Here is a 55,949-nt window from a genome sequence, read left to right as displayed (position 1 = left end):
CGCGAGGCCGACAGCGGCAGCGCCACCAGTTCCGAGACGCGCAAGCCCGTGGCGTAGAGCACCTCCAGCAGGCAATACAGCCGCATCGCGCGCAGCCGCTGCTGCGGCGAAGCGTTCTGGCCTAGCGTCAATTCCTTGGCCCGCGTCAGCATGCGATCGACATCCGCTATCGACAGCACCTTCGGCAAGCCCCGGCCGCGTTTCGGGCCGGACAGGATCGCCGCCGGATCGTCGCTGCGGATGCGCTCGTTCAAGAGGAAGCGGAACAGATGCCGCATCGCCGACAGCCGGCGGGCCACGCTGGAGGATTTGAAGCCGCGGGTGTCGAGGTCGGCGAGGTAGTCCCGCAGCTCATCCGTCCCGGCGCCGGCAAAGTTTTGTCCCGCTCGGCCGAGAAATTCGGAAAAATCCGTGAGGTCGCGGCGATAGGCGTCGAGCGTGTTGTCGCCCGCGCCCTGTTCCGCCGCGAGCATGTCGAGGAACAGGTTGGTCAGTTTCGTATCTGAAGGTGTGGTGCGCATTCGCTTTGATAGCGCATGATCGGGGCGGGACGGAGACTTTTCAAACACGCGGTTAGAGATTGCAGGGAAGCTAGGGCATCGGGCTGACCGCGGTGGCCTGCGACCAGACCACCACCCATTGTCCATCGCGATGTTCGTAGGTGTCGGTGTGCCAGTAATCACCCGGCGCAACCCGGTGGCCGCCGAACACCACTTCGAGCCTGGCGCGATACCGGATCACCGCGTGGCTCTGGTGATGCCGCACGGCGATAGGTCCAGGCTCCCAGGCGAGATATTTGATCTGTCCACTCGCAATCGCTCCCAGATAATCGTTCTTGGACAAGGCCATTCCGATCGGCGTAATCAACTGGAACTCGGTCGCATGAAGTCGCCCGGCCGCCTCGATGTCGCCTTCAACCAGCGCGCGAAGTCGGGCGCGCTCGGTGTCGCGGATGAATTCGGCTTCGGGCGATGGGTCCTGATCAGCCGTATACGTGGACATTACGTGTGCTCCTTGATCGTGTGATTCGTGAAAGGGCTATCGTGACGGGATGGGGCGGCAGCCCCCGATCTAGGCTACTGCGATGAGACCGTGGTCGATCAGGCTGTGCGCAGTGGCGCGGATGCAATCCTCGTCGGGCCGCGCCTTCCAGTTCAGTACCCGCTGCGCCTTGGCGGCGCTTACGCTGAGGTCGCGGTTGAGCTCGTGAACGATCATGCGCGAACGCGCGCTGAAGGGGGCCATCGCCCTCACCATCCAGTCGGGCACTTCGCCTGATGGCAAATGCGCAGCGTGCGCCGGAAACGACTTTGCCAGCACCGCGGCCAATTCTCTCAACCAGAAAAACCGCCCGCCGACGATGAAGCGCTGGCCGGACGCGTCCGGGTGGGTCATTGCCCGGACATGGGCGTCGGCTGCGTCTCGCACATCGACAACCGAAAAGCCGAAACGCGGAACACGCCGGAGCTGGCCGCTCATCATTTGCCTGATCAGCCCAACCGACGTGCCGTGTTCCGGGCCGAGCAGCGGCCCAAAGATGGTGGCGGGATTGATGACAGCAAGATCAAGTCCGGTTTCCCTCGCAAGGGTCCAAGCTGCCTGCTCGGCGAGCGTTTTCGACCGGTAGTAGGGCGTCGCCCGGGCGCTGGCCGGATCCGTCCAGTCGTTCTCGGTGAAGGGGGCCTGCCCGTTGCCATGATTGGTGGCTGCGATCGACGATGTTAGCACCACGCGCGCTACGCCGGCTTCGTGGGCCGCCCGCAGCACACGTAGCGTCCCTTCCCGCGCGGTTCGGATCATTACGTTCGCGTCCTTTGGCAGGGTCGCTGGAAAAGGCGAGGCCGAGTGAATTACGTAGCGGCATCCCCTGAGCGCGACATCCCATCCAGCATCGGAGCAAAGATCCGCCTCGACAAAGCTAACCGCTTCGGTCGCCGTATCGGGACAAAGCTGGCGCCTGATCCTGTCGCTAACGCCAATGCTGCGCACACTGCCTCGAACGCGATAGCCGGCTGCCAGCAATTGCTTGGCGATGTGTCCGCCGAGGAATCCGCTGATACCCGTGACGAGAACAGTGGCGGGCGCGGGGTCGTTCAATTTGGAAGGCATTTATCAACTCCTCGGCCGGCGGAAGTGCTTGACCGTGCCTGCATTAGACACTTGGACAATTACTGTCTAGTTGTTTTTGACGAATTGGACGAAAAGTGTCAGAATGCTTAGATGGATCAGAACGACCAGAAATCCGAGGCAATTCTTGACGCAGCGCTACCGGTTTTTGTTCGTCACGGTTTTCGCAAGACATCCATGGCCGATATCGCGCGCGCAGCGCGCATGTCGCGCGCGGCGCTCTATCTAAGCTTCAGCAGCAAGGAGGAGCTGTTCCGGGCAGGGTCTGCGCGTGCGCATGCTCGGACTATGCACAACGTCGAGGCGGCGCTCGCTGCCGAAGGCGACGTTTTCAGCCGGATCGAGTCGGCGCTCGCGGCTTTCCAGCGAGAACTGGTTGCGCCGTTCGCAGGTAGCGCCGACGCGGCAGAGCTGTTCGACGTCAACATGACGTTGGCCAGGGACATTACCCTTGGGGCACGGGCCAAGCTGGTGGCTCTGCTCGCCCAAGCTCTGTCCGATGCAGAAGCAAACGGCGCCATATCCATGCAGGTCCTCGAGGCCAAGCCTGCCGATGTGGCCGGCATGATCGTCGCGGCAATAGAGGGCATTAAAGACGCGAAAGAAGTTGGCCAGAGCCTGGATGAGGGCACCCGACTTTTCATGCGCCTGCTACGTACAGCGCTAAGTCGGAATATGCCGAGAAGCTGACCCCGCGGGTCGCTCCAAGGCTTACCTCTTGAGGAACTTGTCTGCGGGAATGGTGACCGTCATTTCCCTGGGCTTCGGCGTGACGAAGTTCGCCAGCGAAAAAATCACGCCATAGATCACCCCGGCGATGATGCCGACGACCGTCAGAAAGCGGAACAAACTGGGCATAGGGGGCTCAGGGCGGCGAATTAACTAATGAAATCATCCAACATGTTCCCATCCCCGTGGCAAGAGTCTCTGGCGGGGGCGTCAATGGGGGTAGTATAGGTGTCGCAGCGTGAAGCAAGTCCCGCAAAACGACCGAGTTTTTGATGTCCGAGACCGCCGCACCGGCACAAACGAGCCCCACCCAGGACGCCGACATCACGTCGGCGCTGGGAAGGCGTTCGGTCGTGCTGGTCGGCATGATGGGCGCCGGCAAGTCCACCATCGGCCGGCGGCTGGCGGCCCGGCTGCGGCTGCCGTTTCTCGACGCCGATATCGAGATCGAGGCGGCGGCCGGGATGTCGATCCCGGACATTTTCGAAACCCATGGCGAGCCGCATTTCCGGGACGGCGAGGCGCGGGTGATCGCGCGGCTGCTCGATGGCGGCCCGGCCGTGATCGCCACCGGCGGCGGCGCCTTCATGCGTGAGGAGACCCGCAACCGCATCCGCGACAAGGCGGTCTCGATCTGGCTCAAGGCGGATGTCGAAATCATCATGAAGCGCGTCAAGCGCCGCGCCGACCGGCCGTTGCTGCAGACCGAGGATCCGACGGCGACCGTCAGCCGTCTGCTGGAAGCGCGCGAGCCGGTCTACCAGACCGCCGACCTGACGATAGGTTCGCGCGACGTGCCGCATGACCGCGTCGTCGACGAATGTATCGATGCCCTGCGCGCCCGGCTGTGCGCAGGCAGCCCTTCTGCCCAGCCAACAACCGACGGGATGAGCGTTAAGCCATGACTGCGCCACTGAAACATTCCGCCGATATCACGGTCGACGTCGCCCTCGGCGACCGCGCCTATGACATCGTGATCGGCCGCGGCGTGCTGGCCTCGCTCGGCGCGCGCGTCGCCGCGTTGCGCCCCGGTGTGCGGACCGCCATCGTCACTGACCGCACCGTGGCAAAGCACTGGCTGGAGCAAACCGAGCGTTCGCTTTCCGAAGCAGGCATCCCGACCTCGCGCGTCATCGTCGAGGAAGGCGAAGTGTCGAAGACCTATGCCGGTCTCGAAAAGGTCTCTGAGGCGCTGATCGCCGCCAGGATCGAACGCAACGATCTGGTGATCGCGCTCGGCGGCGGCGTGGTCGGCGATCTCGCCGGCTTCGCGGCGGCGATCCTGCGCCGTGGCGTCGATTTCGTGCAGGTGCCGACCTCGCTCCTGGCGCAGGTGGACTCTTCGGTCGGTGGCAAGACCGGCATCAACTCGCCGCAGGGCAAGAACCTGCTCGGCGCGTTTCATCAGCCGGTGCTTGTGATCGCCGATACCTCGGTGCTCGACACGCTGTCGCCGCGCCAGTTCCGCGCCGGCTACGCCGAGGTCGCAAAATATGGCGTGCTCGGCGACGAAGCCTTTTTCACCTGGCTCGAGGCCAACTATACCGACATCTTCTCCGGCGGTGCAGCGCGCGAGCACGCGATTGCGACCTCCTGCCGCGCCAAAGCCGCGATCGTCTCCCGCGACGAGCGCGAGAACGGTGAGCGCGCGCTGCTCAATCTCGGCCACACTTTCGGCCATGCGCTGGAAGCCGCGACCGGCTTTTCCGATCGCCTGTTCCACGGTGAAGGCGTCTCCATCGGCATGGTGCTGGCGGCAGAATTTTCCGCGCAACTCGGCATGATCTCCGGGGCCGATGCTGCTCGCGTCCAGCGCCATCTTGCTACCGTCGGCCTGCCGACCCATTTGCAGGACATCGCGGGCTTCACCCAGGAGGGGCTTGCGGATGCCGACGCCCTGATGGCGCTGATGGCACAGGACAAGAAGGTCAAGCGCGGCAAGCTGACCTTCATCCTGCTGCAGGCGATTGGCCGCGCGGTGGTCGCAAACGACGTCGAGCCGGCGCTGGTGCGCGATTTCCTGCAACAGAAGTTGTCGGGATGAGAACGGGATTGTCGAGAGGCAGCTTGGCGCAGGCGTCGCGCGGGGGCGGGGCCGTCACGAGGCATACATGAGTTCGACCGCGTTCAATCTGCTGCTCGCGATCCTGCTGCTCGCGGCGAACGCATTCTACGTGGCCGCCGAGTTTGCGCTGGTCAAGAGCCGTGGCTTTCGCATCCGGGCGATGGTCGAGCAGGACCGGTTCGGCGCGCGCCTGCTGCACAGCATGATGGGCAACATCGAGGCCTATCTCGCCTGCTGCCAGCTCGGCATCACCATGGCCTCGCTCGGGCTCGGCTGGGTCGGCGAACCCACGGTTTCGGCGCTGCTCGAACCGGTGCTTATGCCGCTCGGCATGTCGGAACGCACCCTGCACTTCGTATCGTTTCTGGCCGGGTTCCTGGTGTTCTCGTCATTGCACATTGTGATCGGCGAGCAGGTGCCGAAGACGCTCGCGATCCGCCAGCCGATGCCGGTCTCGCAATGGATCGCCTATCCGCTTCATTTGTCCTATCTGGTGTTCTGGCCGCTGAACTGGCTGCTTAACAGCGCCTCACGCGGGATTCTGCGCCTGCTCGGCGTGCAGGAATCCTCGCAACATGAAATCCTCACGGACTCCGAGATCGAAGGGCTGGTGGAAGAATCGGCCGAGCACGGCGGAATCGAAAGCGGTGAGGCCGAATACATTCAAAATGTCTTCCGCTTTGGCGACCTAGCCGTGTCCGACGTGATGGTTCATCGCACCGCGATGGTGATGCTCAACGCCGACCTGCCGCCGGACGAGCTGGTGCGCGAGGTGCTGGCGACCGAATACACCCGCATCCCGCTGTGGCGCGACAAGCCGGAAAACATCATCGGCGTGCTACACGCCAAGGATCTGCTGCGCGCGATCCGCGCTTCCGAAGACGACACCTCGCGGATCAACGTTTCGGCGATCATGCTGCCGCCCTGGTTCGTGCCGGAGATGCGGCCCTTGTCCGAACAGTTGAAGGCGTTCCGCCGCCGCAAGACCCACTTCGCGCTCGTCGTCGACGAGTATGGCGAGGTCGAAGGCATGGTGACGCTGGAAGACGTTCTGGAGGAAATCGTCGGCGACATTTCCGATGAGCACGACGTGGTGGTGGCCGGCGTCCGCGCCCAGTCCGACGGCTCGGTGGTGGTCGACGGCTCGGTGCCGATCCGCGATCTCAACCGCGCCATGAACTGGCATCTGCCCGACGAGGAGGCGACCACCGTTGCCGGGCTGGTGATTCACGAGGCGCGCTCGATCCCGGAGCGCGGCCAGAGTTTTACCTTCTACGGTTTCCGTTTCCGCGTGCTTCGCCGCGAGCGCAACCGCATCACGGCGCTCAAGATCACGCCGCTGCCGCGTGAAGCCGAGGCGGAGGATCCGAAGCCGAAGCGGGCGGGGACGGCGTTCTGAGCGTCCACACCGTTATTCGATATCGATGGTGATGCCGCTGAGCTTCCACTGGCCGTCGGAGGGGATGAATCCGAGCTGGTACTTCACCTTCTTAGGGTTCGTGTCGAAACGGCCCTTGAGGCGCAACACGCCCTTCTCGTCGATTTTGGCTTCTTCCTCGGGAATGACCGGACTGGCGACGATCGCGTCAAACACGGCGTGCTTCTCGACCAGGTCCTTAAAGACGGCCCGCAGCTTCTCGGGCGGAAACTGATCGCGGAACGGCTTTGAAATCTTGGCGTGGAGTACCGTGAAATTATCCGATGTGACCGCGTCGTTGAGGGTCACCAGAATGCTCTTGATCAGCACTTCCTGGACAAAGGGGCTCGGCATATCCAGCGCGCGCGCCCTGATCGGGGAGGTCGCAACCACCAGCGCCACGGCGGCGGCCCATCTGAAGCGTGTCCAATATCGCATCGGACGACCCCATCGACCTGCGATGGCCTCGGGGTCAGCCCGACCCCGCGTCCGAATGGAACCTGATCCACCGCGTTGGCGATTGTCTCACAGTTGCGAGAACGGTTCTACCGTCTCTGCCGATCTTCACAGGAAGCTGGCGGCGTCCGCGACCAACCGTTCGGCCGGGTGTGCCGAAATATCCATCGTCAGCGGATGCTCATATTCTTGCGGCAGGTTTGCCAAATTACCGGCCGGCGGTTTCTCCCGGCGCCTGCGCCTTGATGGCGAGCGCATGGACGGAGCCCTTGAGTTCCGCTTCAAGCGTCGCATTTACCATACGATGGCGCTCGATCCGGCTCTTCCCTTCGAAGGCCGGAGATACGATATAGACCCTGAAATGCGTCTCGCCGCCCGGCCGGTGGCCCGCATGGCCCTCATGCAAATGAGATTCGTCCGTAACGTCGAGGCTTTCCGGCAAGAAAGCTTCACGCAACTTGTTTATGATAGCGTCTTTGGTGCTCATGATGGCGGCAGATAATTCTGTTGTCGGCTTTCCGTCAATGACGCATCCGAACAGAGGTATTCGCAATGTCAAGACTTGAAGCCTAGGGCATTGCGTAGTCAAAGTCAGCCATGGCAATTGATTCATCCAAATTCTTCGATTCCATTCGCATCAAGCCGAACAAGCTGAGCGCGAAGCAGCAGGCGCAGGCGCGCGAAGAAGCCGCCATGTGCGAGTGGGCGGGCTGCCAGAACAAGGGCCCGCACCGCGCGCCCAAGGGCCGGGAGAATTCGCGGGAGTATTTTCACTTCTGTCTCAATCACGTCCGCGAATACAACCAGAACTACAACTTCTTCCAGGGCATGAATGCCGACGCCGTCGCGCGCTACCAGAAGGATGCGCTGACCGGCCATCGTCCGACCTGGAAGATGGGCGCCAACACGGCCGGCAAGAAGGGCAAGCAGGCCGCCGAGGATTTTGACGGCGCCTCAGATCCCTTCAGCATGTTCTCCGAGCTCAACGGCCGCGGCCGTTGGCGCCCCGGACCGGGCGCCGAGGCCAAGGCCGAAACCCGCAAGGTGATGAACGCCGAGCGCAAGGCGCTGCAGGTGATGGGCCTCACCGCCGAAGCCACCCTCGAGGACGTCAAGGCGAAGTACAAGGCGCTGGTCAAGCAGCACCATCCCGACGCCAACGGCGGCGACCGCTCCACCGAGGACCGCCTGATCGAAATCATCAAGGCGTATAATTATCTGAAGACCGTGGTACGCGGCGCATAGCCACAGTCTCGCGTCGTCCCTGCGAAGACCCATACGCCGCGGCTTCTCAATTTTTATTCGGCTAGTCGTCGGCTTTCGCGCAACAACTACCGCCCGTGGTTATGGGTCCCTGCTTTCGCAGGGACGACAGCTCGTAGCCCGGATGGAGCGCAGCGCAATCCGGGATTCTCTCATCCGCTGATCGACCGGTCCCGGATTACGCTTCGCTCCATCCGGGCTACGGTTGCTGGTCACGCAGGCATCGCCCCGATATAAGCCGAACTCGGCCGGATTAATCTGCCGCCGCGCTGCTGCTCGCGGGCGTGTGCGGTCCAGCCGGCGGCGCGGGCCACGGCGAAGATCGGCGTAAACGCCTGCCGCGGGATTTTCAGCGCGTCGAGCAGGATCGCGGTGAAGAACTCCACATTGGTGTCGAGCGGGCGGTCCGGATTCTTTATCCGCAACGCGCTGCGGATATAGGCTTCGACCTCGCCGGCGAAGGGTAGGTCGGCGCCGTCCCCGGCGAGCCGCTCGATCGCACCCTTCAGCACATCGGCGCGCGGATCGCGGACGCGATAGACGCGGTGCCCGAATCCCATCAGCCGCTCGCCGCGCGCCAGCGCACTGTCGACCCAGGGCTTGATGCGCTCGCTAGAGCCGATCGCGTCAAGCATTTCCAGAACCGGCTCCGGTGCGCCGCCATGCAGCGGCCCTGTCAGCGCGCAATAGCCGGCGGTGACGGCTGCGAACAAATCCGCCTGCGTCGAGGCCACTACCCGCGTCGTAAATGTCGATGCGTTCATGCCGTGGTCGCACACCGTGACGAAATAGGCATCCAGCGCCGCTGCCTCGCGCGCGTCGGGCTTGCGGCCGAGCATCATCGACAGCGTGTCGGCGGCATGGCTCGCAGTTGGATCGGGTGCGACGGGGTCGTTCCCCTTCACGCGCTGCACCAGCGCGCCGGCGATGACCGGAAACGCGCCGACGATGGTGGCCTCGTGCGCGAGGCCGGCTTCCGCGCGCAGCCCCGCAACTGCCGCGCGAAATCCGTCGATGATCGATAGGCCGCGCGTGATGCCCAAGAGATCTGGCAGTCGGGCGAAGGCGCGTTCGCGGCCCGCACCGAGGGCGGCGCGTACCGCGGCTTCGCCGACCGGCTGGCCGGTTCCGCCGCTCCACAGCCGGGCGGTCACGCCCTCAAAACCGGTCTTGCGAGCGAGGTCGCCGACCCGCTCGCCGGCGATGATCAGTTCGCCGCGCTCGCCATCGACATGGCTGAGCACGGTTTCGGCGGCGGGAACCCCGTCCAGGCCGATCGGGGTCTTTGAAAGCTGCATATTCATGAGGGCTCTCCTTTGTCGCTTCCAAAGGTCGGGCCTCTCGACAGATTGATCAATCTTGATTATGTAAATCAATATGAAAAAATCCGCCGGCCTTTATCTCTCGGCCCGCGAGGCCTCCGCTGAACTGGCGATCTCGCAGGCAACCCTCTACGCCTATGTCAGCCGCGGGCTGATCCGCTCGGAGCCGTCGCAGGATTCGCGCAGCCACCGCTACCGGGCCGAGGACGTCCGCACGCTGAAGGAACGGCGCACGCCGTCGCCGGAGCCGCGGGGCCTGCGCAGCTTCGACGCCGATTTGCCGGTGATGGATTCGGCGGTCGCGACCATCACCGAGGACGGGCCGATCTATCGCGGCGTCAATTGCGTCGACCTCGCCGAGCGCGATACGCTCGAACATGCGGCGACGCTGCTATGGGATGTCACCGGCGCCGATCCGTTCGAGCAGGACAATTGCCCCGTCGTGTCGGACGAAATGCGTGCCGTCGCCGAAGCTGCGCGCGGGGCCAATGCGATCGATCGCACGATCGCCGTGCTGGCGTTGGCGGCCAGCGCGGACCCGCGGGCGTTCACCCGGGCGCCCGAAGGCCGCGCGATGCTCGGCGGCCGCATCATGCGGCTCGTGGTCGCGACCATGCTGAATGCAAAATCCTCGGCGAAACCGCTTCATTTGCAGGTCGCGCGCGTCTGGGCGCCGGAGCACAAGCACGCGGCCGATTTGATCCGCCGCGCGCTGGTGCTGCTGGCCGATCATGAGCTGAACGCGTCGACCTTCACCGTGCGCTGCGCGGCCTCGACCGGATTAAACCTCTACGATGCGATCATCGCCGGGCTCGTCGCGCTCAAAGGCCCCAAGCACGGCGGCGCGGGCGTGCTCGCGGCGCAGCTTCTGAAGACGCTCGCCAATGGCGAGGTCGCCCCCGTCATCCGCGAGCGCGTCGCGCTTGGCGAACGCTTCGCGGGCTTTGGCCATGGCGTCTACAAGCATGGCGATCCGCGCGCGCGGGCGCTATTGGAAGCACTGGCGCGCTCCGGCGCGGATCGCAAACTCACCCACGAAATTCCCGAGCGCATCGCGGAGGCGACCGGCGAGTTCGTTAATATCGACTATGCCCTTGCGGTGCTGGTGCACACGCTAGGCCTGCCGCCCGGCCATGAACTGGTGCTGTTTTCCATGGCGCGCACGGTGGGGTGGATCGCGCATGCCTGCGAGCAGTTGCAGCACGGCCGGCTGATCCGGCCCCGCGCCCGCTATGTCGGTCCGGCACCCGGACGCAGCCCCGTCCGGGCCTGACGGCGGCGCAGCGTCCAAACGCCGAGCGCGATGATCGCCGCGGCAAATACAGCCAGAATCCAAAGATGCTTGCCGATGTGCTGGTGATGCGGAAAACCGGCATAGTGGTGCAGCGCCGAGACCGCGAACACGCCCGGCAGCACGTGCGCTAAAGCCCATGCAAGGACCGCCGCAATGTTGACGCCGTAGAACCGGACCGGCCGCATCCCGAGCGCACCCGCCGTGATCGGAACGAAGGCGCGGATCGGCGGCACGAAGCGGGCGAAGAAAACCGCCAGCGTGCCCCAGCGGATGAAGAACGCCTCGCTCTGTGCCATGATGCCGGGATACCCAGACATCGGCCAGGCACCAAGGATTTCGCGCTGCGAACGATGGCCGGCCCAGAATGCCGAGCCGTCGCCGAGCAGGGCGCCGGCAACGGCTGCCGCCAGCACGCCCCACAGGTTCAATTCGCCACCGGGCACGAGCGCGCTCAGGGCAAGGATGATGGTCGAGCCCGGCACCAGCGCCCCCACCACCGGGATCGCCTCCAGCAGCGCCGCGAGAAACAGCGTCAGATAGGCCGCCCACGGATGGGCCGAAACGAATGCAATCACGGGATCGAGGAATGAAGTCACAATCTTGCTGTCCGGTAAGGGCCTGAACCAGAGCTACCAAGCCCGGGCGGGGGCCGAAAGTGCCGGCCAACCTCCGGTTTTAAGGCTGGCGGGGCGGCCAAGGCGGCAAAAGTGCGGCGTGATTCGCAGGGCAGCCCTCCAAAAACCTGATACACGGCCTATCTCAATGATAAGGCAACGGAACTTTGATTGTGCCGCGGGCTTCTGCCGGCCCTTGCTCTCTGCTAGGTTCGCAATAGCCCCCATCCGCAGCCATTCAACAGATCTGGTTTCGGGAACGCCCGGGACCTCGGAGGATTGATGACGACCGCCGCCATGAGCAAAGTTTCGGAGCCCGCCGGTTTGCCCGACATGAAGGTGTCGGTCCGGCAGGTTTTCGGTATCGACAGCGATCTCGAAGTGCCGGCCTATTCCGAAGTCGACCCGCATGTGCCGGAAGTCGATTCGGATTACCGCTTCGACCGCGCCACCACGCTCGCGATCCTCGCCGGTTTTGCCAAGAACCGCCGCGTCATGGTCACCGGCTATCACGGCACCGGCAAATCGACCCACATCGAGCAGGTCGCAGCAAGGCTGAACTGGCCGTGCGTGCGCGTCAACCTCGACAGCCACATCAGCCGTATCGACCTCGTCGGCAAGGACTCGATCGTCGTCCGGGACGGCAAGCAGGTCACCGAATTCCGCGACGGCATCCTGCCCTGGGCGCTGCAGCACAATATCGCGCTGGTGTTCGACGAGTATGACGCCGGCCGCCCTGACGTGATGTTCGTGATCCAGCGCGTGCTGGAAGTTTCGGGCCGCCTGACGCTGCTGGACCAGAACAAGGTGATCAAGCCGCACCCGTCGTTCCGGCTGTTCTCGACCGCCAACACGGTGGGCCTCGGCGATACGTCGGGCCTCTATCACGGCACCCAGCAGATCAACCAGGGCCAGATGGACCGCTGGTCGATCGTCACCACGCTGAACTACCTGGCGCATGACGAGGAAGTCGAGATCGTGCTCGCCAAGGCGAAGCACTACCGCACGCAGGAAGGCCGCGACATCGTCAACAAGATGGTGCGGCTCGCCGACCTGACCCGTAACGCCTTCGCCAATGGCGATCTGTCGACGGTGATGAGCCCGCGCACGGTGATCACCTGGGCCGAGAACGCCGATATCTTCAGCGATATCGGCTTTGCGTTCCGAGTCACTTTCCTCAACAAGTGCGACGAACTGGAGCGGCCGCTGGTGGCCGAATTCTACCAGCGTTGCTTCAATGCGGAGCTGCCCGAGAGTTCGGTGAACGTGGCGCTCTCGTAGTCGTCGTCCCCGCGAACGCGGGGACCCATACGCCGCGGCGTTTCGGTAGGATGATGGTGCTAGAGATCGGCAGAACAATAATCGCCGGTGGTTATGGGTCCCTGCGTTCGCAGGGACGACGGCGGTGAGGTGGCAATGACGACATCCAACTCCAAATTCCGTACCGGATCCAAGGAAGCGCCGACCGAGCCGTTCAAGCGCGCGGTGACCTCGTGCCTGCGCGCGATCGCAAAGGCGCCGGAACTGGAAGTGACGTTTGCGGCCGAGCGCCCGGGTCTCGCGCCGGGAAAGGCGCGGCTGCCGGAGCCCGCCCGCAAGATGACCAAGCGGGACGCGGCGATCGTGCGCGGCCATGCCGATTCGATCGCGCTGAAGCTCGCCTGTCACGATCCCAAGGTGCACCGCAAGCTGATGCCGGGAAATCCGCAGGCGCGCGGCGTGTTCGAAGCCGTCGAGCAGGCGCGCGTCGAGGCGATCGGCTCGCGCCGGATGTCAGGCGTTGCGAAAAACCTGACCGCGATGCTCGACGATCATTTTCATCGTGGCAAATACGACGAGATCACCGACCGCGCCGATGCGCCGCTGTCGGATGCGCTGGCGATGCTGGTGCGCGAACGGTTGACGGGGCTCGCCCCGCCCACGGCAGCCAAGAAGATGGTCGACCTCTGGCGGTCGGTGCTGGAAGACAAGATCGGCACCCGGCTCGACAAGCTCAGCCGCGTCACCGAAGACCAGGCCAAGTTCGGCGATCTCGTGCACGATTTGCTGTCGGCGCTGGACCTCGGCGACGACCGCGATGCCGACGCCGATGACGACGAAAACGACGACGAGAATCAGGACGGCGAGAACGATCAGTCCGGTGCCGAGGGGTCGCCCGACTCCGACTCCGCGCAGGAAATGAGCGCCGATCAGGCGCAGGCTTCCACCGACGAAATGTCGGAGAGCGCCATGGAGAGCGCGCAGGCCTCGACATCAGACACATTCGACGATGGCGAACTTGGCGACGACGAGACGCCGGGCGAGGCGACGCGGCCGAATACGCGCGGCGCCAACGAGCCGCGCGGGCCGGAATATCATGCGTTCGCGCCGAAGTTCGACGAGGTGATCGCGGCCGAAGATCTCTGCGACCATGACGAGCTTGAACGCTTGCGCAGCTACCTCGACAAGCAGCTCGCGCATCTGCAGGGCATCGTCGCGCGGCTCGCGAACCGGCTGCAGCGCCGCCTGATGGCGCAGCAGAACCGCGCCTGGGAGTTCGATCTCGAGGAAGGCATCCTCGATCCCGCCCGGTTGTCGCGCGTCGTCACCGATCCCTATCATCCGCTGTCCTTCATGCATGAGAAAGAAGCGACGTTCCGCGACACCGTGGTGACGCTGCTGCTGGACAATTCCGGTTCGATGCGCGGACGCCCCATTACGGTGGCGGCGACCTGCGCCGATATTCTCGCGCGCACGCTGGAGCGCTGCGGCGTCAAGGTCGAGATTCTGGGCTTCACGACGCGCGCCTGGAAGGGCGGGCAGTCGCGCGAGGCGTGGCTTGCCGCCGGCAAGCCGGCCAATCCGGGCCGGCTGAACGATTTGCGCCACATCATCTACAAATCCGCCGATGCGCCCTGGCGGCGCTCGCGCAAGAATCTTGGCCTGATGATGCGCGAGGGGCTGCTGAAGGAGAATATCGACGGTGAGGCGCTGGACTGGGCGCACAAGCGGCTGCTCGGCCGGGCCGAACAGCGCAAGATCCTGATGATGATTTCGGACGGCGCGCCGGTCGACGATTCCACGCTGTCGGTCAATCCCGGCAATTACCTCGAGCGGCACCTGCGCCACATCATCGAGGAGATCGAGACCCGTTCGCCGGTCGAGCTGATCGCGATCGGCATCGGTCACGACGTCACGCGCTATTATCGCCGCGCGGTCACCATCGTCGATGCCGAGGAGCTCGGCGGCGCCATCACCGAAAAGCTCGCCGAACTGTTCAGCGAGACCCACGGCGCCGCGCCCGCCACGGGCCACCACCGGCCGCGCCGCCTGCACTCGTGAGCGCATGCGCCCGCCCATAGCCCGCCGCCGGCTGTTGAAATATGCAGCGGCGGCGCTTTCGGTAGCGGCCGTGCCTGCGGCGGCGCTGGCGCAAACGGCCGTTCAGCGGCCGCCGAAGCCGGCCGTTCCCGACGAATTCTCGGTCACAACGCCGGTCTCGATCGAGGTCAATGCCAGGCCGCTGCCCTCGTTCGACACCCGCGACCGCTCGCGGCTGCGGTTTGGCGAGCTCGAATATCGCAGTGGCCTCATCCTGACCTCGCGGTTTCGCGGCTTCGGCGGCTTGTCGGGCTTCCGCCTTGATGCAAAGGGCGAGCGCTTCATCTCGATCAGCGACAAGGGTGGCTGGTTCACCGGCCGCATCGTCTACAAGGGCCGCGAGATGACCGGGCTCGACGACGTCGAGGCCTCGCCGATGCTCGGGCCCGACGGCAAGCCGATCACCTCGCGCGGCTGGTTCGATACCGAGGCGCTCGCGCTCGACGGCTCGCTGGTCTATGTCGGTCTCGAACGCGTCAATCAGATACTGCGGTTCGACTTCGCCAAGGGATTTACGCGCGCGCATGGCGAATTGATTCAGTTGCCGCTGGGCGTGCGCAAGCTGCCCTACAACAAGGGCATCGAGGCGCTTGTCGTGGTGCCCAAGGGCTTGCCGCTGGCGGGAACGCTGATCGCGATCTCCGAGCGCGGGCTCGACGCCCAGGGCAACATCACAGCCTTCCTGATCGGCAAGACGCTGGGGCTGTTCAGCATTCGACGCACCGAAAATTTCGATGCCAGCGACGCGGTGCTGCTGCCGTCCGGCAGCCTGTTGCTGCTGGAGCGAAAATTCTCCTGGCTCGGCGGGATCGGCATCCGCATCCGCCGCATTGCGCTTGCCTCGATTATCCCCGGCGCGGTCATCGACGGGCCCTCGATCTTCGAGGCCGATCTCGGCCACGAGATCGACAACATGGAAGGCATCGACGCCCACGTCACGCCGGAGGGCGAAACCGTGCTGACGCTGGTCTCCGACGACAATTTCTCGATGATCCAGCGCAATCTGCTGCTGCAATTCACGCTGGTGGAGTGACAGGCGAATAGCGGAACGGTTCTTGCAGCGCTCCGGGCGATGAAACCGGAGCTTTTGATGAACAAGTCCCTTCGCGTTATTTGCGTATTGGCCAGCTTTTGGGCGGCCACGGCTGCACAGGCCGAAGGCTGGCCGTCGCGGCTGATCAAGGCGACCATTCCGTTCGGGGCCGGTAGCGCGGCCGACGTCGTGCCGCGGCTTGTGTTCGAACGTATCTCCGCCGAACTTGGCCAGCCGATCGTGATCGAAAACCGCGCCGGCGCCGGCGGTGCGCTCGGTTCGGCGCTGGTCGCGAAAGCCGAGCCCGATGGCTACAGCATTCTTGCCCAGTCGTCGGCGCTGGCGATTGCGCCGGCGATTTTTCCCAGTGCGACCTTCGACGCCACCCGGGATCTCGCCTCGGTGCTGATGATCGGATCCAGCGCCAACGTGATGATCGTGCCGAACGCGCGGCCCTGGAAAACCATCCAGGACTTCATCGCCGACGCCAGGGCCAAACCCGGCTCGATCGCGTTCGGTTCGGTCGGTATTGGCAGCGCCGTGCATATCAGCACCGAGAAATTCCGCTTTGCCGCCGGTATCGAGGCCACGCATGTGCCCTATCGCGCAGGTCCGGAAGTGATTGCCGACATCATCGGTGGGCGGATCGACCTGTATTTCTGCCCGCTTGCGACCGCGCTGCCCCTGATCCGCGCCGGCCAGGTGCGTGCGCTCGTGGTCTCGACGCCGAAACGCGTCGCCGATCTGCCTGATGTGCCGACGCCGGTCGAGATCGGATTGAAGGACGCCGACAGCGCGATCTGGTTCGGCGTATTCGCCCCGGCGAAGACGCCGCGCGACATTGTCGAGCGGCTGCATGCGGCCGGCGCGAAGGTGCTGACCGATCCGGCCATGCAGGCGAGCCTGACGAAGCTCGGCATCGAGCCGATGCCGATGAAGCCGGCGGAGATGGACGAGCTCGTGAAGCGCGAGACGGCGGCCAATCTGGAGCTGATCAAGGCGGCGGGCATCAAGCCGTAGGGGGAGGGTTGCAATCCCGGCGGGTTGAGGAGAGGGGAGCGGCTCGCTAGACATGGCGGGTCGCTTTTCCTCCGGTCCGGATTCCTTAGCCCATGAGTGCTCTGTTTACCCCGATCAAGCTGCGCGGCCTCAACCTTGCCAACCGCATCATGGTGGCGCCGATGTGCCAGTATTCGTCCGTCGATGGCGAGGCCAATGACTGGCACTTCACCCACATCAATTCGCTGGCGCTGTCGGGGGCCGCGATCTTCTGCATCGAGGCGACCGCGGTGGAGGCGAGCGGCCGCATCACGCCGGGCTGCCTCGGCCTCTACAACGACGCCACCGAAGCCGCGCTGAAGCCCATTCTCGCTTCGGTGCGCAAGCGCTCGAAGGCGGCGGTGATGATCCAGCTTGCGCATGCCGGCCGCAAGGCCTCGAGCCACACGCCATGGGACGGCGGGCAACTGATCCCGCTTGCCGAAGGCGGCTGGCGGGCGGAGGGGCCCTCGGCGATCCCGCACAAGGAGAGCGAGACGCCGCCTTTGGCGTTCGACGCGGCGGGACTGAAGCGCGTGCGCGAGGCGTTCGTGGCGGGGGCAAAGCGCGCCGATCGGCTCGGCATCGATGCCATCGAGGTGCACTCCGCGCACGGCTATCTCCTGCATCAGTTCCTGTCGCCGATCGCGAACCGGCGCACCGATCAATATGGCGGCTCGTTGGCGAACCGCATGCGCTTTCCGCTCGAAGTGTTCGACGCGGTGCGCGCGGCGTTTCCGCAACCCAAGCCGGTGGGATTGCGCGTCTCCTGCACCGACTGGGTCGAGGGCGGCTGGGACCTCGCGCAGACCATTCAATTCGCGCACGAGCTCAAGGCGCGCGGCGTTGACTGGATCGACGCGTCCTCGGGCGGCGTGTCGCCGCTGCAAAAAATTCCGCTCGGCCCCGGCTACCAGGTGCCGTTCGCGCAGGCGATCCGCGAGGCGACCGGGCTTCCCACCATCGCCGTCGGCCTGATCACGGAAGCGAAGCAGGCCGAGGAGATCGTGGCGTCGGGAAAGGCCGACATGGTCGCGCTCGCCCGCGCCATGCTCTACGACCCGCGCTGGGGCTGGCACGCCGCAGCCGAACTCGGCGGCGAGGTTTCCGCCCCGCCGCAATACTGGCGCTCGCAGCCCTCGACGCAGAAGGCGCTGTTCGGCGCGACCACGTTCGGGACGAGGTAGTGTGCGTTTCGTAGCCCGGATGGAGCAAAGCGCAATCCGGGATTCTCGCAGCCTGATAGACCTATCCCGGATTTCGCTTCGCTCCATCCGGGCTACATTCTTCGACGTCGCTCGCAATGACGCGCCGTCCTCAATTCGGCTTCGGCGGCGCGTCGGCGGCGCGGACTTGCCAGAATTTCAGCAGGCGGCGGGCGCTTTCGACCGTCAGCTTGGCGTATTGCTCTTTCGCTTTCGCAAGTTCATGGCGGCCCATGCTCCCCGAAGCGAAGCGGCTGTCGAGCACGGCTGCGACCGTATCCCAATTCAACCCGGCGACGCGGCAGGGGATCAGCACGCCGTCATCGCGCAGGCTCTGCATCACAGGGCGGATCACCTCGATGGTCGAGCCTGACAGCTCGGCAAGCGCCGCAACCGTCTCGGCGTATTTCCGCTCTTTCGCAAAAGCCAATAGCGCCGGCTCGCTGAGCTTGCCGTGCCTGGCTAGCGCTGCGACGAAGCGGCGGGCCGCGGTGAAATCGCGTGTGCGCGACATTTCGCGGTTGGCGCCGGCGGCGGCGAGCGCGATCGCGTTCCTGATTTCCTCGAACAGATGCGGCGGCGCGCGCGACAACAGCCGCGTGCGCACGGCTTCGGTGGCGCTGCGCAACAATTGCAGGCGCTGCTCGGGCGGCAGGTCGACGCGAATGCCGGTCTCGACGGCGAGATCAGGATCGCTCTCCGCCTGCTTCAGCACGATCGCATAACCACTCGCCGACATCCGCGCGCCGGGATTGGTGACGAGCCGCCGGCTGACCGAAGGATAATGCCGCTTCAACAGCGCGTCGGTGACGATCTCGGTCAGCCACCAGCGCCCGGAGATCGCGAGCAGATGCTGCTCGCCCTTGGTTTGCGCGAGCTCGACCAGGTCGTCGGCCGTCAGCCGCGCCGATTCGGTCAGCACGGGCCGTGCGATCGAAATCTCGTCATTGTGCGCGAGGCGGCGGACCACGGCCGGCGGCGCCTGCTTGATGGAGGCGAGCTGCGTGCTCATTTCGGCGAGCGCAATGCGCGCGGAGACATCGGCCAGCGCGCGCAGCTCGACGGTCCGGATCAGCCGTTCGAGCACGTCGCCGAACAGCTCGATCTGTTCGCCGGAATAGCCGTCGGCGGACACCAGAAACAGATCGGTGACCTGTCTCAGCGTATCCAGATGTTTTTCCGTCGAGCCGGCCTTGATGGCCGCCTCGACCTCGTCGGCGATCGATCGTTCCAACATCGCTCGTCCTGAGCGTTTCAAGCCGGTTCTGGCAGCAGACGCGCCAGAATAGGGTGCAGAGTTGAACGATTCGTAAACCATTTGGGTCCCGGGTGGGCTGGATTGTGGCCGCAAGATTGCGGGTGAGGTCGGCCAATGGCCGAGTGATGGAGGCTTCGAACGCCGATGAATGCACGAGGTCGTCATACCCCGCGAAGGCGGGGTATCCAGTACGCTGCGGCTTTTCGGTTTAGTCATTGACGTCTCTGGAATACTGGATCACCCGCCTGCGCGGGTGATGACGACTGAGTATGACTTAGCGATCTCGCCGCATCATCTGCCCGAGCTTTGCCATCAACCTTGTCGCCCTCAGTAAGAGGGCGCAGGGAATGCCGGGTGCCGGCTGGCACCCGCGGTCTCGTGTGCGATGTGCACGAGGAAGTGCGCACACGAGCATACAGGTACAGCCGGAGCAGCCCGGCATTCCCTGCGCAGTGGGTTTACGGCTTATAGCGCGCTCTCCCCGGAGACGAATTCCTTTTGCCTCCGTCGCCGGCGGATTGAAGATCCTGCGAAGCCCGGTTGGGTTCGCAACATCTCCGCCGGCTTGACGCCAGCAACGGGCGCCAGGACCACACGGCTTTGCCGTCCGCTTCAGCGCCGTTCGCCGGCGCGCGGCCTTCGCTCATGAGCAAGCTCACCCTGCGAAGACTTGTTGCGCGCCCGGCGCTGCCGCGGCCACCGCTCCCCGCACCCTACGTCCGTGACGATCGCGATACGCCCCTCTTGTGGGCGCGGGATGACTGATGTTGTAGGGTTGATTTGGGGCGAACGCGAAGCGGAATATTTTTCATGCGAGGGCTGGACAGGTTTTGAGTGATTTGCCCGTCGGGCAGTCACACAGTGCGTCACAGATGCCGGATTGTAGGGTGGGCAAAGCGCAGCGTGCCCACCATCGGCTCCGCGTCGGGAATGGTGGGCACGCTTCGCTTTGCCCACCCTACGAATCCTCCTCCGTCTCCGCGCTCGCATGCGCCGGCGGCACCGGCATCGGAAACTTCTCATACTGCTTCGGCAAATTCACCGGCCGGTAGCTCGGCATCGCGTCCATCCGCAAAAGCGCGGATTCGTGGATGGTGGCGCCGTCGGGAATCAAGCGCGGTTCGGCGTCGGGAATGTAATAACCGAAATGTGCTTTCCGCGCCGGCCACTCCTTGTAGCTCGCGCTCTTCGGGATGTATTCGAGAATCCACCACGCCCCCCGCAGCGACTCGTGCAGCTCGCCGCGCACATCAGGCACGACATAGGAGAACGGTGAACCCTTGCGCTGGATGCCCCAGGCGAGCTGGTTGACGGTGGCCTGGTTGACCTGCAGCCCGCATTTTGTCGCCTCGTCGATCATCCAGAGCAGCGGATATTTCGAAAGCCCGCTTTCCTTTTCCGGATAGCCGCCGCCGATATCGCCATGCACGCCGGCGAACCACACCTGCAAGATATCCTGCGGCTCGGCATGCGCATCGTTGAAGCGGTTGTGCTTGAAGGTCTGCGGATCATCCCACTTCTTGAGGCGGAACATGCAGCGCCGCTCGTCCATCGAGATCGCCTGACGAAACGTCTGCACGCTCGGGTTCGATATCGTGAACGCCAGCTCCTCCAGGCTCGGCCAATAGAACCGATCGGGCCGCGGCACGATCACGCTCGCCACCGTATCCCAGACGCCGACGAAGCGGATGGTGGGCCAGCGCGTCGAGGTGATGCGCGCGAATTGCGCCGCGTTGTCGAACGCCGTCTGCGGAGCTGCGTCTTCCGCGGCGACGGCATCGATGGCCGACTTGAACCTCGCCCGCAGCTTCGGCGCCTCGTCGGAGGAGAACTGCTTGTAGGCGATCAGGCCAGAGCCTGCGAGATTGACCTGCTCCGGCGAGATCAGGCCAATTTTGTGGATCAGCCCCGCCAGCACCCGCACGGTATAGGCGCCGCGGGAAAAGCCGAACAGATAGATCTGGTCGCCGGCCTGATAATTGTGGACCAGGAAGGCATAGGCCGCGAGCACGTTGTCATCGAGCCCATAGCCGGTGGCTAAGCCCAGGATGGCGTTGAAATCCTGCTTGAGCTTGTGCCACGGGTCCGGCCGCTCCAGCGTGCCGACTCCCGGATCGTAAAACACGAGCTGCCGCGGCTGCGTCTTCTCCGTCTTGCGCAGGCAGCGATAGAGCTTCAGCACATTGGAGATGTTCTCGGAAATCTCGTTGCCGGTGCCGTCGCAGCAGATGATGATGTTGCGCATGGTGATGCTCCCCCGGTGCTACCTCAGCGAGTATAGCGCAGTTTGGGGATTTTGGATGACGCCGTGAGCGCCGGACGCGTTTCGTCCACGGTATTCCGGGCGTGAGGCCGTTGTCAGGCCGCCTCGGTGACCGCGCGCGAATCTTCAGGTGCACGCCGGTCTCCTCCTGCAATGTGCCGATGACGCCGAGCAGGTTCTCGGCGGTGGGATTGCCGTCCGGCCCGAACATCCGCATCAGGCTCTTGGGCGAACGCCCGAGCACCTCGCCCAACCGGTCGAAACCGACAGTGGCGTTGATATAGGCCCGCAGCGCCGCGCGGCCCTGATCGGTCTCGCCCTGCAGCAGCGTCTGCACCGCCTCCTGAAACAGCGCCCTGCGAAAGGCAGGCTCGCGCTCCGCCCGCGCCCGCACCGTGTCGCGAAAATTCCGGGTCAGTGGCATGGCGTCATCCTTCACAGCGCTTGCGCTTCTTGTAATCGCGCCAGCGGCGGAGCGTGGCCGCGAGTGCTGCAGTGCCGCCGGTGATGTCATTTATGTTCGTAGTGTCACAGGCTGCGTAAGAGACTGATATAAGGTCGTAACGTTCTCGTGCCTGAGTTGAACGCTCAGAGCGTAGCGCTGCTTTTCAATCCCGGGGGGCGCCCACCGTCGCGCGCACCACACAGCGATGTAATACTTGTCGCCATATCGGCTTATGTCCCGTTTTCCCGTGTAGGTGCCGACTTGGAGTGTGCCGGACTCCCGTAGGTCTGGCCCGATGTCCGTTGGGCAGATTAATCGAGGGGGAAATTCTGGAGGCTTTCCTTCCTCCTTTGTCCATTTCCTATAGCGGTCGAAAACGTCTTCTTCATCGGTCCCGCGCACCAGCCGCCACCCCATAGTGACCCCAAGATAATCCGCCCGTGTATGACGGACAGGCGGGTCAAATGCCAGCGCAACCTTGATTTCACGTGTTCCTTTTTCCGTCTGAAACTCAGATGGTATCGGCACTTCAAAGACCGCGAAATGATCCAGGGCTAGTTCGTCCTCGGCAAACAGCACGACGCGACCATCATCAGAAAGCGCGGCGCTTTCCGGGTCTGCAACTCCGTATCCGCAAACCATCGGAGCGACTTTTTCGTTGAGTCCACGCGGTCGTATAGCTACGGCTCTTGGAATATTCGCAGATAGAACGAGAAGCGATCGGAGTAAGTTAGCCGACGCGCTGGGAAAATGAGTGAGCAACAAGCCTGCCTTATAGGCGATGTTCGGGGCAGCAAATGACGTGCCCGATCTGGATCTAAACAGCTTTTCGACAGGCTTGTGATGCATAGTCCATATGCCCGCTGCCTCTTTCTGGTTTCCGTTGACCAGCGTCCCGGTTGGTCCGTCCCAAACGGCATTTCCTCCAAAATCGACTAGGTCCGGCTTAATCATCCCCCGAACCCCTGGGCCAGATCTTGTGAATGGAGAGGGTTCGTCAGTGCTGCAGATAGGGCGCACGCCAGCAAGTTCTTCGTCCGCATCCTCTAGACCATTGCCTTGCGCAATTGCTCCGACAGAAAGCGCTATCGCGGCGGTTGCGGGGTCTATTATTCGGGAGGCGGCGGATAAGAGATACTGAGGATACGCGGTCACGATTCCATCGTGGAACGAATTAGTTAGGTCTTCCCGATTACCTGCGGAAACAATTATGAGGACATCGAGTTCGCGCGCCAATGCGTCGAGGGTTGCTGCCCACGGTTCCGGCTTTCCACCATTGTAAGTCTTCTTCGGATTTCCAAGGGATATATTGAAAATGCGACACCCGTAGCTGGCATGCAACGTCTTGATGGCAGTTTCCATCAAGGCGGGTACCGAAGTTTGTTTCGGGAATTGCCCTAAGTCATCCAGAACTCTGGCGCTAGCGATCCAAAACTGAGCATCGAAATTTTTTGCAGATACGCGAGCCGCAATATCTCCAAATGCGGCAATCGATGCGACCGACGTCCCGTGCCCTACGACGTCGGATACGCTCCACGCTGGGTCAATTGAGATCGTTCCAGCCTCCGTATTTGCGAGCAAAGGATGTCCAAAATTTACCCCGCTATCAATGATGCCGATGACTATTGCGTCTTCGGCAGGTGGATTGCCGACTGTCAAATCCCCGACATCTATCTCCGTGAAACTCTCGGAAATAACATCTGGTTGCGGAGGCATATCCGCAACCGCGACTTCCGGAAGGGCTAGGGCGGCGCGCACCGCAGCACCGGTGCATTCAATTCGCGCGATTATGATCTGATACCCAGTGTAGGCGCTTAAAATTGCTCCTCGCGATGCTATGGCTTGCTTTAGGCGATAGATAAATATCTCCGCTTCCTCTTTTTTGGGAGGAAAGAACAGTTCTACGTCCAACAAATAAGTCTCTGTATCGAGAAAATCGTTTGGATCGGCAAAACCAGCCGCTCTTAGGTCGGGCCCAATTCTGTCTGATGCATTCAGAAGAGCTACGGATTCAATCGCCGCTATGAGGCCCGCGAAGGGTGGGGCCTTTTGTCCGAGCGGCAGCTCTCCTTGGTATGCCTCCACCTTGTTGCGAAAATCCTGCAAAGATTTGTCGTCAGCAAATAACACTACTGACTTGTCGCCATCGACCGACAAGACAGTCAGGCCGATCTTTCGCCATTCGTCTTCATCGATGTTTCCGGCGACAGAGACCTTAAGGATCAGTGAAGGATCAATGCCATCGATGGCTGGAAGATCCCCGTAGGAAGATACGACTTGTTCAATTTCTGTTTGGATACGGGCGCCGTGCTGTTTAGCTTCACGAGAAGGTGCGAGACCGAAACCGTGAACGCGACGCTCAAGAACACCTTCGAGCCGCTTTAGCGGCAAGTGATCGTAAGTCGGCATATTCCCCCCGGAATATCTTACGAATTTGTTCGAACTCGTTGGCTAATGGAAATACGTCGTTTTTCAGCATCGATCGCATGCTCAAATAGCCGCGCAGGAACCGCAGTATCTCGGGCCAAAATGGAGGCCTTTATTGCGCTGAGGCAAATTCGTTCGATTTCTGCGAAGGACATTCCTTCGAGATGTTCGGCGTAGTCTGAGGCATCAAACTCCAATGGAAAATTACGTGTTTTTAGTCGTAGGGTCGATTTGATTTGATGCAATGTTGGGCGATCGAACAACATAACTTCATCAAAACGCCGCCATGCGGCATAGTCGATTGAGCTTTCAAGATTGGTTGCCGCGATAAGTAATCCTTTTCCCGCAAAGCGGTCGATCATCATCAAGAGGCTATTGACGACGCGCCGGATTTCGTTGTGCTCCAGAGGGTCGGTTCTTGCGCGGGCGAGAGCGTCAAATTCATCGAGAAACAAAACGGCAGGCAATTGAACAGCCGCTTCGAACACCTTCCTAAGATTGCTCGCCGTCGCGCCAAGGTACTGGGAAATGATCTCGTCTAGTCGAGCGATCAGCAACGGAAGTTTTAATTCCCGGGCCAGAACTTCGGCGCAGAGTGTTTTCCCGCAGCCAGGTGGCCCACAAAACAGAAGCCTTGATCGTGGAGACAGGCCGTGCCGTCGCAGTTCCTCACCTCGGCGGATTTCGTTTACGATTTCGGCCAGTGTTTGATAGTTGTCCGAGTTAATTATCAGGTCCGTAGGAGTACGCTGAGGGTCGACCAATTCGAGCAAGCCAGATGCCGTCAATTGAGCTCTGGCTAATGCGGCCAATCGAGACTCAGGCGTTCTTACTCTTCCGCTAGTCTTCTTTCTTGAAGACGCGTCTGCTTGGTCGCTTCCGAGGACTTGAATTGCAGGCGGATCGTCGTCGGCATCCGATGAGCGAGTCGCAAAAGAGAATCCGCGAAGTTTAGCGCTCATCCTGCCTACCGGCCGCTAATTGTGTGAGTTTTGTGCTGCCAACCTGACCACAGCGCGCAGAGTGCGCTCCGCTTCTAGAATTGGCAAGCTTCGTAGAGAACTGCCCCCAAAACAAAACAGCCGGATCGTGTGATCCGACTGTCCAATGCACGCGGTCAGAATAGATTTGGCAGACGAAGCTCAGCTCGCCTTCTTCACGAACACGGGCTTGCCGACCTTCTTCTCGATCGCGCGTTTGAGATCCAGCGCGCGGGGGGAGAGCACGTCGGCCTTGGCCTTGATCAAATACTTATCGAGGCCGCCATTGTGGTCGACGCTCTTGAGCGCATTGGTCGAGACGCGCAGGCGCACGTTGCGGGCGAGGGCGTCCGAGATGAAGGTGACGTTGACCAGGTTCGGCAGGAAGCGCCGCTTGGTCTTGATGTTCGAGTGGCTCACCTTGTGGCCCGTCTGGGGGCCCTTGGCCGTCAGTTCGCAGCGCCGGGACATTGCAAAATCCTCTTCCATCCCCGCCATAGGCAAGCGCATCTCGCGGCTGCGCGGGGGTCCAAAATCGCGTCCATTTCCAGGAACTGCGGTCGTATAGGGGGAGACGGCCGAACCGTCAAGGTTTTTGGGCGGCGTGGAGCCCGTTCCGACCAGCCCAAGCCCCTTGTTTTGACGCGTTTTCTTCACGCGAACCGGAAATCCGCTCCTGGCCCCAAGTCCGCGCAGGCTTCGTTCGAAAGCGCTGGGGTCCGGACCGCGGAATTGGGCCGGTTTGTAAGGGGTTCCAGCCACTTAAGGCATCATATAAAGGGCGCAATCCCCGCCGACACCATGGCTTTCGTTAAGGGGTAAGGCCTTGGCCTTCCGCACAGAGGCGGGCGGCGATGCGAGGCCCTGATCAAGGCGTGGTTTTCGCGAAAGCACGCGTTGTTTGCCGGATATTTCTGCCTAAATGAACATCAGCTCGCGCCGATCCCGGGACAATCCATTCGTGACCGCAAAACGCGCCGTTTCGCCCCTCTCGAGGCTCGGTTTCAGCCTGTGCGCCCTGGTGTTCGCGGCGCTGGCGCCGCAGGCCGCATCCGCGCAGGGCCGGCTCGATGCGCAATACGAGGCGACGCTGGCGGGCATCCCGGTCGGCAAGGGCGCCTGGACCATCGAAATCGGCGACGACACGTTTTCGGCCTCCGCCCAGGGCGGCACCGCCGGCCTGTTGAAGGCGTTTTCGGGCGGCACGGGTTCCGGCTCCAGCCAGGGCCGCGTCGTGGGCGGCGCGCTGGTGGCGAATGCCTATACCGCCACCACCACGACGCAGAAGAAGTCCGAAACCATCCGCCTGGTGCTGGCCAACGGCAACGTGAAGGATTTTTCGATCGATCCGGCGCCGCCGGTCGATCCTGATCGCATCGTCGTTACCGACGCGCACCGGAAGAACGTGCTCGATCCCATGACCGGCTCGATGCTGCGCGTTCCCGGCAATGGCGAGGTGCTGTCGCCGGATTCCTGCCGCACCGGCGCGGGGATTTTTGACGGACGGCTGCGCTACGACCTCAAGCTTGATTACAAGCGCATGGAAACGGTGAAGGCCGAGAAGGGCTATCACGGGCCGGCGCTGGTCTGCGCGATCTATTTCACCCCGATCGCGGGCTACATCCCCGATCGCCCCGTGATCAAATATCTCGCCACCGAACGCCGGATCGAGATCGCCTTCGTGCCGATCGCGGGAACCCGCATCCTGATTCCGTTCCGCATGACAATCCCGACGCCGTTCGGGCCGGCGATGCTGGAGGCGACGTCGTTCGTGACGACCGCGGCCCCGCCGAGGGTGGCGAAGACGAATTGAGGGTTCGGGCGGCGCCCGCGCTCTGCCGTCGTCCCTGCGAACGCAGGGACCCATACGCCGCGGCCGTGCGGATTGAGGGACTCGGAGTTGCTGGCGGCGCCAACCAATGAACGCCTGTGGTTATGGGTCCCTGCGTTCGCAGGGACGACGAAGTAGCGGAATCCAGTTGACTCTTGCCCGGTTCTGATTCGACTCCGCTCTTTAAGAATTCGACCGCCAAACCGTCGCTTGTGGAGCCCGTGTAAACTTGATCTAGTGCCGCCCCGGGCGTGTCAGCGCGAGATGTTGCGGTGAACGTATCGGGTTTCGGGAAGAGTCAGCGATTCGGGCGCGTTTCGTTCCAGACTCGTTCCAGAGCTTAAGCCGCGACCGCATCGCCGTCGCAAAGTGAAACAGAATCGGCCGAATTGACGCCATGCGACCAGAAAGGCTTCCGTCATCGAAGCGAAGCAATCCATAGCGCGGCATAGGAACCATGGATTGCTTCGTCGCTTCGCTCCTCGCAATGACGAACGCATAGAAGAAACACCTGCACATAATGGCTTTCTCACCTTCCACGTTCGCGGCTGATCGCGCGCCCGGCGCCGGCGTTACCGCCGTGCTCGGGCCGACCAACACCGGCAAGACGCATCTGGCGATCGAGCGGATGCTGGGGCATTCCTCCGGCGTGATCGGCCTGCCGCTGCGGCTGCTCGCGCGCGAGGTCTACAACAAGATCGCGGATCGTGCGGGTGCCGAGAGCGTTGCGCTGATCACGGGCGAGGAGAAGATCAAGCCGAAGAACCCGCGCTACTGGGTCTCCACTGTGGAAGCGATGCCCAGGGATCTCGACGTGTCGTTTCTCGCCGTCGATGAAATCCAGATCGCGGCCGATCTCGAGCGCGGGCACGTTTTCACCGACCGCATCCTGCACCGCCGCGGCCGCGACGAGACGCTGCTGCTGGGCGCCGCCACCATGCGCCCGATCATCGAGCGGCTATTGCCCGGCGCGTCCATCATCACACGGCCGCGGCTGTCGCAGCTCGAATTCGCCGGCGACCGCAAGATCACGCGCCAACCCAGACGTACCGCGATCGTCGCGTTCTCGGCCGATGAAGTCTACGCCATTGCCGAACTGATCCGCCGTCAGCATGGCGGCGCTGCCGTCGTATTGGGCTCGCTTAGCCCACGCACACGCAATGCGCAGGTGGCGATGTTCCAGAATGGCGACGTCGATTATCTCGTCGCCACCGACGCCGTCGGCATGGGGCTGAACCTCGATGTCGATCACGTCGCGTTCGCCTCCGACCGCAAATACGACGGCTACCAGTTCCGAAGGCTCAATCCGTCCGAGTTCGCGCAGATCGCGGGCCGTGCGGGGCGCGCCACGCGCAACGGCACCTTCGGCACCACGGGCCGCTGCGCGCCGTTCGAGCCGGAACTGGTGAACGCGCTGCAGAACCACACGTTCGACAGCGTCAAAATGCTGCAGTGGCGCAACTCAAAACTGGACTTCGCCTCGCTCGGCGCGCTTCAGGTGTCGCTGGCGCTGTCGCCGGGGCATGAGGCCTTGACCCGCGCGCCGATTGCCGAAGATTTGCGCGTGCTCGATCATGCGGCGCGCGACGGCGAGGTGAGGGACATGGCCCACGGCGCGGCCGCCGTGGAACGGCTGTGGGACGCCTGCCAGATCCCGGATTACCGCAAGATCGCACCCGCTGCCCACGCCGAGCTCGTGACCACGCTTTATGCATTCCTGATGAAAAAGGGCCGCATACCGGACGCCTGGTTCGCCGCCCAGGTCGACCAGGCCGACCGCGTCACCGGCGATATCGACACGCTGTCGGGCCGGATTGCGCAAATCCGCACCTGGACCTTCGTCGCCAACCGCCCGGACTGGCTGTCCGACCCCGACCACTGGCAGGGGATCGCCCGGGAGGTCGAAAATAAATTATCCGATGCGCTGCATGAACGGCTTACGGAGCGTTTCGTTGACCGCCGTACCAGTGTATTGATGCGCCGCCTGCGGGAGAACTCAGTTTTGAATACGGAAATTGGCAAGACCGGCGAAGTGATTGTGGAAGGCCACGCGATCGGCCGGCTCGATGGATTTACCTTTGCGCCCGATGCGGCGGAAGCCGGCTCGGACGCCAAGGCGTTGCAGGCGGCCGCCCAGCAGGTGCTCGCCAGCGAGATCGATGCGCGCGCTACAAAACTTGCCGCAGCGCCCGACGATCAGTTCGTGCTGACGTCAGACGGCACCATTCGCTGGACCGGCGATGCGGTCGCAAAGCTGGTCGCGGCCGACGACGCGCTGCATCCGCGATTGCGTATCATTGCCGACGACCGCCTCAACGGCGCGCCGCGCGAGGCCGTGCAGGCGCGGCTCGATCTCTGGCTGAAGACGCATATCGAAAAGCTGCTCGGCCCGCTGTTCGGGCTGTCGAAGGCCGAGGACATCACCGGCATCGGGCGCGGCATCGCGTTCCAACTGGTCGAGAGCCTCGGCGTGCTGGAGCGCGCAAAGATTTCTGCCGAGATGAAGGATCTCGACCAGGCCTCGCGCGCCACCTTGCGCAAATACGGCGTGCGGTTCGGCGCCTATCACATCTATTTCCCCGGGCTCCTGAAGCCCGCCGCGCGCGCGCTGGCTTCGCTGCTGTGGGCCGAGAAGCAGGACAATGTCGACATGTCCGCGCTCTCTGGCGCGCAGCATCTGGCGAGCTCGGGCCGCACCTCGTTCCCGGTCGACAAGGCGTTGCACCGCGACGCCTATCGCCTGCTCGGCTATCGCCAGTGCGGCGAGCGCGCGGTGCGCGTCGATATTCTGGAACGGCTCGCCGATCTCATTCGTCCGGCGCTGGCGTGGCGCGCGAGCTCGCCCGGCGAAAAGCCGACCGGCGCGTTCGATGGCCGCGGCTTTGTGGTGACGCAGGCGATGACCTCGCTGACGGGATCTGCCGGCGAGGATTTTGCCTCGATCCTGCGCGCGCTCGGCTACCGCATGGACAAGCGCCCGCCGCTGCCGCCGAAGCCCGCGCCTGAGGTCGTTGTCGAGACCGTCTCCGCCGAGACGCCGCCGGTTGAGGCGAGTGCCGAGGTAGCGGCAGAGATGTCGGCAGAAGAAGTCGCGGCCGAATTGCCTGTTGCGAGCGAGCCCGTGTCATCGGCCTCGCTGCTGCCGGAGGTCTCGCTGGCCCCGGCTGCCAGCGAAGAGCCCGCTTCTGCCGTCGAGACGGCGCCCGCCGAGACCACGCCGGCAGAAGCCGCGATCGCGGACGCGCCCCCGGAACAGGAGGCGATGGACACGATCAGCGCCGCGGAAGCTGCCGCCGAGCCTGCAACTGCGAGCGAAGCTCCTAGTGAAGGCGCTGCCGCAGAAGCCGCTCCCGTCGAGGCCGCTGGCACAGAGACAAAACCCGAGACGCCGGCCGAGCCGCAGTTCGTCGAAGTCTGGCGGCCCGGCGGCCGTTCCGACGAGCGCCGCCCGCATCACGACCGCAACCGCCAGCGTCATCACGGCCGCCCGGCCGAAGGCGCGCCAGCCGCCAGCGGCGAAGGCGCCGAGGGCGCGCCGCGCGAGCAGCGTCATCGGCGCGGTCGCCGCAATGACTTCCGCAAACCCCGCGAAGGTGCGCCGGCGGATGCCACGGCTGCCCCGGTGGCGGCTGAGGGCGCACCGGCGGCGGCTGAAGTGCGTCAGGACCGTCCACCCCGCGAGCGTTTTGAAGGCAAGGGCCGCGACGGCGACCGCCGCGACAAGTTCGATCGCAACAAGGGCGACCGCAACAAGGGTGGTGGCCGCGACAAGGGCGAGCGCGGCGGCCGTGATTTCGGCGGCCGCGACAAGGGCGGCCGCGACAAGCGCGACTCAGGGCCATCGCACCGTCAGTGGGCGACCAGTGCGGCGCCGCGTGAGCGCGACCGTCCGGTCGATCCCAATTCGCCATTTGCAAAACTGGCGGCGCTGAAGGAACAGCTCGCCGGCAATCGCAAGGAATAGTCGAGCAGATATTTGGAGCGGCAGCGTCTCGATAAGTGGCTGTGGCACGCGCGGGTGGTGAAGGCCCGCACCTCCGCTGCCGCGCTCGTCGAGGCCGGCCACGTCCGCATCAACGGCGTGCGCGAGAAGGCGCCGGGCCATTCGGTGAAAGTCGGCGACGTGCTGACGATCGGGCTCGATCGCACCGTGCGCGTTCTCAAGGTGATCGGATTCTCCGAGCGGCGGGGCGACGCTGCGGCCGCGCGCGTGCTCTATGATGATTTGCAGAACGGCAAACAATAACTATCTGCATTGAGCTCGCGGGAACGCCTGAAAAACGGCGGTTTGCGGCCTTCCGCTTCCCTTGCGGCAGCGCACCGCATGCGCTACGCAGACCCCGGAAAACTGATCCGTCTCGGAGCCTTGTTCGGAGCCCTGGATGACTTACGTCGTCACTGAAGCCTGCATCAAATGCAAATATACCGACTGCGTTGAGGTCTGCCCCGTCGACTGCTTCTACGAGGGCGAGAACATGCTGGTCATCCATCCGGACGAATGCATCGACTGCGGCGTCTGCGAACCCGAATGTCCCGCCGACGCCATCAAGCCGGACACCGAGCCCGGCCTGGAGAAGTGGCTCGAGGTCAACACCGAGTACGCCAAGAGCTGGCCCAACATCACTCAGAAGAAGGACATGCCGCCCGACGCGAAAGAATTCGAGGGTGTGGAAGGCAAGTTCGAGAAATATTTTTCCAAGGAGCCCGGTAGCGGCGACTAGGCTGTGGATAAGTTAAGGGCTCGTTGAGCCTGTTTTCGGCCCCAAACTGAACCGAACCAGCTTGGCGGATTTAACCCTGTTAACGGACTTATGGCGGAACCGGCCCTGTAAAGGCCCGGAACCCGGCGTAAATCATTGATTTTTGCGGAAAATGTGCTATATTGGGCACATTACAAGCCGATCCTGGCCATGCGTAACTTTGGCCCCGGTGGGTTCCCGTAAAACATCGAACAGGGGCGTGGCAGTTCCGCGCGCAGGCTGTGTCACAGAAAACGCGTAAAAAGAGTGCTTCCAAGACCACGAAAAAAGCCGCTCCGGCCAGCCGCAGCGCAACCAAAGGCCGTGCCAAGGCGACCGTAAAGGCTGCCAGGAAGGTTGCGGCCACAAAGTCCTCAAAGAACAAAAGAAGCGCAATGCCAGAAAAGACTGCCAAGACTGCCGCGAAAGCGACGGGTTCGAAGACCACTGCGTCGAAAGTTGCTGCCAAGGCTCCTGTGAAGACCCCTGTGAAGGCTGCGCCCCCGAAAGCCGCCGTTGCTGCGCCGAAGGCTCCCGTCAAGCCGGCCGCCGCCGCGCCGCGCGTCGAGGAGCCGAAGAAGGTCGTGACCCAGCGTCAGGGCTTCAAGGCCAATGAATTTGTGGTCTATCCCGCCCACGGCGTCGGCCAGATCCTGGCCATCGAGGAGCAGGAGATCGCGGGCGCCAAGCTCGAGCTGTTCGTGATCAATTTCATGAAGGACAAGATGACGCTCCGCGTGCCGACCGCCAAGGTCGCCAATGTCGGCATGCGCAAGCTGTCCGAGCCGGCGCTGGTCAAGAAGGCGCTGGAGACGCTCAAGGGCCGTGCGCGCGTCAAGCGGACCATGTGGTCGCGCCGGGCGCAGGAATACGAAGCCAAGATCAATTCGGGCGACATCGTCGCGATCGCCGAAGTGGTCCGCGACCTCTACCGTTCGGAATCGCAACCCGAGCAGTCCTACAGCGAGCGTCAGCTTTATGAAGCAGCGCTTGATCGCCTGTCGCGCGAAATCGCCGTCGTCCAGCATTCGACGGAGACCGAAGCGGTCAAGGAAATCGAAAGCCAGCTCGCCAAGAGCCCGCGCCGCGGCGCCAAGACTGAGGCGACCGGAGCTGACGGCGAAGCCGACGAAGCCGATGTCGAAGCCGACGGCGACGACGCTGCCGTGGCGGATGAGGCTGCCTGAAAGGATCCCAATTCCAGGGATTGAAACGAAAAGCCCGGTCGCAAGACCGGGCTTTTTGTTTGAGTTGCGCTGGTTTCCTGCCCTCGCGCCGCTTCCTTCTGCACCAGAAAACACGGTCGAACTCATTGCGGCAACATGAGCGCCCGCGGGTTAACCCCTTGTTAACCATAAGTGCTCAGCATCCGGCATTACAAAGAGTCGCCAAGGCTTGGCCTGAAGGCGGTCTTCGTTGTTCATCCGGGGGCTTGCGGGGGCTCCAAGGAGTAACGCCATGTCGTTACCTGATGTGCGACCCCAAGCAAATCTGCTCTCCGAGTTCGCCCTGGCTACGCTCAGCGCATTTGGTTTGGGCTTGCCGGTTGCGGTCGCGATCATCTGGATCTGTTCCTGATCCCGGTGTCGCTTGACGCAGTCGGACGGCGAACAATTCCTCCGCACTCGCAATGATAGATAGTTGCCGCCGCGACTCAACCCATCGTGCCGCCGTTCGCCCGGAATGTGGCCAAATTTTCGGCCATTTGTGACCAAATTTAAAAGTGAGGCTTCTGTCCACATCTAATTGAACCGCAGGGGTGTTCAATGAAGACGCAAATTCTGTTGGTCTTTTTAGCCGCTTGTATCGCTGTCCTCATGCCAACCGGCGTGGCAAATGCGAAGGCCATGGAATGCAGTGTCGCTCGGCCATCGAGCCCGCAAGGATATTGGTCCTGGCGCCTGATCGATGGGCGAAAATGCTGGTACGCCGGCAAGACCATGATCTCGAAATCGCTGTTGCAGTGGCCGCCCGCGAAGGCGTCAGTGCAAGCGAAAGCCGATACAGCGCCAGTGCCAGTAACCGTCGCCCCGGGAACCGTCGCCACGGAGAAGCGCAGTGATCCACGCGACGCGCAAGCGCGGCTGCTCGACTACGCCAACAGTTTCGAGGCGCGGTGGCGCGCGCGGGCGATCCCCGACTAGAGCGCGATGACTTTTCTTCGAATCGTCATCCCGCTCTATCTCTTTGATTTGAGCATGATCTCCGCGCAAACGCGTTCCGCGTTTGTCGCGAGGGAAAACCGGTACCCACTTTTCCGGATCATGCTCTAGGCTTGGTCACGAAGCCGCGGGAAAGTAAGTCGGCGAATGCGTGCGTCCGGCGGGCAGTGTCCGCGCCCTTTGATGGGGCCACCGCCACCGAGATCATCCCAGATGGCGTTTTGAGGGCGTTGACGTGGAAGCCAGCCAGATTTTCGACCTCATATGACCAGAATAGAAGGCGAAGTTGCTCCCGCGCTCAACTAGCCGCAGGGGGAGTGACCGATGAAGGTGCAGATCCGGTTTATCTTTTTCGCCGTTTGCATTGCTGCGCTCGTACCGATTGGCGTGCTGACCGCGCAAGCCAAAGTGCAGATCAAGGAATGCCGTGCTTCGCCATCAAAGGTGCAAGGGCACTGGTCTTGGCGCCTGATCGACGGGCGAAAATGCTGGTACGCCGGCAAGACCGTGATCTCGAAATCATCGTTGCGGTGGGCCGCTGTGGCGCCTGCGCAAGCCAAGGCGGAAGCGGCGCCCGTCGTTGTAGCTACGGAGAAACGTAGCAGCCCCCTGGATGCACAGGCGCGAATGCTCGACGACGATAGTTTCGAGTCGCGGTGGCGTGCGCGTGTGAGTGCGGAGTAGGCGAGGCCGGAGCGAATGACGCTGCTTGCCCTTCTCCCACAAGGGGAGAAGGAAAACGGCGTCGCTGAATGACGTTGTCTGGCCCCGCCTCAATCCACCACGATCTTCACGCGATCCCTTGGCTTGACCTGCGCGTGCTGATCGAGGCCGTTGAGGATGCGGAAGCGCTCGGTGGGGCGGTCGACGCCGGACATGCGGTGGGCGAGGGATTCCACGGTATCGCCGGGCTGCGCGGTGATGACCTTGATGCGCAGCGGGCGCGCGGCCTGGATTTCTTCCAGCGTCAGGCGACGGAACGAGTTGACGGTCTCGCGCGCATTGCGCTCGCTCTCGGTGTTGCGCTGCTTGGCGGCGAAGATGAAACGGTAGACGTCGCTGCCGTAGCGCAGCGCATAGACCTTGAATTGCCACTGATCGCCGTTCGCGGAAGCCGAAGCCACCGGGAATCCGTTGATCATCATGTCTTCGGTGGAGCCCTTGTCGACGCCTTCCATCCAGCCGGAGTTGAGATAATCGGCGAGCGACTGTTCGCCCGGCACGCGCACCACGTCGAAGCGCATCGCCTGCGTGCCGCCCTCGCGCACGCCGATCACGGCCTGCGCGGTGTTATCCAGCGTGAACGTATCGGGGGCTGCGAAGGTGAAGCCGAGTTTCGGATGCAGGAAGCGCCGGCCGCGCACAAAGCCTTCGCTGGGGTCTTCGCCATAGACGATGTTGTCGATCGCGGCGAGATAGGTCTCGCGGTCGCGCTCGGCGCTCTGCGGCGAGGTGTATTGCCGGGCGCTCGCCTGCGCGTTCTGCACGCGCTCGGGCGTCGCCGGATGCGAGGACAGGAAATCCTGCGCGCGGGGATCGAGCGAGGTCTTGCCGGCCTTCATCGCCGCATTGCGCTCCATCGCGGCGAGGAAGCGCGCCGCGCCATAGGGATCGAAACGGGCACGGGCCGCAATGCCGACGCCGATGCCGTCGGCCTCGAATTCCTGTGCGCGCGAGAAGCTCGCCATCGTCAGTTTCGTTTTCGCCAGCGCCAGCGCCGTCAGATCGGGGTCGTTGCTCATGTCGGTGACGACACGGGTCACCACCGCAGCCTGCCGCGCCTGGTCTTCCCGGATCGAGGCGTGTTTTGCGATGACATGCGCCATCTCGTGGCTCAGCACCGAGGACAATTCGGAGGTATCGCTGGCGAGCGCCACCAGGCCGCGCGTCACATAGAGCTGGCCGGTCGGCAGCGCGAAGGCGTTGACCGCGCCGGAATTGAGGATGGTCACCCGGTAGGGCTGCTCGGGACGGTCGGAGGCCGCGACCAGCCGGTCGACGGTCTTGCCGATCAGGGTCGCGAGTTTCGGATCGTCATAGGCGCCGCCATAGGAGGCGAGAATGCGCTCATGCTCGCGCTCGCTCGCAGGCGTCTGCGCGACGGCGCGGCTCGGCTTCGGCGCCGCCACCGTCGGTGCGGGGGTCTCGAGTTTTCCGAGATTTCCACAGGAAGCAACCGTAAGCGCGGCGCACAGCAGCGCCGGCGCAGCCAAGAGGCGGCAGCCCATGTTTCCTTCGCGCCGTTTTCCACGATGCGTCAAATCAGCCACTGGACCCACGATCCGACTAGGATCGTCGATCTCATCCCTGTTTTGCGCCTGATCCAAACGAAAACCGGTGCCCAGCCTTCGGATCAAGCGCTATTTCCCGCCCAGCACCTCAATTTGCCCCACCCTGAGCAGCTCGATCCGTGGTCCTCCCCGCGACGAGACAACGCCGCGGACACGAATCCGTCGATTTTCGAGCGACTTGGGTCCAAGGTTGGCGCTCTCGAACGCCGGAATGATGCGCCTTGAAATAGTCGCAGCAAAGTCCCGTGTCCAGTTCCGCCCGAAATTCAGGTAGGTAATTGCCCCCGCCTGCCGAACGGACAGAACTCTGCCCTCGACCACCGTAAACTGCCCAACCGCGGACAGAATATCGCCCGGACTTTCCGCGTTTTTTATGGCCGTGGTTTCAGCCCAAATGCCCAATTTGGCATCCCGCGCCGCGTTCTCGGCGGCGGCCAGTGCTGCAGCGCAATTTTTTTCGGATGTGTCGCTCGAAACCAACACCTCACCGCGGCGCAGCAACTCGCTTTGCACCGAGTGTTCCGAGCCGGTCACGAATACGAAGGCCGGTTGGCGGCCATAGCGATCCGGCGTGTCGTCGTCGCCATGCAGCGTCACCTCGCGGCCGGCGGCGATGGCGGACAAAGCGGCCCTGCCGCTGGCCCTGTCGGTTCCACCACGCTCGAGGCCGGCGAGACGGACTTCGCGGCCGTCTTCGAGGCGAAGGCTGCGCGCATCGATCACGGCGACGACACGGCCTGCGCCCTGCGGCTCAAGCGCGCAATCGGCGGCGTCGGCCCACCCCATGGACCCCAGCACCAGAAGTGATGCGGCGCATGCCGGGAGCGAAGTGCTGCCACGCGATGCCGGACGAGTCATAACGCCGCTCTCCGTCCCGGGTGTTCCTGTATGCTCAACATCAACCGGAATTGCTACCAGAGATTGCCATGCAGGGGGAGACAATGGAAGTCAACGGCATTGCACATATTTTTCTCACCGCCTCGAATTACCAACGCTCGCGCGACTTCTATCGCAAGCTGCTGCCGTTTCTTGGGCTGAAGCCGGTGATCGACACCGAGACGACTTATTATTGCGTCGGCGGCCGGACCGCGGTCGGCATCAGCGCGCCGTCAGCCGAGCATAAAGGCGCGGCATTCGAGCAGAAGCGTGTCGGCTTGCATCACCTCTGCTTCCGCGCCCGCGAGCGCGCCGACGTCGACGAACTGCACGGCTTTCTGCAGACGCTCGGAGCCAAAATCATCCGCGCGCCACGCGAGGATCAATGGGCGCCGGGATATTATTCGATTTTGTTCGAGGACCCCGACGGCATCAGGCTTGAGCTCAATCATGTGCCGGGGAAAGGGCTGTTGGGGTAGTTCACGCGATGCGTGGCGCCGTAGGATGGGTAGAGCGCAGCGAAACCCATCAAACACCATAGGCGGCAGCGATGGGTTTCGCTTCGCTCTACCCATCCTACGGGCTATGGGCTGCATCGTCATGTCATGCGCTGCTTGGTAGCGAGCACTGTAGCCGAGCACCGCTTTCGCAAGAAATAGAGAGCTAATCGCTGCATCAAGGCGTGCCATCAGAGGGGCATTGGGATAAGTTTTCGGCGCCGTGGCCCAACATTCGGCCTGCTGTCAACCACACAATCCGGTGGAGCCAATGCAGCAGATTTCAGACTGGCTCGAGAAGCTTGGCCTTGAACAATACGCGTTGCGTTTTGCCGAGAACGGGATCGATCTTGGTGTCCTTCCCGAACTGACGGACCATGACTTCGACAGGCTCGGTGTCCTGCTCGGCCATCGACGTAAGATGCTGCGCGCGATCGCCGAACTCAATCAAGGCGAAGTGGTCGCCGAGCCGGCGCTTCAGCATGATGCCGAGCGACGCCACCTCACCGTCATGTTCTGCGATCTGGTAGGCTCGACTGCGCTCTCGGCTCGCCTCGATCCCGAGGACATGTGGGAAGTGATCCGCGCCTATCGGGCCGCTCGAGACGCGATCGGAACGGGTCGAGGTGCGGATAGCGATCGCGACCGGGCTGGTGGTGGTTGGCGACCTCATCAGCGGAGGCGCGTCAGAGCTGCAGGCAATGGTCGGCGATACACCGAACGTCGCTGCCCGGCTCCAGGGCCTGGCAGAGCCGGGGGCGGTCGTCGTTGCGGCGTCGACGCGCGAGCTGCTCGGCGATCTGTTCATTTTTCGCAACCTCGGCCTCCGCGAGGTCAAGGGCATCTCCGATCCCATCGCGGTCTGGGCGGTCGAAGGTGGAGCTGCATCGGAGAGCCGCTTCGAGGCGGTGCGCACCGCCCGCTCGATGGGCTTTGTCGGCCGCAAGGCAGAGATCGAATTCGTGCTCCTGCGTCAGCAACTGGGGTGGCAGGGCCACGGCCAAATGGTGCTGATTTCCGGCGAGGCTGGGATCGGCAAATCGCGCATTGTGGCAACGCTCTCCGAGAGCCTCGCGCTGGGAACGCACCGCCGGATACGGTACCAGTGCTCGCCTTACCACACGAACAGCGCGCTCCATCCCTTTGTCGCCCAGCTCGAGCGCGCTGCCGGCATCGTTTCCCAGGACACGTCCGAGCAAAAGCTCGACAAGCTTGAGGCAATGCTTGCGCTTGGAACGGATCAGGTCGCTAACGCGACGCCGCTCATTGCCGCGCTGCTTTCGATTCCCTCCGGTGAGCGCTATCCGCCGCTCGGCTTGAGTCCGGTGCAGCAGCGGCGACAGACATTTGCTGCCCTTCTCGACCAGCTTGAGGGTTTGGCGCGGCAGCAACCTGTGTTGATTGTCTGCGAGGACATGCATTGGGCTGATGCCACGACGCTTGAGCTGTTCGATCTTACCGTCGACCGGATCAGGGGACTGCCGATACTGGTGCTGATGACCTTCCGGCCCGAGTTCGAGCCACCCTGGGCGGGTCTTCCCAATGTCAGCCTGCTGCAGCTCGATCGGCTTGATCGGCAGGACGCGCGCGCTCTGGTCGAGCAGGTGACCGTCGGCCGGCATCTGCCAGGCGAAATGATGAAGCAGATCATCGACAGGACGGATGGCATCCCGCTGTTTGTCGAGGAATTGACCAAGATGGTGCTGGAGTCCGGACTGCTCGTGGAAGATGCCGGGCGCTATCGCCTCGATAGTCCGCTACCGCCGCTCGCCATTCCCGCGACGCTGCAGGATTCGCTGATGGCGCGGCTTGACCGGCTGGCGCCGGTCAAGGAGGTGGCACAGATAGGCGCTGCCATTGGCCGCGACTTCTCATACACGCTGTTGCGAAGTGTGGCGGGGCGCGATGATCTGACGCTGAGCGCCGCGCTAGGGCAGCTCGAAGAGGCCGAGCTGCTATCGCGCCGCGGGACACCGCCGGAAGCGAGCTATAGCTTCAAGCATGCGCTGGTTCAGGAAGCGGCTTACGAGAGCCTGCTCAAGAGCCGCCGGCAATTGCTGCATAGGCAAATCGGCGATGTCCTGCGTGAGAAATTTCCGATCGTCGCTGAGACCGAGCCGGAACTGCTGGCATATCACTTCACTGAGGCGGGTCTGAGCGGAATAGCTCTCGAGTGGTGGCGCAAGGCGGGTCAGCAGGCGCTGAAACGCTCGGCCTATACCGAGGCGATCGCACATTTCGGCAAGGCGGTCGCCATCGCCGATGCGTTGCCCGATAGACCGGGCCGGACCATGAACCGGCTCCATCTCCAAATCGCCTATGGCCGCGCGCTGCGGGGCAGCCTTGGCCACAGCGCCCCCGAAACGGTGGCCGCATGGAAGCGGGCCCGACAGCTCGCAGCCGACATCAATGATCCGGTCGAACTGGCGCCGATCCATTCGGGCCTGTTCAATGCCTGCCTGACCCACGGCGAGATCGCGCCGATGCGGGAGTTGACGGAGGCGATCATGGGCGTTGCCAGGCAGCGACCGGAATCGCCGGTGGCCGCAGTCGTCGCACACTGGACAACCGGCGTGACCTGCTGGTTCGGCGGCGACTACCTGAATGCGCGACTGCATCTCGAGCGCGCGCTTGCGATCTATGAGGCTGAGCCTGATCCGGCGGCCTTCAAGGCATCGGCGCTGGACCTGCCTTTCGTCATCATGAGGTTTCTTGCTCTGGTGTTTTGGCCGATCGGCAGGATTGATCGATCGCGCCGGCTCGCCGCCGACGCAGTGCGCGCTACCGGAGATAAGCCGGCGCTTTCTCAAGCCAATGCGCTCGTTCACAAGGCGGTCTTCGATGGACTATGCGGGGGCATGTTGCAGGAAACAGAGACGATACTGGCTCTCGGCCTCGCGCGCGAGCATACGATGCCGTTGTATGTAGCCGCTGGCAGCTACCTGAACGGCCTGGCAAGGTGGCGCGCCGGCGACCGGACGGGTGGGCTTTCGGAAATGCAACGGGGCTGGACACTGCTTCACGAGAATGACTGCTACCTCTGCGAACCGTTTTGGGGGATGCAGGTGGCCGCGGCGAATGCGGAGGCCGGGCAACCTGAGGCTGGCTTGGAAATCTTGCGGGAGTTGATCTCCTCGACAGAACAATCCGGCCAGCATTGGCTCGATGCCGAACTCCATCGCAGCCAGGGCGAGCTTTTGTTGCGCCTTGGCCCGCCGAACGTTTCCATGGCCGAAGACACGTTCCGCAGAGCCCTGGAAATCGCCCGAACCCAACAAACGAAAACTTTCGAGCTGCGCAGCGCAATTGGACTTGCGCACCTCTATTGTGCAAACGGGCGAGCCGAGGCAATACCCGAGCTGCTCGCACCAGTTCTTGCGGATTTCGACACGGAGCGAGATCTCCCCGAAATCGCAGAAGCGGAAACCTTGCTCAAGCGGGGACAAGTGGCCGGGCCCGGCAACTGGTGACTCGCTCCGTCAGTCATTCCGTTTAGCGGAAAACGTCAGCGCCTTGCCGCTAATGATGCCATGAGCCATGATCGCGGCGAGCAAAATTCAAAGCCGCAGGCAAGCCGCAGCCGACAAGGGAGGCCTTCCATGAAGAGAGCAATCACAGGCATTGTCGCCGCGGTTCTGGCGATGTCGGCGAGTGCCGCACTGGCGCAAGGCAAGCCGCCGCTCAAGCTCGGCGGCATCCTCGACATGTCCGGGCTTTACGCCGATATCACCGGAGCGGGCTCGGAAACCGCCGCGAAGATGGCGGTGGAGGATTTTGGTGGCGAGGTGCTGGGACGCAAGGTCGAGATCGTGGCGGCTGATCATCTCAACAAGGCCGACCTTGCCGCCAGCATCGCGCGCGACATGCTCGACAACCAGGGCGTCGAGATGCTGTACGACGTGGCGGCGTCCGCGACCGCGCTTGCCGCCGGCGAGATTGCGAAAGCGCGCAACAAGATCGTGATGTATAGCGGCCCGGCCTCCATCCGCCTGAGCAACGAGGCCTGCGGTCCCTACACCGTGCATTATTCCTACGACACGTTCGCCCAGGCCAACGTCACCGGGCTTGCCACCGTCAAGTCAGGTTTCGAGACCTGGTACTTCCTCACCGCTGACTATGCGTTCGGCCAGGACCTGGAAAAGGACACCACCAATGTGGTGGTGAAGGCCGGCGGCAAGGTGCTCGGCGGCGTCAAGCATCCGCTCAACACGTCGGATTTCTCCTCGTTCCTGCTGCAGGCGCAGAGTTCGAAGGCGAAAGTGGTGGGGTTAGCGAATGCCGGCGGCGATACCATCAACGCGATCAAGCAGGCGGCGGAATTCGGGCTGACCAAGAGTGGCGGCCAAAAGCTCTCGCCGCTGCTCGCCTTCGTGACCGACATCGACAGCGTTGGCCTGGAAACGGCGCAGGGCCTGTTGCTGGCGGAGGCGTTTTATTGGGACCTCAACGACGACACCCGCGCGTTCTCAAAACGCTTCGTGGAGCGCGTCAAGCGGCCGCCGACCGCGGCGCAGGCCAGCGTCTACTCTTCCGTCGGTCATTACCTGAAAGCGGTGAAGGCCGCGGGCACGACGGATGCCGCCGCCGTGATGAAGGTGATGAAGGAGACGCCGGTCAACGACATGTTCGCCAGGAACGGCAAGATCCGCGAAGACGGCCGCATGGTGCACGACATGTACCTGTTCGAGGTCAAGAAGCCGTCTGAATCGAAGGCACGCTGGGACTATTACAAGCTGCTGGCCACGATCCCCGGCAGCGAGGCATTCCAGCCGCTGGAAGCCTCGCGCTGTCCGCTGGTGAAGAAGTAGGACGCATCTTCGTAGGGTGGGCAAAGCGCAGCGTGCCCACCCATCCCAGCGGCAAAGTTGGTGGGCACGGCGCAAGCGCGCCTTTGCCCACCCTACCTCACCGTCGCAATGACGATGGAATTCACGACAACCAACAACAACGAAAGCACGACACATGAGCGCAAACGAAATGGTCCTCCAGAAACTCGATTCCGGCTTGCTCACCATCACCATGAACCGCCCCGACCGGCGCAACGCGCTCAATCCGGACATGACGCGCGGGCTGGTGGAGGCGGCGCGGCGCGCGGCGGAGGATCACGAGGTGCGCGCGGTGTTGATCAAGGGCGCGGGCGGCACGTTCTGCGTCGGCGGTGACGTCAAGTCGATGGCGGAGGGCAGGGCGCCGCTCGGCTTCGAGGCCAAGATGGCCAATCTGCGCCGCGGCATGGAAGTGTCGCGCATCCTGCACCAGACGCCCAAGCCCGTGGTGGCGCAGCTCGATGGCGCGGCCGCCGGCGCAGGCCTCTCGATCGCGCTGTCCTGCGACATGCGTATCGCCAGCGCGTCCTGCAAGATCACGACGGCTTTTGCAAAAGTCGGATTATCGGGCGATTACGGCGGAACGTACTTCCTGACCCAGATGCTCGGCAGCGCCAGGGCGCGTGAGCTTTATCTGATGTCGCCGGTGCTGTCGGCGCAGGAGGCCTACAATCTCGGCATGGTGACGAAAGTGGTGCCGGACGCCGACATCGATGCCGAGGCGCATGATCTCGCGATGTCGCTGGCGCAGGGGCCGTCGGTGACGCTGGGCTACATCAAGCGCAACATCAACAACGCCGAGACGATGTCGCTGGAAGCCTGCTTCGACGCCGAAGCGATCCATCACTCGCGCTCGGGCGACACCGCCGATCACAAGGAAGCGGCAAAAGCCTTTGTCGAGAAACGCAAGCCCGTGTTTTCAGGCCATTGAAAATGGCCGAGGGCAGTGAGATGGCCGGATATCTCAGGCTGCGGCAGATCTGCCTGGTGGCGCCGCATCTGGCGCCGGTGATCGCGGACATTTCCGAAATCATGGGGCTCAATGTCTGCTACCGCGACGGCAACGTCGCCAAATACGGGCTGGAGAACGCGCTGCTGCCGGTGGACACGATCCTGCTGGAAGTGGTGGCGCCGTTCCAGCCGGGCACCGCGGCCGGGCGCTTTCTCGACAAGACCGGCGGGCGCGGCGGCTACATGGCGATCTTCTGCTGCGACGATCCTGACGCGCGCGGCAAGCACGCCAACGGGATGGGTGTGCGGACCGCCAACGTGATCACGCACGCGCCCTATCACGGCGTGCAACTGCACCCGCGCGATTGTCGCGCGGCCTTCATCGAGTTCAATCACACCACAGACAGCGATGATGTGCTGGGACCCTATCCGCCGGCGGGGCCGGATTGGCAGAAGTCGATTCGGAAAGATGTGACGCTGGCGCTGTTAGGGGTCGAGATGCAGAGCCCGGATCCGCTGGGGTTGGCCGAGCACTGGGGGAAGATCACGGGGATTGCCGTAAGCAAGGCTGCCGGCGGTGAGCCTGAGTTGAAATTGCCCAATGCCAGCTTTCGCTTCGTCAAGGGCGCGAGCGATCTGATGAGCGGGCTGACGTTCAGGGTTGCCGACGTTGGTAAAGTGCGCGACGCGGCCAAGGCGAAGGGCTGCAAGGTGTCGGGCGATACGTTCGACCTTTGCGGGGTGACGTTCAGCCTGGTGGCGTAGCGAGATCTATCAACGGGTCGTCCCTGCGAACGCAGGGACCCATAACCACCGACGTTTGTGGTGTAGCGAGACGTCTACGCACGTGCCTCTTTCGCGGGCCGCGGCGTATGGGTCCCTGCTTTCGCAGGGACGACGGGTTGAGAGACGTGCGTGCGCCCTACCGCCCCTTGAAATTCGCCGCGCGGCGCTCCGCTGTCGCCTTGACGCCTTCCTTGAAGTCCTCCGTCGCGCGGAGTTTTGTCTGCTCGGCCAGCTCGTGGTTGGTGGCGGCCATGACGCGGTCGGCGAGGCCGGCGCGCATGGTGGCGCGGGTCGAGATCAGGCCGAGCGGCGAGCATTCGGCGATCTCGGCGGCGAGCTTCATCGCTTCGGCGCGGACCTGATCCTGCGGCACGCAGATGTTGGCGAGGCCCATGCGGGTGGCTTCCTCGCCGGTGACGCGGCGGCTGGTGTAGAAGATCAATTCCGCATTGTTCTTGCCGACCAGTTCGGGAAGCGTCGCGGTCAGGCCGAAGCCGGGATGGAAGCCGAGTTTTGTGAAATTGGCGGCGAAGCGCGCCTCGGGGCAGGTGACGCGGAAGTCGGCGGATACGGCGAGGCCCAGCCCGCCGCCGATGGCGGCGCCATGGATGGCGGCGACGACCGGCTTCTTGTTGCGGAAGATGCGCACGGCCTGAACGTAGAGATGGTTGATCGGCAAATTGGCTGCCGGGTCCTTTTGCGCGCTCTCTTCCTGTTCCTGCCGCTTCGGATCGGAGAAGTCGGCGCCGGCGCAGAACGCCTTGCCTTGCGCGGCCAGCACCGAGGCGCGGATTTCGATGTCCTTGTCGAACTCTTCCAGCGCATCCGCGATCTGGTTGATCAGCGAGACGTCGAAGAAGTTCAGGGGCGGTTTGCGGATTTCGATCAGGCCGACATGGCCGTGCTTCTCGACGCCGATATCAGTGTATTTGCTCATAAAGGTTTCCTCGTTGAATTAGCGCAAGCCAAGCCCGCGCGCTCAGCGCAGACCAAGCCCGCGGGCGATGATGCCGCGCAGCACTTCGGTGGTGCCGCCCTGGATCGTCAGCTTGGGCGCGGTCTTGATGGCGAAGTCGAGCTGCTTTTCCAGCGTCTCGCGGTTGGTGGCGGTTTCCTCGACGAAGGCGGCGAGGTCGCGCACGCGGTGCGGCAGTTGCTGCTCCCACACCGTGCCGATGTCTTTTACGATGGAGGCTTCCACGACCGGCTCCTTGCCGGCCTGCAGCATGCCGGCGACTGAGACCGACATGCGCCGCATGGTGTGAACCTGCGCCACCAGCCGCCCGATGCCTTCGGCGCTGCGGGTGTCCGGGTTGTTGCCGACGGCGCGGACCAGTTCGGTCAGCACGTAATAGGTTTCGAGAAATCGTTCCGGGCCCGACCGTTCATAGGCGAGCTCGCTGGTTGCCTGCTTCCAGGCGCCGTCGATTTCGCCGAGCACGTGATCGTCGGGAACGAAAAAGTCGGTGAAAACCACCTCGTTGAATTCATACTGCCCGGTGATCTGGCCGATCGGGTTCACCTGGATGCCGGGCTGCTTCATCTTGACCAGGAACTGCGTCAGGCCGTGGCGGCGGTTCTCTTTCGTGGGCGGTGACGTCCGGAAAATCGCGATCATGTAGTCGGCGATATGGGCCGAAGAGGTCCAGATCTTGGTGCCGTTGATCAGATAGCCGCCGTCGGTCTTGGTCGCGCGCGTCTTTGCGGCAAACAAATCGGAGCCGGAATTCGGCTCGCTCATGCCGATCGCGAAACATACTTCGCCGCGGCAGATGCGCGGCAGGATGTCCATCTTGATGTTCTCGGGCGCGTATTTCAAAAGCACCGGACCGCTTTGCCGGTCGGCGACGAAGAAGCGCCGCGTCGGCGCATTCGCCACGCGCATTTCCTCGGTCACCACATAGCGCTCGAGGAACGAACGCTCGTGGCCGCCATATTTCTTCGGCCAAGTCATGCCGAGCCAGCCCCGCGCGCCGACCTTTCGGGAAAATTCCGGCACGTCGGTGTCTTCGCGGTTCGGCTTGTGCGGATCGAAGGTGCCGGCGGCGATTTCTTCCGCGAGGAAGGCGCGCACTTCCTTGCGCAACTGCTCGCATTCGCTAGGCAGGCGGATCGGATCGAAACGGAGGGCTGCGGTCATTTAATGTCTCGACTTCTGTGCGGGCAAATCGGTGTTGATGTCAGCGCGAGGCCACCAGCGGCCACAATTCATCGGCGCCGCGGTTGCAGACGAGCTTGCCGAGCTCGACCGCCCAAAAACTTTCGGAACCGAAATCGTCGCGCCAGGCCAGCGCGCGCAGCGAATAGCGGTGCAGGATGTGCTCGTTGGTGAAGCCGATCGCGCCGTGCACCTGATGGGCGATGGCGCCGCCTTTTTCCGCCGCTTCCGCGCAGCGGATTTTGGCCGCCACCGCTTCGAGAAACACTTCGTCGTTGAAGGACGTCGCGTTGGCAATGGCGTCGGCGGCCGAGGTGGCCGCGGCAAGTGCCGCCGCCGACTCGCCGGCGAGCCGCGCCAGATTGTGCTGCACCGCCTGGAATTTCGAGATCTTCTTCTCAAAGGCGACGCGCTCGTTGGAATAGCGCACGGAAATTTCCAGCATCGATTCCAGCGCACCGGCGATCTGCAGGGATCGCGCGACGCCGCCCATCAGCATCAGCCGGGTCTGGTCGAAACCTTGCGGCGCGGGCTTGATCGTCAGCGGCTGCACCTTGTCCAGCGTCACGGTGTCCGAATTGTCACCGCCGAGATTGAGCCCGGTCTCGATCCGGCATTTTGTGGTATCGACCAGCGCGATCGAGACGCTGCCCTTCGCATTGCTGGCGAGCACCGCGAAGTGCTTTGCCGCCTTGGCAAACGGCACGCCGCGGGCCTTGCCGGAAAGGCTGCCATCGGCATTGACGGTAATCCGGTCCTTCGGGCTCGCGGGCACCACCGTCATTTCGCCATCGGGCGAAGCGATCCTGGCCTGCGCCAGCAGCCAGCCTGCCAGCATGGTCTCTGCCAACGGCACCGCGACCGCAAAGCGACCGGCCGCGCTCAACACGCTGAAACCTTCGGCGAGAGAAGCGCCCGAGCCGCCGCAATCTTCGTCCACCCATGACAGCGGCAGGCCGGCTTCAGTCAGCGCCTGCCAAAGCGGGGCTTTCCATGCGCCCTGGTTGTCGCGATTGATGGTTTGGGCGTCGGCAAGATCGGCGAAGATTTTCTCCGCGGTCTCGGCAACGATGTTCTCACTCTCCGCCACAGCGTTCCCCGATTTGAAATTGGCATGCCAATCCCAACGGTTATGCCGGGCTCGGCTGCGGTCTTTTTCTTGCGCTTTATGATGGGCAAAAGCCATAGCCGTGACAAGCGCTGTCCGCAGGGCGGCATGTGGCGGTGGCATGAAGGCCATCAGGCAAAGAATAAATTCCGCGCAACGGATTTCCCGAGTTTGCACGCCATTCATCGCGGGATATGGTAGCCGTGAAGCCTGTCCACGGGCGGTTCGAAACCCAGCCAAAAGCAACAAGAGGAAATGCGGATGTCGAAGGATGGTTTGTGCGCGATTGTCACCGGTTCTGCCTCGGGCCTCGGGGCCGCCACCGCCGCCATTCTGGCAAAGGGCGGCGCGCGCATCGTCGTCAACTATTCCAACAGCAAGGCGGAAGCTGAAGCGACCGCCGATCTCTGCCGCAGCGCCGGCGCCGAAGTCGTGGTCGTGCAGGGCGACGTATCGCGCGATGAAGACTGCAGGAAGATTGCGGCGGCGGCCGCAGCCTGGGGCCGTCTCGATGTGCTGGTCAACAATGCCGGCACCACCAAGCATGTGCCGCATCACGATCTCGACGGGCTTTCGGCGGAAGATTTTCAGCGCATCTACGCGGTGAACACGATCGGCCCGTTCCAGATGATCCGCGCGGCGCGCGGGCTGCTCGAGGCCGGCGCGAAAGCGTCAGCCCTGCCGTCGGCCGTGGTCAACGTTTCATCGGTCGCCGGAATTTCCGGCGGCGGCTCCTCGGTGGCTTACGCCGCAAGCAAGGGGGCGCTCAACACCATGACGCAATCGCTGGCGCGCGCGCTGGCGCCCTTGATCCGCGTCAACACGGTGTGCCCCGGCTATATCGATACGCCCTGGTTCACCAAGGGCCGCGGCGAGGCCGGCGCCAAGGCGGTGCGCGACGCCGTGGTGGCGAAGGTGCCGCTGAAGGTCGCCTCGACGGCCGAAGACATTGCGCAACTGGTGTGCTTCCTGGCCTCGCCGGCGTCGAGCAACATGACCGGCGAGTTCGTCCGCATGGATGCGGGGATGCATCTGGTATTGTGACGCGCGGACGTCATTGTAAAATTGTAGGGTGGGCAAGGCGAAGCGTGCCCACCATCATCACCGCAAGAAAAATGGTGGGCACGGCGCAAGTGCGCCTTTGCCCACCCTACGCAGCGACGATGGCGGAGAGCACCGTCACCTGTTTCCCGGATCGGAAATCATGCCCCTCGCCACCAGCCGGTTCCAGATGAACAGCACCACCAGCGCGCCGATGGTGGCGGTGATGAAGCCGGCGCCCTGATCGGGGCCGTAGTGGCCGATCGCCTGGCCGATCCAGGTCGCCAGAAACGCGCCGGCGATGCCGAGCACCGTGGTCAGGATAAAGCCGGTCGGGTTGTTCTGGCCCGGCGAAAGGATGCGTGCGATGATGCCGGCGAAGAAGCCGACGACGATGATCCAGATGATGCCGCTCATGGCTGTCCCTCTCCGATGCGTCGATGATGAAGCAGAGCGGCGCGGACCGCGCGCCGCTTAAACGGCGTCAGATCCGTTCCGACAGTTCGTTCTCGCTCGGCAGGCGTCCGTCCGGCGTCAAGTGATTGACGACGTCGGGCAAGAACTGGCTGAGGCCCTGCAGCAAATCGTTGCGCGAGAGGCCGCTTTGGGAGGCGAGGGACTCGATCTGGTCAGCGCCGAGCGCGTTGGCGAGGTCGCCGGGTGAGACCTGCTTGTTGGGGCTGTTGCTGACCCACGAGTCGGCCTGATCGCCCAGCCCGTTCTGCTGGAACTGTTTCAGGAGATCGCCAAGGCCGCCGCTCAGAATGGTACCGGCCGCGCCGCCCGCAAGCAGACCGCCCAATCCGCCCTTGAGCATGTCGCTCATACCGCCCGCGCCGCCGCCGGGCATGCCGGCAGTCACATTGCCGGGTGTGGGAGCGGGCGCCGGTTGCGGCGCGGAGCCGGTCTGGTTGCCGCTGAAATGCTTGATGCCTTTCCAGGCCAGTAGCGCCAGGATCGCCATGGTGAGGGGCGACATCCCGCCGCCGTCTTCCTTCGCGCTGGGGGTGCTCGGGCCGCGCGGGCCGTTCTGCATGCCGTTGAGTACGTCGAGTAAACCCATGGTCGTCTCCTCTGCGTAGCCCCGCGTGGAACATAACGGTGGCGTATGACGGTTACAAGGAGCGGGCGGCCAGCACTGCGATAGTCACGGCCCCCGCGCTCTGCTATCTGAAAGCGCGGTGCAACGCGTTGGGTGACGAAATGGTTTCGGGCCAAACGATCGGTATTGCAGGGGCCGGCAGCATCGGCTGCTTCGTCGGCGGCATGCTGGCGACCGGCGGCCGCCGCATTGCGCTGCTGGCACGTCCGCGCGTGATCGCTGAAATCGAAGCCCAGGGCCTGCGGCCGACGAGTTTTGAAGGTTTGGACCAAACCATCATGCGCGATCGGTTCGCATTGTCGGAAAATCCGTCGATATTTGAGGACGCCGGCATCGTGCTCGTCACGGTCAAGAGCGCGGATACCGCTGCGATGGCCGATATCATCGCCAGGCACGCACCATCGGATGCCGTCATCGTCAGCCTCCAAAACGGCGTCGGCAATGCCGCCATCCTGCGTCATCATCTGCCGGGGCGGCGCGTGCTCGGCGGCATGGTGCCGTTCAACGTGATGGCGCTGGGCGAGGGGCGGTTTCATCGTGCGACCTCAGGCGACATCGTCATCGAGCAGGATGAGGCGCGCACCGCCGACAAGCTATCGGTGCACGGCCTGACGATGCGGCCGACCAACAACATTGACGGCGTGCAATGGGGCAAGCTCCTGCTCAATCTCAACAACGCGCTCAATGCGCTGGCCGACCTGCCGCTGCGCCGGCAACTCAGCTCACGGCCATGGCGGCGATTATTCGCCGATCAGCTGGCGGAAGGTCTGGCTGCGATCCGCGCCGAGGGCATCAAGCCGGTCTCGCCGACGCCGATCCCGCCTGCGTTGATGCCGTCGCTGCTGCGCCTGCCCAATATCATCTTCGAACCGATGCTGGGACGGACGATGAAGATCGATCCTGAGGCCCGCTCGTCGATGTGGGAGGATCTGAAACAGGGCCGGCGCACCGAGATCGATTATCTGCAGGGCGTCATCACCGAGATCGCCGACCGGCGTGGGCTCGCGGCGCCGCTGTCGCGCCGGATCGTGGAACTGATCCGGCAGGCCGAGCGCGACGCCAAGGGCTCGCCCGGCCTGACGCCGGAGCAGATTCGCGCGGGCTGAGCGGACGTGCTTGCCTTGAATTGCCGCCGGTCCAACGGGACCCTAGAATGGGCGCGAGGGAGGCCCCTGCCTTCTGGTGGCGGGGACGCATCATGCGAGTTGTTTGGACAATTGTCGGGTGGGCTGTCGGACTCGGGTTATTCGCCGCACTGATTACGGTAGTAATTCCGTACATCGCGAACGAACGATGCAAAGAACGCTGGTCGCCACTTCGGCTCGAAGGGGTTTGGGTATTCGAAACTGGGTGCATGGTGCGGGTTGGGCGTAGTCTTATTCGAGAGGAATACGTCACTCTCGCGCCGGTGAACCCGACGTCCCCGCAAGTGAATCAACGAAAGTAGGCCGTTATCGATTTCAAATTAGGCCACCAGAGATCGAAACAAACCAGTACCCGAGGGACAAGCGAATGAAACGGACAGGTCTGGCGCTGATCGCGATTGCCCTTGCCGGCTGGGCGTCACTGATCCCCGCCCACGCCGTGCCGCCGACGGCGACGCCGTCGCCGGGTTATGACGCGCGGTTGCAGGAGCAGCGGGCGGCGTCACGGGCAGCCGCAGCGCCGGTCGTCAAGCCGCGTCGCGTCAAGAAGCCGCGCGCGCATTGAGGTCGATGTCGCCGCGTGAGTACGCCCACGTCGTCCCTGCGAACGCAGGGACCCATACCGCGTGATCTATCGATAAGGCAGAGTGGCCGACACCTTCTGTCGCAACGACGGCCGGTGGCTATGGGTCCCTGCGTTCGCAGGGACGACAGAAGTGTCAGCCCTTCTTCTGCTTGGCCGCCGCTTGCTGCTGCTGTGGGTTGAGCAGCCTTTTCAGCTCGTTGACTTTCTCTGAAAGCCGCGGCCATTCACACGAGAACTGGTTCTTGGCGCATTGGGCAGCCCTGATGCGCGCCGCCTGCTTGACCGGACTTGCCACCGGCACCGGCACCTTTTCGGTTTCAGCCGGCGGAGGAGAGCCCTGTTCGCTGCGCAGCGAGACCTGCTGCCACCCCTGCGCCGGCGGCGGCTCTGGCTGTTGCTGCTTGGCCGCCAGCGCCGCGGCGATGTGACTGCGCCGCTCGCGCTCGAGGTAGGCGGTATATTGCTCGTCGATTTTCTTCTGCTCTTCCGGCGTCGGGTTGGGGCCTGCGATGTCGAAGGTCCGGTCCTGCATGAAGTCGTAATAGGTGTAGCCGCCGCCGGGCTTGCGGCGGCCGGCGAATTTCGCGTTGCATTCGGCGAGCTTCGCCGTCTTTTCTTCCTTGGTCTTCGCCTTCTCGGCTACATCGGCGCAGGATTCGAAATCGACAGGCGCGCTGCGCCACCACTGCGCGTCGCAGCGCACCGGGGCCAGCACGACGAGGCTCCCGATGGTGGCAACAACAAACGTAGATGCACGTGAGGCGATCACGGACGGCACTCTCCAGGCGAATTCTCTAGGGAACTTTGATTGAGTCGATTGTCATCATTTTGGCAGCGCTGTCACCCCGAAATTGCACGGCTTTCCCGCTGTCGTTGTAACCTTATTCGGTGGATGTGACCGATGGAACACAGTGCTATGTCGTTGAAAATTATTGAATAAATTCAACGACAAATCGCGCTGCGCACACGATGCTGCAGTGATTCTAAATGCCACATCTGAGAGCGAGCGGATAAGCACGCCACATTGTGGCAAGAATCAGTCGGTTCCTCGCGCGCGGGCCAGGGTGCGCGATGCCGTTTCATGGAACGTCGCGCGATAGAGCCTTGCAAACTCGCCCATGTGATGGAAGCCGTTGGCTCGGGCGCACGACGTCACGGTGATGGCGTCGGACCCTTTGACGAGTTGTGCGCGGGCCGACCAAAGCTGCTTGAGACGCAGATAGCGATGCAGGCTCATGCCGCGAACGCTCGCCACCGCCGTGCCCAGCGTTCTGACCGACACGCCGCATTGTTCGGCGAGGTCGGCACTGTAGATCGCCGAGGCGGCATGAAAGGCGACATAGTCATCGATCAAGCGAACGAGGCGGCAATAGCTCCTGCTGGCAAGCCGGCCCGCCACTTCCGGTGGCCTGCTGCGGCGGAACATCTCGTCGATGGCGAGCAGCAGGCTTTCCTGGACAGCAAGCGCCGAGCGTGGCTCCTGCAACAGGTCGGGTCTGGCGGAAGCCATCTGCAAAATACCTGTCGTGACGGACCTGGCCGTCGCCAGCACGTCGGGGTCCGGCGTGAACGGGCACAGCTCGTCCGGCGTGTCGAACCATTCCCGATCCTGCAGGCCGGCGCCAAGGGTGATGATCGCGTGCAGCGATCCACGGGGTTCGACGAACTGCAAATCCAGATTGCCGCGCATGCCGATAAAGGTCGGACGGTTTACGGACATGCCGTTAACAGACACCTCGTAGGCATCCTCGAGCTGGAAGATGACGACGCCATGCGCCGCGCGGTAGCTGACATCGACAATGCGGGGAAACGAGGTGAGCACGGCGATCTGGCAGAAAGGCAACTGCACCATCGCGCGCGCGGTATGGAAATTCGCCAGATTCAGCGGGACGCTGCGCGCATCGGCGACAAACTCGACCGGCCGGAAGGCATCGATGTCGGAAAATTGGACGATCGAAAGTGCCGACGAGGGCTGAAGGCTCTGGAACTGCATCGTGAGGTGACCGGCGGCGCGAATCTTCGAATGCCAGCCTCGACCGGCGTGGTTAAGAGCATGTTAAGAAGTGTGGCCTGCGTGAAGATTTCAGCCGGCCTGCACGGTCGCCAGGAGCTTCGAACCTCGTTACGCAACATTTCCGACTGCCGCGACAATCCGCTGGCGGATTCGAGTGCGTTGGACGCCGTGACGTCGGCCGGACGCGCAGGTCCGGGGAGCGGTCGCCCGACCCATCCAAATCCCTTATACCTGCTCAAGCGGAATGCTAATTGTTTTGCGGCAATCGAAGCCATCATGTGGCGGCGAATCCGGACCGGTGTGCCGGGCACGCCACTGCCGCCAGGGAGCAACCGTCCTTATGAGCATCACCACGGCCATGACGAGCGTGCCGAAGCCCGCACCTGAACTGATCGAGGCGTTCAGGGGCGCGCCGACCTCCGTGATCAGTGACAATCTTGCCCGGCTGCCGGGCGCGGTGGGCCTGCGGCCGTTCCATCGCGGCAGCAAGCTCGTGGGCGTAGCCTTCACCGTGCGCACGCGGCCGGGTGACAATCTTGCGATCCATCGCGCGCTCGAACTGGTCGGGCCGGGCGACGTCATCGTGGTCGATGGCGGCGGCGACGAGACGCGGGCGCTGGTCGGCGAGATCATGAAGAACATCGCCGAATACAGGGGCGCCGCGGGCTATGTGATCGACGGCGCCATCCGCGACGTCGCGGCATTCGCCGCATCCGACTTTCCCTGCTTTGCCCGCACGGCGATCCACCGCGGGCCCTACAAGAGCGGACCCGGCGAAATCAACGTCCCGGTTTCGATCGGCGGCTCGGTGATCGCGCCCGGCGATATCGTGGTCGGCGACGAGGACGGCGTGGTGTCGTTCCCTGCCGCGATTGCAGCCACGGTGTTGGAGGCGGTGCGCGCCCAGATCGCGCGCGAGGAGGATACGCTGCTCGCGATCCGCGAAGGCCGGTACCAGGGCAGCTACGGCAAGTCTTGAAGCGCCGAAATGGAAGCGCAACTGCGCTTGAGGGAGAAACGATGAGTCAGAAGGACGAGTTTCACAATCTGGATAACCCGGCCGACGGCCTGTTTCGCGAACTCGCATCCGGGGTCACAACGCGAATTTTCTCCGGCGAGCACGCGATGCTGTCGGTGGTGACGCTGGCGCCGCACGCGCAAGGCACCCTGCATCATCATCCCGAGGAACAATGGGGCGTGCTGCTCGATGGCTCGGCCATCCGGGTTCAGGGTGGTGAGGAAATTCCGGTCAAGAAAGGCGATTTCTGGCGCACGCCGGGGAATGTGCCGCACACGATGCGGGCTGGACCGGACGGCGCCCGCGTGCTTGACATCTTCAGCCCGCCGCGGCCCGAGTACAAAAAGGCCGGGTCCGGCTTCGGCACTTAAAGACAAGTCTGCGAACAAAAACAAAAAGCGCAGTCATAAATCGGGAGGAGACACTTGGTGAAAATTACCAGACGCAATCTGCTGGCGGCGTCGGCCGCGTTCGCGGTCACGCCGGCATTGGCGCAGCCGGCAAAGAACATGACCCTGGTGGTGCCGTTCCCGCCGGGCGGCTCCACCGACGCGCTGGCGCGGCTATTGCAGTCTCACCTGCAGACGAAGCTCGGCCGGACCGTGCTGGTGGAGAACAAATCCGGCGCGGCCGGCTCGCTCGGCGCAATACAGGCCGCCAAGAGCGCGCCAGACGGCTCAACATTCCTCGTGACGTTCGACTCGCACGCGGTGATTCCCTCGATCCTCGAAAAGCCGGGGCTCGATGTCGAGAAGGATCTGGTGCCGGTGTTCCTGGTCGGCACCGCGCCTTACGTCCTCGCCGCGAACGCCGAGCGGCCGTACAAGACTTTTGCCGACGTCGTCGCCGCCTGCAAGGCAAGTCCCGGCGCGGTGAAATACGCCTCCGTCGGCATCGGCACGCTCGGCCATCTCGCGATGACGGTGCTCGGCAAGAAGGCCGGCGTCGAGATCACGCATGTGCCCTACCGCGGCGGTGGCCCGGCGATGAACGATGTGCTCGGCGGCCATGTCGACATGATCATCGGGTCGGCGGCGCTGATCACGGCGCAACTCGGCACCGACAGGCTGCGTCCCATCCTGCAATTGGGGCGCGAGCGGATGGCTGCGCTCAAGGACACGCAGACCGCGATCGAGGCAGGCTTCCCCGATTTCGAGACGCTGGCCTGGTGGGGCATTTTCGCGCCAAAGGACACGCCGCCCGACATCATCGCCAGCATGGCGAAATCGGTAAAGGAGATTCTGAGCGAGCCGGCGGTGGCATCGCAACTGCGCGAGACGCAGCAGATGACGCTGCTGCTCGCCGACGGCAAGGAGTTCTCGACGTTCTTCGCCAGGCAGGTCAGCATCTGGGGGCAGGTCGTGCGGGAGAATAATATCAAGGCGTAGCGGGCCGTTACGCGAAGGCCGGCATGCTGGCAGGAGCCGTCGGTGGACGGCTCCTGTTGGCTTTCGCGATCAAATATCCCGAGCGTCCTCCGATGGAGGAACCCGGCCTTGTTCAATGTGGGCCCGAGAACGGT

Annotated in this window: 52 protein-coding genes and 1 pseudogene (1 of these 53 running past the window's edge); 31 read left to right on the top strand and 22 right to left on the bottom strand. The window is 63.3% G+C overall.

The features are described 5' to 3' along the window. From xerD to IVB05_RS41480, 3 genes are all read right to left on the bottom strand, one after another. Positions 1-521, bottom strand: partial view of a site-specific tyrosine recombinase XerD gene (gene xerD, locus IVB05_RS41490; protein WP_247781934.1) — the 5' portion only. The gene continues 436 nt to the left of window position 1, outside the view; the window shows 521 of its 957 coding nt (coding positions 1-521); its start codon is at positions 519-521; its stop codon lies beyond the left edge, outside the window. Between the two features lie 70 nt (positions 522-591). Next, positions 592-1,002 (bottom strand): nuclear transport factor 2 family protein, encoded by a 411-nt coding sequence (locus IVB05_RS41485; RefSeq protein WP_247781932.1) that lies wholly within the window; start codon positions 1,000-1,002, stop codon positions 592-594. Between the two features lie 69 nt (positions 1,003-1,071). Beyond that, a complete protein-coding gene (locus IVB05_RS41480; RefSeq protein ID WP_247781930.1) occupies positions 1,072-2,109 on the bottom strand; it encodes an aldehyde reductase in 1,038 nt (345 codons plus the stop codon). Positions 2,110-2,220: 111 nt separating this feature from the next. Between IVB05_RS41480 and IVB05_RS41475 the strand changes: the two genes are divergently transcribed. Beyond that, on the top strand, positions 2,221-2,817 hold the full coding sequence (locus tag IVB05_RS41475) for a TetR/AcrR family transcriptional regulator (protein WP_247781928.1): 597 nt from the start codon (positions 2,221-2,223) through the stop codon (positions 2,815-2,817). A gap of 21 nt (positions 2,818-2,838) precedes the next feature. On the opposite strand, the gene IVB05_RS41470 is transcribed toward IVB05_RS41475, so the two are convergent. Beyond that, on the bottom strand, positions 2,839-2,985 hold the full coding sequence (locus IVB05_RS41470; RefSeq protein ID WP_108512471.1) for a histidine kinase: 147 nt from the start codon (positions 2,983-2,985) through the stop codon (positions 2,839-2,841). A 143-nt stretch (positions 2,986-3,128) separates the two neighbouring features. Between IVB05_RS41470 and IVB05_RS41465 the strand changes: the two genes are divergently transcribed. The 3 genes from IVB05_RS41465 to IVB05_RS41455 all read left to right on the top strand — a co-directional run bounded on the left by IVB05_RS41465 (position 3,129) and on the right by IVB05_RS41455 (position 6,320). Next, complete coding sequence (locus IVB05_RS41465) at positions 3,129-3,761, top strand: shikimate kinase (protein WP_247781926.1); 633 nt, start codon at positions 3,129-3,131, stop codon at positions 3,759-3,761. Further along, positions 3,758-4,900, top strand: a complete 1,143-nt coding sequence (gene aroB / locus IVB05_RS41460; protein ID WP_247781925.1) for a 3-dehydroquinate synthase — start codon at positions 3,758-3,760, stop codon at positions 4,898-4,900. Before IVB05_RS41465 ends, aroB begins: the two co-directional genes overlap by 4 nt. Positions 4,901-4,967: 67 nt before the next feature. Next, positions 4,968-6,320 (top strand): hemolysin family protein, encoded by a 1,353-nt coding sequence (locus IVB05_RS41455; protein WP_247781923.1) that lies wholly within the window; start codon positions 4,968-4,970, stop codon positions 6,318-6,320. Between the two features lie 12 nt (positions 6,321-6,332). On the opposite strand, the gene IVB05_RS41450 is transcribed toward IVB05_RS41455, so the two are convergent. Further along, complete coding sequence (locus IVB05_RS41450) at positions 6,333-6,776, bottom strand: hypothetical protein (RefSeq protein ID WP_247781922.1); 444 nt, start codon at positions 6,774-6,776, stop codon at positions 6,333-6,335. Positions 6,777-7,002: 226 nt separating this feature from the next. Further along, positions 7,003-7,281: a BolA family protein gene (locus IVB05_RS41445; RefSeq protein ID WP_247781920.1), complete on the bottom strand. Its 279-nt coding sequence runs from the start codon at positions 7,279-7,281 to the stop codon at positions 7,003-7,005. A gap of 110 nt (positions 7,282-7,391) precedes the next feature. Here IVB05_RS41445 and IVB05_RS41440 point away from each other — a divergent pair, with 110 nt between their 5' ends. Next, entirely contained in the window at positions 7,392-8,039 is a 648-nt protein-coding gene (locus IVB05_RS41440; RefSeq protein WP_247781918.1) for a DnaJ domain-containing protein, read from the top strand. A 230-nt stretch (positions 8,040-8,269) separates the two neighbouring features. On the opposite strand, the gene IVB05_RS41435 is transcribed toward IVB05_RS41440, so the two are convergent. Continuing rightward, positions 8,270-9,361, bottom strand: coding sequence for a citrate synthase/methylcitrate synthase (locus IVB05_RS41435; protein WP_247781917.1), 1,092 nt, complete (start codon positions 9,359-9,361; stop codon positions 8,270-8,272). A gap of 73 nt (positions 9,362-9,434) precedes the next feature. Between IVB05_RS41435 and IVB05_RS41430 the strand changes: the two genes are divergently transcribed. Then, positions 9,435-10,652, top strand: coding sequence for a citrate synthase family protein (locus tag IVB05_RS41430; RefSeq protein ID WP_247781916.1), 1,218 nt, complete (start codon positions 9,435-9,437; stop codon positions 10,650-10,652). Here IVB05_RS41430 and IVB05_RS41425 read toward each other — a convergent pair. Next, positions 10,610-11,269 carry a DedA family protein gene (locus IVB05_RS41425; RefSeq protein ID WP_247781914.1) on the bottom strand — a complete coding sequence of 220 codons (660 nt, stop codon included), beginning with the start codon at positions 11,267-11,269 and terminating at the stop codon, positions 10,610-10,612. The genes IVB05_RS41430 and IVB05_RS41425 overlap by 43 nt on opposite strands. A gap of 315 nt (positions 11,270-11,584) precedes the next feature. On the opposite strand from IVB05_RS41425, the gene cobS reads away from it, so the two are divergent. The 5 genes from cobS (at position 11,585) to IVB05_RS41400 (ending at position 17,905) form a co-directional block, all read left to right on the top strand. Next, positions 11,585-12,568: a cobaltochelatase subunit CobS gene (gene cobS, locus IVB05_RS41420; RefSeq protein ID WP_247781913.1), complete on the top strand. Its 984-nt coding sequence runs from the start codon at positions 11,585-11,587 to the stop codon at positions 12,566-12,568. A gap of 135 nt (positions 12,569-12,703) precedes the next feature. After that, positions 12,704-14,608 carry a cobaltochelatase subunit CobT gene (cobT, locus tag IVB05_RS41415; RefSeq protein WP_247781911.1) on the top strand — a complete coding sequence of 635 codons (1,905 nt, stop codon included), beginning with the start codon at positions 12,704-12,706 and terminating at the stop codon, positions 14,606-14,608. A gap of 4 nt (positions 14,609-14,612) precedes the next feature. After that, positions 14,613-15,680, top strand: a complete 1,068-nt coding sequence (locus IVB05_RS41410) for an esterase-like activity of phytase family protein (RefSeq protein WP_247781910.1) — start codon at positions 14,613-14,615, stop codon at positions 15,678-15,680. 57 nt (positions 15,681-15,737) lie between these two features. Continuing rightward, the gene (locus IVB05_RS41405; protein WP_247781908.1) at positions 15,738-16,700 is read left to right on the top strand and encodes a tripartite tricarboxylate transporter substrate-binding protein; all 963 of its coding nucleotides are present in this window, start codon (positions 15,738-15,740) and stop codon (positions 16,698-16,700) included. A gap of 92 nt (positions 16,701-16,792) precedes the next feature. Next, positions 16,793-17,905 (top strand): NADH:flavin oxidoreductase/NADH oxidase, encoded by a 1,113-nt coding sequence (locus tag IVB05_RS41400; RefSeq protein WP_247781906.1) that lies wholly within the window; start codon positions 16,793-16,795, stop codon positions 17,903-17,905. 130 nt (positions 17,906-18,035) lie between these two features. Here IVB05_RS41400 and IVB05_RS41395 read toward each other — a convergent pair whose 3' ends face one another. The 5 genes from IVB05_RS41395 to rpmB all read right to left on the bottom strand — a co-directional run bounded on the left by IVB05_RS41395 (position 18,036) and on the right by rpmB (position 25,767). Beyond that, positions 18,036-19,160, bottom strand: coding sequence for a DUF2336 domain-containing protein (locus IVB05_RS41395; protein ID WP_247781905.1), 1,125 nt, complete (start codon positions 19,158-19,160; stop codon positions 18,036-18,038). A 979-nt stretch (positions 19,161-20,139) separates the two neighbouring features. Next, the gene (locus IVB05_RS41390; RefSeq protein ID WP_247781903.1) at positions 20,140-21,426 is read right to left on the bottom strand and encodes a DUF2235 domain-containing protein; all 1,287 of its coding nucleotides are present in this window, start codon (positions 21,424-21,426) and stop codon (positions 20,140-20,142) included. A 532-nt stretch (positions 21,427-21,958) separates the two neighbouring features. Further along, positions 21,959-24,298, bottom strand: a complete 2,340-nt coding sequence (locus IVB05_RS41380) for a S8 family peptidase (RefSeq protein ID WP_247781901.1) — start codon at positions 24,296-24,298, stop codon at positions 21,959-21,961. 17 nt (positions 24,299-24,315) lie between these two features. Then, a complete protein-coding gene (locus tag IVB05_RS41375; protein WP_247781900.1) occupies positions 24,316-25,278 on the bottom strand; it encodes an ATP-binding protein in 963 nt (320 codons plus the stop codon). 180 nt (positions 25,279-25,458) lie between these two features. Then, positions 25,459-25,767: a 50S ribosomal protein L28 gene (gene rpmB, locus IVB05_RS41370; RefSeq protein ID WP_247781899.1), complete on the bottom strand. Its 309-nt coding sequence runs from the start codon at positions 25,765-25,767 to the stop codon at positions 25,459-25,461. A gap of 538 nt (positions 25,768-26,305) precedes the next feature. On the opposite strand from rpmB, the gene IVB05_RS41365 reads away from it, so the two are divergent. From IVB05_RS41365 to IVB05_RS41335, 7 genes are all read left to right on the top strand, one after another. Then, complete coding sequence (locus tag IVB05_RS41365) at positions 26,306-27,109, top strand: DUF3108 domain-containing protein (protein WP_247787371.1); 804 nt, start codon at positions 26,306-26,308, stop codon at positions 27,107-27,109. A gap of 538 nt (positions 27,110-27,647) precedes the next feature. Further along, the gene (locus tag IVB05_RS41360; protein ID WP_247781897.1) at positions 27,648-31,091 is read left to right on the top strand and encodes a helicase-related protein; all 3,444 of its coding nucleotides are present in this window, start codon (positions 27,648-27,650) and stop codon (positions 31,089-31,091) included. A 12-nt stretch (positions 31,092-31,103) separates the two neighbouring features. Then, positions 31,104-31,373, top strand: coding sequence for an RNA-binding S4 domain-containing protein (locus tag IVB05_RS41355; RefSeq protein ID WP_247781896.1), 270 nt, complete (start codon positions 31,104-31,106; stop codon positions 31,371-31,373). 136 nt (positions 31,374-31,509) lie between these two features. Beyond that, positions 31,510-31,848, top strand: a complete 339-nt coding sequence (gene fdxA, locus IVB05_RS41350; RefSeq protein ID WP_247521875.1) for a ferredoxin FdxA — start codon at positions 31,510-31,512, stop codon at positions 31,846-31,848. Between the two features lie 413 nt (positions 31,849-32,261). Beyond that, positions 32,262-33,053: a CarD family transcriptional regulator gene (locus IVB05_RS41345; protein WP_247781894.1), complete on the top strand. Its 792-nt coding sequence runs from the start codon at positions 32,262-32,264 to the stop codon at positions 33,051-33,053. Between the two features lie 579 nt (positions 33,054-33,632). After that, positions 33,633-34,010 carry a hypothetical protein gene (locus tag IVB05_RS41340; RefSeq protein WP_247781892.1) on the top strand — a complete coding sequence of 126 codons (378 nt, stop codon included), beginning with the start codon at positions 33,633-33,635 and terminating at the stop codon, positions 34,008-34,010. A gap of 342 nt (positions 34,011-34,352) precedes the next feature. After that, positions 34,353-34,712, top strand: a complete 360-nt coding sequence (locus IVB05_RS41335) for a hypothetical protein (protein WP_247781891.1) — start codon at positions 34,353-34,355, stop codon at positions 34,710-34,712. An 89-nt stretch (positions 34,713-34,801) separates the two neighbouring features. Here the strand turns inward: IVB05_RS41335 and IVB05_RS41330 are convergent, their stop codons facing one another. Next, positions 34,802-36,256, bottom strand: a complete 1,455-nt coding sequence (locus IVB05_RS41330; protein ID WP_247781889.1) for a M48 family metalloprotease — start codon at positions 36,254-36,256, stop codon at positions 34,802-34,804. 132 nt (positions 36,257-36,388) lie between these two features. Continuing rightward, a complete protein-coding gene (locus IVB05_RS41325; RefSeq protein WP_247781887.1) occupies positions 36,389-37,105 on the bottom strand; it encodes a thermonuclease family protein in 717 nt (238 codons plus the stop codon). 140 nt (positions 37,106-37,245) lie between these two features. Here IVB05_RS41325 and IVB05_RS41320 point away from each other — a divergent pair, with 140 nt between their 5' ends. The 6 genes and pseudogenes from IVB05_RS41320 to IVB05_RS41295 all read left to right on the top strand — a co-directional run bounded on the left by IVB05_RS41320 (position 37,246) and on the right by IVB05_RS41295 (position 44,234). Then, on the top strand, positions 37,246-37,674 hold the full coding sequence (locus tag IVB05_RS41320; protein WP_247781886.1) for a VOC family protein: 429 nt from the start codon (positions 37,246-37,248) through the stop codon (positions 37,672-37,674). Positions 37,675-37,963: 289 nt separating this feature from the next. Continuing rightward, a pseudogene (locus tag IVB05_RS41315) lies at positions 37,964-38,077 on the top strand (SAM domain-containing protein); the annotation flags it as partial. A 241-nt stretch (positions 38,078-38,318) separates the two neighbouring features. After that, entirely contained in the window at positions 38,319-41,162 is a 2,844-nt protein-coding gene (locus IVB05_RS41310; RefSeq protein ID WP_346771810.1) for an AAA family ATPase, read from the top strand. 129 nt (positions 41,163-41,291) lie between these two features. After that, positions 41,292-42,500: an ABC transporter substrate-binding protein gene (locus tag IVB05_RS41305; protein ID WP_247781884.1), complete on the top strand. Its 1,209-nt coding sequence runs from the start codon at positions 41,292-41,294 to the stop codon at positions 42,498-42,500. Between the two features lie 154 nt (positions 42,501-42,654). After that, positions 42,655-43,449 (top strand): enoyl-CoA hydratase, encoded by a 795-nt coding sequence (locus IVB05_RS41300; RefSeq protein ID WP_247781883.1) that lies wholly within the window; start codon positions 42,655-42,657, stop codon positions 43,447-43,449. A gap of 20 nt (positions 43,450-43,469) precedes the next feature. Continuing rightward, entirely contained in the window at positions 43,470-44,234 is a 765-nt protein-coding gene (locus IVB05_RS41295; RefSeq protein ID WP_247787368.1) for a hypothetical protein, read from the top strand. 157 nt (positions 44,235-44,391) lie between these two features. On the opposite strand, the gene IVB05_RS41290 is transcribed toward IVB05_RS41295, so the two are convergent. The 3 genes from IVB05_RS41290 to IVB05_RS41280 are packed head-to-tail and all read right to left on the bottom strand — an operon-like array spanning position 44,392 to position 47,503. Beyond that, positions 44,392-45,192 carry an enoyl-CoA hydratase/isomerase family protein gene (locus IVB05_RS41290; RefSeq protein ID WP_247781881.1) on the bottom strand — a complete coding sequence of 267 codons (801 nt, stop codon included), beginning with the start codon at positions 45,190-45,192 and terminating at the stop codon, positions 44,392-44,394. 42 nt (positions 45,193-45,234) lie between these two features. Continuing rightward, entirely contained in the window at positions 45,235-46,395 is a 1,161-nt protein-coding gene (locus IVB05_RS41285; protein WP_247781880.1) for an acyl-CoA dehydrogenase family protein, read from the bottom strand. A gap of 40 nt (positions 46,396-46,435) precedes the next feature. Then, positions 46,436-47,503 (bottom strand): acyl-CoA dehydrogenase family protein, encoded by a 1,068-nt coding sequence (locus IVB05_RS41280; RefSeq protein ID WP_247781878.1) that lies wholly within the window; start codon positions 47,501-47,503, stop codon positions 46,436-46,438. Positions 47,504-47,782: 279 nt separating this feature from the next. Here IVB05_RS41280 and IVB05_RS41275 point away from each other — a divergent pair, with 279 nt between their 5' ends. Further along, complete coding sequence (locus tag IVB05_RS41275) at positions 47,783-48,565, top strand: SDR family NAD(P)-dependent oxidoreductase (protein ID WP_247781876.1); 783 nt, start codon at positions 47,783-47,785, stop codon at positions 48,563-48,565. Between the two features lie 135 nt (positions 48,566-48,700). Here IVB05_RS41275 and IVB05_RS41270 read toward each other — a convergent pair whose 3' ends face one another. Further along, entirely contained in the window at positions 48,701-48,979 is a 279-nt protein-coding gene (locus IVB05_RS41270; protein ID WP_247781875.1) for a GlsB/YeaQ/YmgE family stress response membrane protein, read from the bottom strand. Positions 48,980-49,046: 67 nt separating this feature from the next. Next, complete coding sequence (locus IVB05_RS41265) at positions 49,047-49,625, bottom strand: YidB family protein (protein ID WP_247781873.1); 579 nt, start codon at positions 49,623-49,625, stop codon at positions 49,047-49,049. Positions 49,626-49,765: 140 nt separating this feature from the next. On the opposite strand from IVB05_RS41265, the gene IVB05_RS41260 reads away from it, so the two are divergent. Both IVB05_RS41260 and IVB05_RS41255 read left to right on the top strand, forming a co-directional pair. Next, a complete protein-coding gene (locus IVB05_RS41260; protein ID WP_247787366.1) occupies positions 49,766-50,770 on the top strand; it encodes a 2-dehydropantoate 2-reductase in 1,005 nt (334 codons plus the stop codon). A gap of 406 nt (positions 50,771-51,176) precedes the next feature. Continuing rightward, positions 51,177-51,374, top strand: a complete 198-nt coding sequence (locus tag IVB05_RS41255; RefSeq protein WP_247781871.1) for a hypothetical protein — start codon at positions 51,177-51,179, stop codon at positions 51,372-51,374. A 154-nt stretch (positions 51,375-51,528) separates the two neighbouring features. On the opposite strand, the gene IVB05_RS41250 is transcribed toward IVB05_RS41255, so the two are convergent. After that, complete coding sequence (locus IVB05_RS41250) at positions 51,529-52,173, bottom strand: hypothetical protein (protein ID WP_247781870.1); 645 nt, start codon at positions 52,171-52,173, stop codon at positions 51,529-51,531. Positions 52,174-52,431: 258 nt separating this feature from the next. Beyond that, entirely contained in the window at positions 52,432-53,247 is an 816-nt protein-coding gene (locus tag IVB05_RS41245; protein WP_247781868.1) for a helix-turn-helix domain-containing protein, read from the bottom strand. A 12-nt stretch (positions 53,248-53,259) separates the two neighbouring features. Between IVB05_RS41245 and IVB05_RS41240 the strand changes: the two genes are divergently transcribed. Genes IVB05_RS41240 through IVB05_RS41225 form a run of 4 tightly spaced genes read left to right on the top strand, consistent with a single transcriptional unit; the run spans position 53,260 to position 55,815 of the window. Then, positions 53,260-53,796: a hypothetical protein gene (locus IVB05_RS41240; RefSeq protein WP_247781866.1), complete on the top strand. Its 537-nt coding sequence runs from the start codon at positions 53,260-53,262 to the stop codon at positions 53,794-53,796. Beyond that, the gene (locus tag IVB05_RS41235) at positions 53,750-54,388 is read left to right on the top strand and encodes an RraA family protein (RefSeq protein ID WP_247781864.1); all 639 of its coding nucleotides are present in this window, start codon (positions 53,750-53,752) and stop codon (positions 54,386-54,388) included. The genes IVB05_RS41240 and IVB05_RS41235 overlap by 47 nt, the downstream gene beginning before the upstream one ends. Positions 54,389-54,429: 41 nt before the next feature. Beyond that, the gene (locus IVB05_RS41230) at positions 54,430-54,798 is read left to right on the top strand and encodes a cupin domain-containing protein (RefSeq protein WP_247781862.1); all 369 of its coding nucleotides are present in this window, start codon (positions 54,430-54,432) and stop codon (positions 54,796-54,798) included. Between the two features lie 57 nt (positions 54,799-54,855). Further along, on the top strand, positions 54,856-55,815 hold the full coding sequence (locus tag IVB05_RS41225; protein ID WP_247781861.1) for a tripartite tricarboxylate transporter substrate-binding protein: 960 nt from the start codon (positions 54,856-54,858) through the stop codon (positions 55,813-55,815). Positions 55,816-55,949: the final 134 nt, after the last annotated feature.

Source organism: Bradyrhizobium sp. 170 (assembly GCF_023101085.1).
Taxonomy (GTDB): domain Bacteria; phylum Pseudomonadota; class Alphaproteobacteria; order Rhizobiales; family Xanthobacteraceae; genus Bradyrhizobium.
This window is presented reverse-complemented; position numbering and strand designations above follow the sequence as displayed.

What these genes read in the sequence shown, in the direction of transcription:
- IVB05_RS41410 (WP_247781910.1), top strand. Translation starts at nt 14,613, where the DNA reads ATGCGCCCGCCCATAGCCCGCCGCCGGCTGTTGAAATATGCAGCGGCG.
- fdxA (WP_247521875.1), top strand. Translation starts at nt 31,510, where the DNA reads ATGACTTACGTCGTCACTGAAGCCTGCATCAAATGCAAATATACCGAC.
- IVB05_RS41325 (WP_247781887.1), bottom strand. Translation starts at nt 37,105, where the DNA reads ATGGGGTGGGCCGACGCCGCCGATTGCGCGCTTGAGCCGCAGGGCGCA.
- IVB05_RS41400 (WP_247781906.1), top strand. Translation starts at nt 16,793, where the DNA reads ATGAGTGCTCTGTTTACCCCGATCAAGCTGCGCGGCCTCAACCTTGCC.
- IVB05_RS41345 (WP_247781894.1), top strand. Translation starts at nt 32,262, where the DNA reads ATGCCAGAAAAGACTGCCAAGACTGCCGCGAAAGCGACGGGTTCGAAG.
- IVB05_RS41470 (WP_108512471.1), bottom strand. Translation starts at nt 2,985, where the DNA reads ATGCCCAGTTTGTTCCGCTTTCTGACGGTCGTCGGCATCATCGCCGGG.
- IVB05_RS41255 (WP_247781871.1), top strand. Translation starts at nt 51,177, where the DNA reads ATGAAACGGACAGGTCTGGCGCTGATCGCGATTGCCCTTGCCGGCTGG.
- IVB05_RS41230 (WP_247781862.1), top strand. Translation starts at nt 54,430, where the DNA reads ATGAGTCAGAAGGACGAGTTTCACAATCTGGATAACCCGGCCGACGGC.
- rpmB (WP_247781899.1), bottom strand. Translation starts at nt 25,767, where the DNA reads ATGTCCCGGCGCTGCGAACTGACGGCCAAGGGCCCCCAGACGGGCCAC.
- IVB05_RS41290 (WP_247781881.1), bottom strand. Translation starts at nt 45,192, where the DNA reads ATGAGCAAATACACTGATATCGGCGTCGAGAAGCACGGCCATGTCGGC.
- aroB (WP_247781925.1), top strand. Translation starts at nt 3,758, where the DNA reads ATGACTGCGCCACTGAAACATTCCGCCGATATCACGGTCGACGTCGCC.
- cobT (WP_247781911.1), top strand. Translation starts at nt 12,704, where the DNA reads ATGACGACATCCAACTCCAAATTCCGTACCGGATCCAAGGAAGCGCCG.
- IVB05_RS41465 (WP_247781926.1), top strand. Translation starts at nt 3,129, where the DNA reads ATGTCCGAGACCGCCGCACCGGCACAAACGAGCCCCACCCAGGACGCC.
- IVB05_RS41260 (WP_247787366.1), top strand. Translation starts at nt 49,766, where the DNA reads ATGGTTTCGGGCCAAACGATCGGTATTGCAGGGGCCGGCAGCATCGGC.
- IVB05_RS41270 (WP_247781875.1), bottom strand. Translation starts at nt 48,979, where the DNA reads ATGAGCGGCATCATCTGGATCATCGTCGTCGGCTTCTTCGCCGGCATC.
- IVB05_RS41240 (WP_247781866.1), top strand. Translation starts at nt 53,260, where the DNA reads ATGGAAATTCGCCAGATTCAGCGGGACGCTGCGCGCATCGGCGACAAA.
- IVB05_RS41320 (WP_247781886.1), top strand. Translation starts at nt 37,246, where the DNA reads ATGCAGGGGGAGACAATGGAAGTCAACGGCATTGCACATATTTTTCTC.
- IVB05_RS41435 (WP_247781917.1), bottom strand. Translation starts at nt 9,361, where the DNA reads ATGAATATGCAGCTTTCAAAGACCCCGATCGGCCTGGACGGGGTTCCC.
- IVB05_RS41340 (WP_247781892.1), top strand. Translation starts at nt 33,633, where the DNA reads ATGAAGACGCAAATTCTGTTGGTCTTTTTAGCCGCTTGTATCGCTGTC.
- IVB05_RS41380 (WP_247781901.1), bottom strand. Translation starts at nt 24,298, where the DNA reads ATGCCGACTTACGATCACTTGCCGCTAAAGCGGCTCGAAGGTGTTCTT.
- IVB05_RS41275 (WP_247781876.1), top strand. Translation starts at nt 47,783, where the DNA reads ATGTCGAAGGATGGTTTGTGCGCGATTGTCACCGGTTCTGCCTCGGGC.
- IVB05_RS41375 (WP_247781900.1), bottom strand. Translation starts at nt 25,278, where the DNA reads ATGAGCGCTAAACTTCGCGGATTCTCTTTTGCGACTCGCTCATCGGAT.
- IVB05_RS41245 (WP_247781868.1), bottom strand. Translation starts at nt 53,247, where the DNA reads ATGGTGCAGTTGCCTTTCTGCCAGATCGCCGTGCTCACCTCGTTTCCC.
- IVB05_RS41300 (WP_247781883.1), top strand. Translation starts at nt 42,655, where the DNA reads ATGAGCGCAAACGAAATGGTCCTCCAGAAACTCGATTCCGGCTTGCTC.
- IVB05_RS41445 (WP_247781920.1), bottom strand. Translation starts at nt 7,281, where the DNA reads ATGAGCACCAAAGACGCTATCATAAACAAGTTGCGTGAAGCTTTCTTG.
- IVB05_RS41235 (WP_247781864.1), top strand. Translation starts at nt 53,750, where the DNA reads ATGAGCATCACCACGGCCATGACGAGCGTGCCGAAGCCCGCACCTGAA.
- IVB05_RS41285 (WP_247781880.1), bottom strand. Translation starts at nt 46,395, where the DNA reads ATGACCGCAGCCCTCCGTTTCGATCCGATCCGCCTGCCTAGCGAATGC.
- IVB05_RS41430 (WP_247781916.1), top strand. Translation starts at nt 9,435, where the DNA reads ATGAAAAAATCCGCCGGCCTTTATCTCTCGGCCCGCGAGGCCTCCGCT.
- IVB05_RS41295 (WP_247787368.1), top strand. Translation starts at nt 43,470, where the DNA reads ATGGCCGGATATCTCAGGCTGCGGCAGATCTGCCTGGTGGCGCCGCAT.
- IVB05_RS41450 (WP_247781922.1), bottom strand. Translation starts at nt 6,776, where the DNA reads ATGCGATATTGGACACGCTTCAGATGGGCCGCCGCCGTGGCGCTGGTG.
- IVB05_RS41485 (WP_247781932.1), bottom strand. Translation starts at nt 1,002, where the DNA reads ATGTCCACGTATACGGCTGATCAGGACCCATCGCCCGAAGCCGAATTC.
- IVB05_RS41395 (WP_247781905.1), bottom strand. Translation starts at nt 19,160, where the DNA reads ATGTTGGAACGATCGATCGCCGACGAGGTCGAGGCGGCCATCAAGGCC.
- IVB05_RS41480 (WP_247781930.1), bottom strand. Translation starts at nt 2,109, where the DNA reads ATGCCTTCCAAATTGAACGACCCCGCGCCCGCCACTGTTCTCGTCACG.
- cobS (WP_247781913.1), top strand. Translation starts at nt 11,585, where the DNA reads ATGAGCAAAGTTTCGGAGCCCGCCGGTTTGCCCGACATGAAGGTGTCG.
- IVB05_RS41455 (WP_247781923.1), top strand. Translation starts at nt 4,968, where the DNA reads ATGAGTTCGACCGCGTTCAATCTGCTGCTCGCGATCCTGCTGCTCGCG.
- IVB05_RS41265 (WP_247781873.1), bottom strand. Translation starts at nt 49,625, where the DNA reads ATGGGTTTACTCGACGTACTCAACGGCATGCAGAACGGCCCGCGCGGC.
- IVB05_RS41305 (WP_247781884.1), top strand. Translation starts at nt 41,292, where the DNA reads ATGAAGAGAGCAATCACAGGCATTGTCGCCGCGGTTCTGGCGATGTCG.
- IVB05_RS41330 (WP_247781889.1), bottom strand. Translation starts at nt 36,256, where the DNA reads ATGGGCTGCCGCCTCTTGGCTGCGCCGGCGCTGCTGTGCGCCGCGCTT.
- IVB05_RS41360 (WP_247781897.1), top strand. Translation starts at nt 27,648, where the DNA reads ATGGCTTTCTCACCTTCCACGTTCGCGGCTGATCGCGCGCCCGGCGCC.
- IVB05_RS41475 (WP_247781928.1), top strand. Translation starts at nt 2,221, where the DNA reads ATGGATCAGAACGACCAGAAATCCGAGGCAATTCTTGACGCAGCGCTA.
- IVB05_RS41335 (WP_247781891.1), top strand. Translation starts at nt 34,353, where the DNA reads ATGAAGGTGCAGATCCGGTTTATCTTTTTCGCCGTTTGCATTGCTGCG.
- IVB05_RS41440 (WP_247781918.1), top strand. Translation starts at nt 7,392, where the DNA reads ATGGCAATTGATTCATCCAAATTCTTCGATTCCATTCGCATCAAGCCG.
- IVB05_RS41390 (WP_247781903.1), bottom strand. Translation starts at nt 21,426, where the DNA reads ATGCGCAACATCATCATCTGCTGCGACGGCACCGGCAACGAGATTTCC.
- IVB05_RS41405 (WP_247781908.1), top strand. Translation starts at nt 15,738, where the DNA reads ATGAACAAGTCCCTTCGCGTTATTTGCGTATTGGCCAGCTTTTGGGCG.